Below are 44,390 nucleotides of genomic sequence, written 5' to 3'. Positions count from 1 at the left end.
TCACAAAATTCTTCAATGAAATGACTGCTGACGATGGGAGTGTCCGCAGTCATTACGCCGGCTACGCCAAGTGGCTGAACGAAACTCCGGCAGACCGCATTGAACGCAAGAGAGCGGAAGCGGACGCCCTCTTTCATCGTTACGGCATCACGTTCGCCGTGTACGGTGAGGAATCCGGTACGGAGCGCCTAATCCCGTTTGACATCATTCCTCGTATTATCCCTGCCAAGGAATGGAAAAGCCTGGAAGCAGGCCTGCGTCAACGTGTCAAAGCGCTGAACACCTTCATTCACGATATCTATCATGACCAGGAGATTCTGAAGGCCGGGCACATCCCCGCCGATCAGGTACTGAAGAATGCACAGTATCGCCCGGAGATGCAGGGTGTAAATGTCCCTTGCGACATCTATGCGCACATTGCGGGGGTCGATGTCGTCCGAGCCGGCGCAGGCGAGTTTTACGTGCTCGAGGACAATCTACGCGTCCCCTCGGGCGTGTCATACATGCTCGAAGACCGCCGCATGATGATGCGCCTCTTCCCTGAACTCTTCGCCCGACATCGCGTAGCCCCTGTCGAACACTATCCGGACATGCTGCTGCACACCTTGCGAAGCGTCGCACCGGTTGGCGTTGCCGACCCAACGGTGGTCGTCATGACACCCGGGGCATACAACAGCGCCTATTTCGAACACGCCTTCCTCGCGCAGCAGATGGGCGTGGAGCTGGTTGAAGGCCAGGATCTTTTTGTCGAAGACGATCAAGTCTTCATGCGTACAACCCAAGGCCCTCGCCGTGTCGACGTCATCTACCGTCGCGTCGACGACGACTTCCTCGACCCGCAGGCATTTCGCAAGGATTCGATGATTGGCGTCCCCGGGTTGCTGAAGGCCTACCGCGCCGGTCGCGTCACCCTGTCCAACGCCATCGGTACCGGCGTGGCGGACGATAAATCCATCTATCCGTACGTCCCCGAGATGATCCGCTTCTATCTCGGAGAAGAGCCCATTCTCAACAACGTACCTACATACATGTGCCGCAAGCCGGAAGACCTGGCCTACACCCTGGCCCACTTACCAGAGTTGGTAGTGAAAGAGGTTCACGGTGCGGGAGGCTACGGGATGCTCGTCGGCCCCGCGTCCACCAAGGAGCAGATCGAGTCTTTCCGCAAACATCTCGAAGCCAATCCTGACAAATACATCTCTCAGCCCACGCTAGCCCTCTCGAATTGCCCGACCTTCGTGGAAAACGGCATCGCACCACGTCACCTGGACCTGCGCCCCTTCGTGCTCTCCGGTACGGAGATCCAAATGGTTCCCGGCGGCTTGACGCGGGTCGCGCTACGTGAAGGATCGCTGGTGGTGAACTCCTCGCAAGGCGGGGGCACCAAAGACACCTGGGTACTGGAGGCCTGAAAATGCTGAGCCGCACCGCTGACCACCTGTTCTGGATGGCGCGCTATATGGAGCGCGCCGAAAACACCGCCCGCATTCTGGACGTAACCTACCGGCTATCGCTGCTTCCCCAGAACGGGGAAGACGTGGAGCCCATGTGGGCCGGCATGCTGAAAATCATGGAGCTTCAGGATACCTTCCTGGCCAAGCATCCGCGCCACACCACGGAAGCAGTGCTTGAATTCATGATATTCGACAGGGACAACCCGGGCAGCATCTATCGCTGCCTGCGGGCAACCCGCGAAAATGCGCACGCCGTCCGCGGCACGTTGACCTCCGAGCTATGGGAAACATCCAACGCCACATGGCTGAAGATGCGCGACCTGACACCCGCCAAGCTGTGGGAGAACGGCCCTGGCGCCTTCTTTGAATGGGTGAAGTATCGCTCCCATCTATCACGCGGCGTCACCATTGGCACCATGCTGCAGGACGAAGCCCTACGATTCATCCGTCTCGGTACCTTTCTCGAACGGGCCGACAACACCGCCCGCATTCTGGAGGTCAAGTACCTCAACCTGCTGCCTGGCACCGACGAAGACGCCACACAGGCCAATGACTATTACCAATGGAGCGCCCTACTCCAGTCCGTGTCGGCCTTCGAGGTGTATCGCAAGGTCTATCGTGATCAGATCACGCCACTACGAGTTGCCGAGCTTCTGATCCTGCGCGCCGACATGCCTCGCTCGCTGGCGCGCAGCATGAAAGAGGTTTACTCAAACCTGACTCGCGTCTCGAACGCTCGTTCTGCGGAAACCGAAAGGCTAGCGGGAGAGCTGGAATCGCATCTGCGCTTTGGCCGCATCGAACGCATCTTCGAAGTTGGCTTCCGGAACTACCTGGAAGACTTCCGCGACCGTATCTTTGATCTCGGCTGCCGCATTTCCGAAGACTTCCTCATCCCTGCCCGCGCATGAAATGCAATTAGGGCTTGGCAAAGCCGGAATACATGTCTATAATGCGCAGCTTGTCGGGGCGTAGCGCAGCCTGGTAGCGCACTTGCATGGGGTGCAAGGGGTCGCGAGTTCGAATCCCGCCGCCCCGACCATTGATTCAACAAAAAGCCAATCCTTCGGGATTGGCTTTTTGCTTTTTTGGCGCCTTGATGAAGGCGCCAAGCGTCTCCGGGATTAAACAGACTGACTGGGCATCCCTTCATAAAGCGCCAAGTAATTTCCAATCATCGCATCCATACTGAAGTTGGTGAGAACACGCTCTCGACCGGCCGCCCCCATCAAACGTGCCCTCGCAGGGTCATTAAAGAGCGCAGCAAAACCGCTCCCCATAGCTTGAGGATCAAGTGCAGGAACGAGTAAGCCCGTCTGCTGATCGACAACGAGTTCGGGATTGCCCCCTACTGCCGTGGCAACCACAGGCAAGCCTGACGCCATAGCCTCCAGCAGGGTGTTGGAGATCCCCTCGGCCTGGGACGGCAGCACGAAAACGTCGAGACCGCGCATGATCTCGGGAACGTCCGAACGCTCGCCCGCCATCCAAACCAGACCGTCGAGCCCCTCGCTTTTCACCAGTTCGGTAAGACTGTCAGCCAGTGGACCATTCCCCACGAGAATCAAGCGGGCACGTTTGGCCGCCTCCTCATTCGTACGCACGAACATTCCAAAGGCGCGGACCAGCGTCGGCTGATCCTTCACGGCCTGCTGACGCCCTACAGTTCCGAACACGACGAGATCCGGGTCATTGAAGGGCGAGCCGGAGATCTCTCGCCTCGTCGAGGCAGGCACGAAACGGTCTGCATTCACTCCATTGCAAATGCGCCTGATGCGGCCAGCCTCGATACCAACCCGTTCCACAAGGTAGGACTCGATCGTCCGCGACAAGGCGACGTATCGGCTGACGAACGGGGAATAGAGCTTTCTCAACAAGCGATACTTGCGATTCCGACCGTCCGGATCGGAATTGTCCCAGCCATGCTCCCCATGCAGGCGTAGCGGGACACCGGCCAACCAGGCCGGCACCACCATCTCGAGGGCGGCCAGGTTACGTGTGTGGACCACGGCAGGTTTGAGCTGCCGAAGCATCCGGTAGATCTTCGGGTACAACCGGAAGCCGTGACCTGAACCTTTGTTGATCGACACGAATTCCACATCGCTGCGCTGGATGCGTTGGCAGAAGGATGGCGAACAATAGGCCAGCGCGACAATCATGTGCCGAAAGCGCTCGACAGGCATCCGGTTGATCAGGTTTACGATACCGTTCTCAAGGCCACCTACATCGAAACTGTAAACAATGTGAATTATCAGGGGGCGACTGTCGCTCATCTTTCCAGGCTAGGGAGACTTTCCGAATCAGTCGCGGACTATAGCAGGTCTCTCGATCGCCTATTCCGGACGGATTTCCTGAAAAGGCGCAATTTGCGCTCTTGGCTGTCGGCGGCCGCCCCCTGACAACGAACACCGTAACTTTGATCAATCAAAAGCCCTATGCCCCTTCATGCGACCGCAACCGCGACGCCATCCTCGACATACTTCGAGTACGCTTCGCCGGCTGCCGGCAAGTTCTGGAGGTTGGCTCGGGAACGGGGCAGCACGCGATCCACTTTGCCGCCGCGCAGCCTCAATGGCTCTGGCAGACCAGCGACCGGGCCGAGAATCTGCCTGGCATCCGACAATGGCTAGCAGAGGCGGACCTGCCCAACACACCGCCGCCGCTTGAGCTCGATGTGTGCGGCACATGGCCTACCGTCCGCTTCGACGCCGTATTCTCGGCCAACACCCTGCATATCATGAGCTGGAACAGCGTTCAGGCCTTCTTCCGGGCCCTGCCCCAAGTGCTCACGCCTGATGCGCGCCTAACCGTCTACGGCCCCTTTAACTACGGCGGACACTTCACCAGCATCAGCAATGCCGAATTCGACACCAGCCTGAAAGCCGCACACCCCGAGCGGGGCATCCGGGATTTCGAAGCTGTCAGAGCCCTGGCGATAGAAAGTGGCTTCGAACTTGTTGCCGATGAGGCGATGCCTGCCAACAACCGCTGCCTGAGCTGGCAGCGGCGCTGAAACTCAAGCTCGATTCAGGCCCAGCAGTCCCATCGGCCCGTTGGAGGTGTTCAGCACCACCGAAGCGATCCCCCCGCCTTGTTGCTGCTGCACCCCGTAGATAGACAAACTTCCCGTGTCAAAGGAAAACACGTCACCCGACAGCTTGACCAGCAACTTGCCCGCGCTCGGAAACCACGCGTACGCCATGTCATTCTGACTACCGGAACTCGCCGGCGAGCCCAACTCGGCAGGCCACCAGTTGGCCGACTGGGCGAAGCCCCAGTTATTGCCAGCCGGCACCGCTGCAGGCGGCGCCTCCCGATGCTGGGACAATTCACTGAGAAGAGATCCGACGCGCCACTTGAGCCCCTCGTTGAACATATCGCCGATCATCATCATGCCGCCGCTCATCCACTGCCCCATTCCACCCAGTTCGGGGTGGCTGAACTGGGCCTGACTGAAGCCACCAGCCTGCAGGGCCGCATAGGCAGCACGGCCGGCATCTGCGCTGAAACCGTGCCTGGCGGCAATCTCTTCGATGGTGCTCATGGAAATCTCCTTTTGGATAGAGTGTTCTGTACGTTCCTGCGACTCAGCTCAACGGTGCCAAGCGTGTCCCGATCAGCACCGCGGAACCATCGTCGGTAGACAAGGCCTCAGGGCGCTTGCGTGGCAGCTCGAAGCCTCCCAGCGGGTCATGCACGGCCTCGATGGCAATCTTGGGCGACTCGGCCTGCACCGTCCCAAAGATCGTCGCAAAAGACACGTCCGCAGCATCGCGCCCTGTTCCGAAACGCATCAAGCCCATGGGAATCGCCGTGGCAGACGGGTCAAAGAGATACCAACGATCCCCCAGATAGACCTCCACATAGGCATGGAAATCACTTGGGCCCAGCGCAGGATCGGCACCGTAGTCAATACCGGCCACAAAGCGCGCCGGAATATTCAGGGCCCGACAAAGGGCGATCATCAAGTGGGCAAAATCCCGGCACACGCCAACGCGCTCTCCGAGCGTATCCAGCGCGGAGGTACTGGCATTGGTGGAGTTCGACTTAAAGGTCACATGCCGACCGACCCATTCGCAAATCGTCTTCACCCGCCCGTAGCCCGGCATCAGCATGCCGAATTCGCGCCCAGCCACATCGTACAGCCGGTCGGACTGGCAGTAGCGGCTGGGATAAAGATAAGTCAGCACGTCGGCTGGCAGGTGCGCCACAGAAACCTCCGGCACGTTCTCCGGCAAGGCGGTGTGGTGCTGCAAGTCAACCGTGGCGCTATACCGCAAGCGAAGACGTCCTGGCTCCGCCTTCAAGCGCATGTAGCGATTACCGGTTGTTGCGTCGGTATGGACCTGCGGCAGCAGGAACTGCCCGAGCTCCATCATCTCCGTCACCACCCGCTGGTAGCGCGTATGGGCGGCGTGGATATTAAAAATGAAATCACAGCCCGGCGGCGCGACTTCGTAATTCAGCTCGACAGAAAACTTGAGCCTGACCATAAGCGCCCTCGGAAACACAGCCTTGAACGCACAAACGCGGGTCATCCGGCAGGAGAAAAATGACCATCGCTGAGGGCACGACACCACCAACGACAAGTCGGTATCCTACTCTGCGGCACTGCAGCACGCCGGACTTTCTGCAGCACCGGGGCTATGGCGCCCAGCCTTCAGGATCGGTACCGGTTCACCTCGTCCCGTGTGGCCGATGCAACCCTGCGGGCCTGCGCCGCATAGTCCTCGCCGCTCCCCGCATATAGGATGGCCCGCGATGAGGAGATCATCAGTCCGGCACCGGCAACCGTTCGGCCGGCCTTGACGGTAGCCTCCACATCCCCCCCCTGGGCACCGATTCCGGGTACGAGTAGCGGCAGATCGCCCACGATGCGCCGAACGTCAGCCAGTTCCTGTGGAAAAGTCGCTCCGACTACCAGCGCGTTCTGGCCGTGCACGTTCCACTTGCCGGCCACCAGTTCGGCCACGTGCTGATAAAGCTTGGCACCGCCTTCCACAGTCAGGCTCTGCAGATCCGACCCGCCCGGATTCGATGTGCGGCACAGCACGATCAATCCGCGCTCAGGGTATTCGAGATAGGGCTCCACCGAATCGAAGCCCATATACGGATTCACCGTCAGCGCATCGGCCTGATAACGCTCGAAAGCCTCCCGCGCGTACTGCTGGGCAGTCGCCCCGATATCGCCACGCTTCGCATCGAGCACCACCGGCACGGCCGGATGCTTCTCATGAATGTAAGCGATCAGATCCTGCAACTGATCCTCGGCACGGGCCGCGGCAAAGTACGCGATCTGTGGCTTGAACGCACAGGCCAGATCCGCCGTCGCATCGACAATCCCCTTACAAAAGGCCAACACAGCATCGGAGCGCCCTTGAAGATGAGCCGGAAAGCGCTTTACGTCCGGGTCAAGGCCGACACAAAGCAGGGAGTCGTGACGCTGCCAGGCAGCAGCCAGTTTGGAACGGAAATCCATGGGCGCGCGGGCTCGACAGCCCGAAAGAGTGAAATCTGGGACGCGATTTTACCAGCGCCACCCACTTTTGCCGCAGCCCCCCGTGCCAGCCTCCGAACGTCCATGCTGCGCTACAGCATGCTCCACCCCTGTCACGAACTGCACCAGGGCTTCCGTAACGTCACAGCAGTTTGTTCATTTATTGAACAGGACAGATGTCGCACCCTGAACACGCCAGACATTCATTCGAAGAAAAAATACCGATAAACAACAATAACTTGAAAATTAATTCAGCTTATTTCGACCCATTCTCGCGGGATCTGGCACAGCACTCGCACATGGGTTGTTGCTCCGTCACGGCGTGTTTCCCAACGGAAACCCGACCTCGGGAGGAACGAAGTAGCGGCGCACCATAGCCCGCGCTTCGCTGGTGACATCAACGACAAAATTCCGGAGACAATCGTTATGAAGAAAACCCTTCTGGCCCAATCCGTCGCCCTCGCCTGCCTGGCTGCTGCCGCTGGCGGCGCCCAAGCAGTCAGCTTCACCCAGAATGACGTGACCGTCGATATCAACGGCACGATCAACGGCTTTTACGTGAACCGCGACTCCAAGACGGAGAACAAGGCCACGGGCGTCACCACCAAGAACCAGAACAGCGAGTTGACCAACGGTCTGCTGCCCGGCTGGATCAACTTCGTGGTCACCACCAAGGCCGGCGACCAGGATATCAAGGCTCACTTCAGCTTCGCCCCCGGTATCAACAACAACTCCACCGTCGTTGGCCTGCCGATCGGCAACAATGCTGGCGGTGCCGGCATCACCAACCCGTACAGCCAGATCGACACCCGTAACGTTTACTTCCAGTTCGGCAACAACGATTGGGGCACCCTCAAGTTCGGTCGTGACATCGGCCTGTTCGGCCAGAACATCATCCTGTCCGACATGACCCTGCTGGGCGTCGGCGGCACCTCGAATGCCGGTATTCCGTACAACACGACCTTCGGCATGATCGCCCACGGTTACATGTACACCGGCTTCCAGGCCCAAATCACCTACTCCACCCCCAACTACAACGGCCTGCAGGCTTCGGCCGGCATCTTCCAGCCCAGCCGTTTTGCTGGTGACCAGACCAAGACCCCCGGCTTCCAGGCCAAGGTCGATTACGACTGGAAGGGTTCCGTACCGGGCAAGGTGTGGGGTGGCCTCGTCACCCAGAGCACCAGTTGCTCCAGCGGTGCCGTTTGCGACGGCGTCACCAACCCGAAGAGCTTCACCGCTACCGGCTATGAAGCTGGGGTGAAGGCCGGCATCAACAACTTCGAAGCAGTGGCTTACGGCTTCAAGGGTAAGGGGCTCGGCCTCTCCACCATCGGCGCCCAATTCCTCGGTGGCAGCGATGGCTTCGGCAACAAGACCGACTCCCAAGGCTACTTCCTGCAGGGCACCTACAAGCTGAACAAGACCAAGTTCGGCATCAACTGGGGCCAGAACAAGGACAAGGACGGTGCAACCGCCTCCGTCTTCGGCGGCACCGAAAACAAGAACAGCGCCTACACCCTCGGTGTGTACCACGGCCTGAACAAGTTCGTGACCCTGGTTGGCGAATTCAACCACGAGAAGATCACCAGCTCCGCCTTCGAGACCAAGAACAACACCATCTCCGCTGGCGCGATTCTGTTCTTCTAAGCCATTCCAGGCGACGCAGTTTCGGTGGGCATCGGAAGTGCCCACCAACCAACCTGTTGTGTTTCTCCCTCCTTCAGGCGCCCTTCGGGGCGCCATTTTTTTGCGGGAAAAACGCTGTTGTCTCAGTCGTCGCGACCGCCGCGGCCGTGACCCCGCCCATGACCGTTGCCACGATCTCCGTCGCCACGATCCTGCCAGCCACCACCACGCTCGTCCCGTCGGTCCCAACGTTCCTCGCGATGCTCATGGCGGTCTTCATGACGCTCCCGCGGACGATACTCCGGACCCGACCGGTAACGGGGTGCATAGACGTCGTTGTACCAGCGGTCCTGCACAAAATAGACCGGGTAGCCACAGGCGTTATAACGCGCACAGTGCTTGCTCCAGTTCTTCGCATGGCCGGGCGGCACACGCAGATACAAGGGCTCCCGTACCACTCCACGCGGGACTGGCTGGATCACCATCGGCTGCGGATACAGCAGGGCCGGACGGGGAAAGCTGCCGATATCGAGACGACCGTAGAAATTGGGATCACCAATGCTGATGGATACCCCAACATCGGCCGCCATAGCGCCATGGGCCAGTACGCCCAGCGCCGTTGCAACAAGAATTCGTTTCATTTGATGTCCTCCTTCTCGACTTTATGGGAAACGCCGCACGCGGCCTGTAAGCGACTGTAAGCCAATAAGACAGGACATCGTGCAGGAAAACCGCACATTCACAACACGCCGGGATGTCTGGGGGGTATGGATGACGTGGCAGCCAGCGGCAGACATCGGCTCCACAGGAGAACACACGTTGCCCTCCCTGAATATCGCGACTGAATCATGATTTTCTTGAGGCGGACGCCCCCGCAAACAGGTATCTTCGGCCCGCTTCCGGCCACCTCCCGGACCCAAAGAACATCGGAGACAAACAACAAATGCCCGCCCGCTTCGCCCGTAGTCCGCTGTACGCTGCCCTGCTGTCTGCCCTCGCCGCCGCCCACGCACCGGCCATCGCGGCCGACACCCCGGCCGTGGTCCTCAACCCGGTCGTCGTGACCGGCAGCCGCGCCGAGGCCGCCAGTTTCGACCTGCCCGCCTCCATCGACGTACTGAACCGGCAGGAGATCACGTCGGGCCAGCCCCGCGTCAATGCATCCGAGGCCCTCGTCGCCGTCCCCGGCGTGGTCGCCAACAACCGCCAGAACTACGCCCAGGATCTGCAGATCTCGAGCCGCGGCTTCGGCGCCCGGGCCGCCTTCGGCGTGCGCGGCGTCAAGCTGATCGCCGACGGCATCCCCGCCAGCATGCCCGATGGCCAGGGCCAGGCCGCCACCTTCAACCTGGACGTGGCCGAACGTATGGAAGTGCTGCGGGGCCCGTTCTCGGCCATCTACGGCAATCACTCCGGCGGCGTGATCCAGCTGTTCACCATCGAGCCTCGCGACAATCCCAGCGTGGATGCCGGCTTTGCGGCCGGCAGCTACGGCACCCGGAAAGAGGACATCACCGCCCAGGGTAAGCTCGATGGCCTCGGCTACGTGCTCAACACATCCCGCTTCAGCACCGACGGCTACCGCGACCACAGCGCCGCGACCCGCGAACAGGCCTTCGCCAAAATCACCGGCAAGCCCGATGAAGACAGCAAGCTGACCTTCACCATCAACGGTCTGTGGCAGCACAACACCCAGGACCCCCTTGGCCTGACGCTGGCCGAATACAAGAGCAACCCGCGGAGCGTCGACCCGGTCGCCACGCAGTACAACACCCGCAAGAGCATCGACCACCTGCAGGGCGGTGTTGCCTACGAGCGCCGCTTCGGCTCCGACCTGCTGCAAATCTCCGCCTACAGCGGCCAGCGCAGCGTGACCCAGTACCAGGCCATCCCGCCGTCCGCCCTCGCCGTCACCAAGGGCTCCGGCGGCGTTGTGGACTTCGACCGGACCTTCTACGGCTACGGCGCCCGCTGGATCGCCATCGGCCAGGCCCTTGGTGGCAAGGTCACGACCACCACCGGCTTCGAATACGACGTCAGCAAGGACATCCGGAGCGGCTTCGACAACCTCAACGGCACCAAGAGCACCCTGCGGCGCAAGGAAGCCGACAACGTCGAGAGCTCCGGCGCCTACGTGCAGAGCGAGTGGCAGCGCGGCCCGTGGAGCCTGACCGGCGGCCTGCGCTACAACACCGTCAAGTTCGACATCACCGACCAGTACCTGCTCAACGGCAACGACAGCGGCGGCCGCAACTACACCAAGACCACGCCGGTCTTGGGCGTGGTGTACAAGCTCAATCCGGCAATCAATCTGTATGCCAGCGCCGCCAAGGGCTTCGAGACGCCGACGCTCAACGAGATGTTCTATTCCGGCAGCGGCGGCAGCTTCAATTTCGGCCTCAACGCGGCCCGCAGCAATCACTACGAAGTCGGTGCCAAAGCCCTCGTCGGCGAGAGCAGCCGCCTGAACGTCGCGTTGTTCCAGATCAGCACGGACGACGAACTGGTCGTCAACACCTCCACGGGGGGCCGGACCAGCTACAAGAGCGTCGGCAAGACCCTGCGCCAGGGCATCGAAGCCTCTTTCGATACCGCTTGGCGGCGTGATCTGAGCAGCCGCTTCGCGGTATCCCACATCCGGGCGATCTACGACGGCAGCTTCACTACCGGCACGGGCGCCAGCACCAAGACCATCAACGACGGCAACGCCATCCCCGGCGTCCCGCGCAGCACCGTGTTTGGCGACCTGGCCTGGAAAGTCACGCCGGCCATCACCACGGCCGTCGAAGGCGTCTATCGCAGCAAGATCTACGTGGAAGACACCAACACCGCCACGCCGGCCTCTTCCTACGCCATCGCCAATCTGCGCGTTACCGCGGAACAACGCCTGAACCACTGGCGCCTCAGTGAGTTCGCCCGCCTGGACAACCTGTTCGACCGCAACTACGTCGGCTCAGTGATCGTCGGCGACACCAACAGCCGCTATTACGAGTCCGCCCCCGGCCGCAACTGGATGGCCGGCATCAACGCCCGCTACACCTGGTAAGGCACTTGCGGGGGCGAGTTCATCCGCTCCCACGTCAATGCCAGCCCAGAATGAAAAATGGCCCCGGAATCCGGGGCCATTTTTCATGGGTGAACGTACCGGTCAGCCGGCTTCGACCGTACGGGCGACCAAGGCCTTGATGGCCTCGGCATCCACATCCATCACCTCGACGCGCTGCGGCAGCGCCTCGATGTTGTCCAGGCCAGCGGGGCGCACGGGCTTGCGGCCCAGGGCTTCGACGATGGTGTCCTCGAACTTGGCCGGCTGGGCGGTTTCCAGCACCAAGGTCGGCACGGACGGGTCGCGCAGTTCGAGCGCGACCTTCAGGCCGTCAGCGGTATGGGTATCGATGACAGTACCGTAATCCTTGTCGGCGCGGCGGATCGTCGCCAGGCGCTCGGCATGGTTGCTGCTGCCGGAAGCAAAGGCGTACTGGCCGATGGCGGCGAATTCCGGCGTGCCGGACAGATCAAAAGCGCCGCCCGCATCCACCTTGCTCCACAGCTCGCGCACCGTGTCGCCGTTGCGGCCGACCAGGTCGAAGACGAAGCGCTCGAAGTTGGAAGCCTTCGAGATGTCCATCGACGGGCTGGAGGTAGCGTGGGTCTCGGCGGTGCTGCGCGGGCGATAGACACCAGTGCGGAAGAACTCGTCGAGCACGTCGTTCTCGTTGGTGGCGAGGATCAGCTTGGCGACCGGCAGGCCCATCTGACGGGCGATGTGGCCGGCGCAGATGTTACCGAAGTTGCCGGACGGCACCACGAAGGCGACCTGCTGGTCGTTGTTCTCGGTGGCCGCGAAGTAGCCCTTGAAGTAATAGACCACCTGCGCCGCGACGCGCGCCCAGTTGATCGAATTGACCGCCCCGATCTTGTACTTGGCCTTGTAGGCGTGATCGTTGGAGACCGCCTTCACCACGTCCTGGGCGTCGTCGAACATGCCGCGCACGGCGATGTTGTAGATATTGTCGTCCTGCAGGGAGTACATCTGGGCGCGCTGGAAGGCGCTCATGCGGCCGTGGGGCGACAGCATAAAGACGCGCACGCCGTGCTTGCCGCGCATCGCGTATTCGGCGGCGGAGCCAGTGTCGCCGGAGGTGGCGCCGAGGATGTTGATCTGCTCGCCGCGCTTGTCGAGCACGTACTCGAACAGGTTGCCGAGGAGCTGCATGGCCATGTCCTTGAAGGCCAGCGTCGGGCCGTTGGACAGCTCCAGTAGGCCCAGCTTGCCAGGCTCCAGCCAATGCACCGGAGTGATCTCGGCGGCCTTGGCGTCGTCGCGCACGTAGCCATACACCTCGGCAGTGTAGGTCTTGTCGCAGATTGCCTTCAGGTCGGCAGCGGGGATGTCGTCAATGAAGCGCGACAGGATCGCAAAAGCCAGCTCGGCGTAGGACAGCTTGCGCCACGCGTCCAGGTCGGCACGGGTCACCTGCGGGTAAGTCTCCGGCAGGTAAAGGCCGCCGTCCGGCGCCAAGCCGCCAAGAAGAATGTCGCAGAAGGATTGGGGAGCAGACTGGCCGCGGGTGGAGATGTAGCGCATGGTTCTCGCCGAGTTGAAAACGAAAACCCCGGAAGATAGCACACCCGCGGGTGCTTTCAGCCCCGCTGCACCAGGGCATGCACGAGGACGCCAGCGAACAGGGCGATCCCCGCCGCCAGCAGCGCCGCCCCCACCGCCACACCGCCCAGCAGCAGGCCACCGCCAGCCAGAAACAACGCGGATCGCAAGCCACCGAAGCGCACCAGCCGCGCCCGCATGGCCGTGCGCCGGGGCGTCAACGGTCCTGGATGACGCCACACCGGCAACAGCTGGGACAGCGCCCCGGTCACCAACGGCAGCAGGAACAACGCGAAGAAACCAACGATGGCTGGACGGGCAAGCATGCCGCCCATGCCGTGCAAGGCGCCGGCACCGATGACCAGCAGCAGGCCGCAAGTCGCCCCGCTCAGCGCCACGGCCGCACCATCACCGAGCAGCCGCGCCAAGCCATAGGTCCGCCACCAGCCATACAGCGTGTGGATCAGTACGCCCCCGATCACCAAGCCCCCCACCACCGCCAGCAACGGGATGAGCCCCGCTGCGGCACTGGCCACGACACCGCCAAGTGCCCATGGCAACTGGCGCCGCAGTCTTACGGCAGCCTGCGGGTCCGGCTGGCCGAGCGCCGTCGGCATCAACACATGCAAGGTCCCGATGGCAGTCAGGCCGATGAAGCCCAAGGTATTGAGATGCAGATGCGCCAGGCGCAGCACGGCATACGCGGCCGGCCACAGCAACCCGACGAGGATCGCCACCAGCGCCGCGGCCAGACAGCCCAGCGCCGCCTTGTACCAAGCCAGCCCCGGGTGCGGGCGCCCCAATGCGGCCCGTCCGCGCCGCCACTGCCAAGCCAGGAAGCCCAGAGCCGCCGCAATGCCGATGCTCGCCGCCAGATGCAGGCTCCAGCCGGGTAGAACGCCGGCCAGCGCAGCCACCACCAGCAAGCCGGCCACTTGCAGCGCCAGCGGCAGGAAATGGACGGGCTTCTCCGCCGCGCCACTGCGCGTCAGCACCGGCACGAAATGCCCCATCGCCGCGAAGATCAGCGGCATCGCCCCCAGCGCAAAGGCCGCGTGGGCGGCTGCGGCCGGCGAGGCACCCGTCACCGCCAGCCCGATGGCCAGCCCGAACGCTGCCACAACGCTCGCCCCCAGATAGATCAGCACTTTTCCCTCCAAACAATCACAGATCAAGGCCCATGCAAGGAATCCTCCCTAGGCTGCATGCCCACCGGCATGCCAGAACAAGAAAACAAGATTTACCCCCATGGAAACCATTCGTCTCGCCCTGCTCCGTTTTTCCCGCCGCTACCTCTTCGCCGACGCCGCCCCTCTCTCCCGCACCGAACGCTGGCGTAGCGCTCTTGCTGCAATAGTTGGCGTTCTGATCTACGAAAGCGCGTTGTTTGTATTACCGGTGTCGGCCGAGGCCAAGCGACAGCTCGCCCCCCTCGGCGCCACATCGGTGATCCTGTTCACCTTACCCCACTCGCCGCTGGCCCAGCCGTGGTCCGTCGCCGGCGGCCTGCTGCTGCCGGCACTGACTGGCCTCGCCTGCGGGCACTGGATCGCCCCCCCCTTCCTCGCCGGTGCGCTGGCGGTGGCCATCTCTGTATGGCTCATGGGTCAGCTGCGCTGCATCCACCCGCCCGGCGGGGCGATGGCGCTGGTGATGGTCGGCGCCGCCTCCCAGGGACTCGACATCCCTACCAGTCTGGCGGCGGTCGGCTGGAACGTGATTGCCATGCTACTGGCCGCTACCACCGTCAACAACCTGATTCCCGGCCGGCGCTATCCGCTGTGCTCACCCGCCGTATCCACACCCAAGGTGCCAGAGCGCAGCCCCGCCGGCATCCGCCAGCCGGACCTGGCCGCAGCACTGGAAGAGATCGATGCCTACCTGGACATCAGCGAGGAAGACCTGACCCAAGTCTTCCAGCGGGCAGCACGCCACGCTTTCCATCGCCATGTATTGCTGACCTGCGGTGATGTGATGGGGCCGGCAACGCAGCGCGTGGACTTCGCCACCGAGTTGAACGAGGCCTGGCGCCTGATGAGCCGCCATGCTCTTTCAGTGCTGCCGGTGGTGGATCGGGCCGAGCGGGTCATCGGCCTGTTGACGTTGAAGGACTTCCTGCACCACGTGGAACCGGACAACGGCCAGCGCATCGGTGACAACGTACGCCGCCTGCTGCGCCCGACACCCGGCCCGCACACCGACAAGCCGGAGGTCGTCGGCCAGCTCATGCTGACGCCCCGTACCGGCCTGCGCACCGCCAGCCTTACCGACGGCATCGCCGTCGCCGCCGACATCCTCGGCCAGCGCGGCCAAGGAGCGCTGCCGGTGGTGGACGAAGCGGGCAAGCTGGCCGGCCTGATCACCCCGACAACGATGACCGCCGTGCTGTTCCAGCACGAGGCCCTCGACTACGTGCGGGGCGACCAGACCTGAACGCGTTCAGCCGAGCTTGGCGAAGTCGATGACGATCGCGCCGGGCTCGCGCTGCTGGTAGGTGATGGACACCGTCTCGCCGTAGCGTTGCTGCAGTTGGCCGAGCAGCGGCAGCGGATCGTGGTCATTGCAGAAGCGCATCGTTTCGCCCGGCACCAGTGCATCCAGCGCGCCGAAGATGGCCGCGTGGCGGAAACGCTTGGCGATGCCGCGGGCGTCGAAGGGGTAGATGGCTTCGGGGGTGGTGTGGTTGCAGACGTGGATGGTTTGCATGCTGGCTCCAAGGTATCGATAAATCCGACTGAATCTGTCGGGTATCGTCAGTGTGCCGTCAGGCACACCGGCTTTCCTTGATCTGCATCGGGTTTGCAAACCCCGCAGCGGAGGCCGACCGCAACATTGAAACCTTCAAGCGCCTACGCACCCAATCGACAGACAAAAAAAACCCGGCCGCAACTTGCCCGGCCGGGCTTTAGCGCGCGGGGGGTGCGCGCCGAGGTCAAAGGAGAATCGAACGCTTACTGGCCCTTGCTGACGATGTAGTCAACAGCGGCCTTCATCTCTTCATCGGACAGGGACGGATTGCCGCCCTTGGCCGGCATTGCACCCTTGTTTCCATTGAAGCCCTCGATGGCGTGCTTGTACAGGACGTCTTTGCCCTGGGCGATGCGCGGGCCCCAGTCGGCCTTGTCGCCCAGTTTGGGCGCGCCGGCCACGCCGGTCTGGTGGCACATCACACAGGTCTTCTTGAACACATCGAGGCCCTTGCCACCATCGGCCGCCGCGTCGGCAACCGGCGCCGGGGCTGCGGCCGGCGCAGCGGCAGCAGCAGGCGCTTCAGCCTTCGGCGCCTCGGACTTGGGGGCTTCGGACTTGCCGCAGGCGGCCAGCAGGGCAACGAGAAGCAGGGGGAGGAGTTTTGTTGTACGCATGAACGGTCTCGGTAATCTGATGGGGATTGGGGGTTCCCAAGAAGCACAGCGGGAACACGACGCGATGCTAGCCCTCCGCCCCTGCCTGTCTCATTGACCCGCATCAATTGGCGCCAGCCAATGCGCGCGTCGGCCATTCTTCAGCCCGGCTCGCCTTCCAGCGCCGCCCGCCACGCCGCCGCCATGCCTGGATGGAAGGGGTCGTGGGCGCAAGCCTCGATCCACACCAGCCGGCTGCCGGCGACGCGGGCGTGGATACGCTCGGCATTGGGCGGCGGGCAGACCACATCGTCGCGACCGTGGATCAGCCAGACCGGCACACCGGACAGTCCCGCGCAGGCCTCCAGGAAGTCCCCTTCATAAAGAAAGCAACCGGACTGCAGGTAATGGGCCTGCAGCCGGTACTTGCCCACCAGGCGGTCGAGTTCCTCCACCGTCGGCGATGGCAGCGGCGCTAACGGATCGTTCACCGCCTGCTCATAAAGCAGCCAGGCCAGCGCCGCGCCCCGGGCGCCCTCGCGCTCATCTCCACCGAGACGCGCCGCCAGTTCGGCCAGCAGATCCGGCGCATCGCCCAGCGCCGCAGACAAGGCCCGCCAGGCCTCCGGCCGCAGCGCAGCCAGCCCGCCAAAGAACCAGCGCACATTGCCGTCGCCCGGCATGAAAACGCTGCGCACCACCACGCCCTCCACCATCTGCGGATGCGCCGCCGCGTAGGCCAACGCCAGCGTCGCCCCCCACGAGCCGCCGCTCACCCACCAGCGCGCAATGCCGAGATGGCGGCGCACGTGCTCGATGTCGTCGATGAGATGCGCTGTCGTGTTGGCGCGGATCTCGCCAAACGGCAACGAGCGCCCGCAGCCCCGCTGGTCGAAGAACACCACGTGATGGCGCCGCGCGTCGTAAAGCTCGCGCAGGCGCGGGCTGCAGCCGCTACCCGGTCCACCGTGGAGCACCACCACCGGCACACCGGCCGGATTGCCCCAGGTCTCGTAATACAGCCGGTGGCCGTCGCCCACATCGAGCAGTCCATTCGCCATCCCAACCTCGAAATCATGATTTTCGTGAGGCGCAAGTATGCCGCCCCCGCAACAATGCTTTCCACGGATTCGCCTTCCGGCGGACCGTAACCATCAATCAAAAAATTGGAGACTCATCATGACCTGGACCACCCCCCAAGCTTGCGATCTGCGTTTCGGCTTCGAAATCACCATGTACATCGCCGCCAAGTGATGGCGCCCGGATAGACCCGCCAAGGGTCTGTCCGCCCATCTCGCGCCAGCGAGTCGGCGTTGCGGCTCTGCCCCCCAGTTCCGCAACGCCCCACACAGCCTCAGCGGTCACGTCCAAGCCATGAAAATCCGAGTTCTCGGCTCCGCCGCCGGCGGTGGCTTTCCCCAGTGGAACTGCAACTGTGCCAACTGCCGGGGCGTACGTGCCGGCCAGGCTGGTCTGCAGCGCCGCACCCAGTCGTCCATCGCAGTAAGCGCCGACGGCGCCCGGTGGACCCTCGTCAATGCCTCGCCGGACATCCTGCAGCAATTCCAGCAATTTGCGGGCACCTGGCCCACTGAAGGCCTGCGCGGCTGCGGTATCGAATCGGTCGTCCTGGTGGACGCCCAGATCGACCACACCACCGGCCTCTACATGCTGCGCGAAAAGGGCAGCCCGTGGCCGATCTGGACCACCGACCCGGTGTTCGAGGATCTGACCCGCGGCAACCCCATCCTGCACCTGCTCGAACACTATTGCGGCGTGGACCGCCAGCCGGTTCCGCTCGACGGCCGCAGTTTCCACCCGCAAGGCTCCGCCAGCCTGGACTGGCGCGCCATGCCGCTGCTGTCGGCGGCGCCCCCCTACTCGCCGCACCGCGGCAACCCGGTGCCCGGCGACAATATCGGCCTCACCGTCATCGACCCGGCTAGCGGCAAGCGGGTGTTCTACGCGCCCGGCCTCGCCGAAGTGGACGACGCCGTCTTCGACGCGATGAGCAGCGCCGACTGCGTGATGGTGGACGGCACTTTCTGGACCGACGACGAGATGATCAGCCTCGGCCTCTCGAAGAAGCGCGCCCGCGACATCGGCCACCTGGCCCAGAGCGGCCCCGGCGGCATGATCGAACAACTCGGCCGCCTGCCGCGCCACGTGCGCCGCGTCCTCATCCACATCAACAACACCAACCCGATCCTCGACGAAAGCTCGGCAGAACGCGCGGCCCTGACCGCTGCCGGCATCGAGGTGGCCTACGACGGCATGGAGATCGCACTGTGAGCCAAGACCCACTTCGCCCCTGGACACCCGAAGAGTTCGAAGCGCAGCTGCGCGACAAGGGCGCCGCGTACCACATCCACCATCCCTTCAACGTCATGCTCAACACCGGCAAGGCCACGCGTGAGCAGATCCAGGGCTGGGTGGCCAACCGCTACTACTACCAGATCATCATCCCGCAGAAGGACGCCGCGGTGATGTCCAACTGTCCGGACCGGGAAGTGCGCCGGGAGTGGATCCAGCGCATCCTCGACCATGATGGCCACGGCGACGACGCCGGCGGCATCGAAGCCTGGCTGCGCCTCGGCCAAGCGGTCGGCCTCAGCCGCGAGGAGATCGTCAACCAGCGCCACGTGATTCCCGCGGTGCGCTTCGCCTGTGACGCCTACCTCAACTTCTGCCGCCAGCGCCCGTGGCAGGAGTCCGTGTGCTCCAGCCTCACCGAGCTGTTCGCCCCCACCATCCACAAGCAGCGCCTGGCCAACTGGCCGGAGCACTACCCGTGGATCGAGTCCGACGGCCTGCAGTACTTCCGCAACCGGGTCACCCAGGCCCGCCGCGACGTGGAACAAGGCTTGGCGATCACCCTCGGCTACTTCGACACCCGCGCCGCCCAGCTCCGCGCCCTCGACATCCTCAAGTTCAAGCTCGACATCCTGTGGTCGATGAACGACGCGATGATGGTCAAGTACGGCCTGGAAGGCGGCGTGCAGGACGCTGCCCAATGAGCACCGTCGGTGCCCGGCCGGCCATCAACCGGCTGTTCCGCTTCCAGTGGGAGCCGGCCCAGCAGGCCCACGTGCTGCTGTACCCGGAAGGCATGGTCAAGCTCAACCAGAGCGCCGGCGAGATCCTCAAGCGCTGCGACGGTGAGCGCAGCGTGCAGGAGATCGTCGCCGACCTCGAAGCTGCGTTCAACGCCAGCGGCCTGACCGCTGACGTGGAGGCCTTCCTCAAGATGGCCGACGAACAGAACTGGATCGAATGGAGTCCCACGGCCCCCACGCGCCCTTCGGTCGCTGCCCCCCAAGGGGGTGCAGGTCTTCCTTGGGACGGCCCGGCGGAAGACCTGCCATGACTACAACGACTTCGCTGCTTGTCCCCCGCCGCCCCGGCCCCCTGTGGCTGTTGGCCGAAGTCACCTACCGCTGTCCGCTGCACTGCGCCTTCTGCTACAACCCGGTGGATTTCGCCCAGGCCGGACCGGAACTGGCGACGGAAGACTGGCTGAAGGTGATCCGTGAGGCGCGGGAGATGGGCGCCGCCCAGTTCGGCATCTCGGGCGGCGAGCCGCTGCTCCGCGACGACATCGAGATCCTCGTCGGCGAAGCCCGCAAGCTGGGCTTCTACACCAACCTGATCACCTCCGGCGTGGGCCTCACCGAAGGGCGCCTGGCTGCCCTCAAGGAGGCCGGACTGGACCACATCCAGCTGTCCTTCCAGGACGCCACCCGCGAAGCCAACGACCTCATCACCAACACCCGCACCTTCGAACTGAAGCGCAAGGTGGCGGCGATGACCAAGGCCGCCGGCTACCCGACGGTGATCAACTGCGTGCTGCACCGGACCAACATCGACCACCTCGACCGCATCATCGAAATGGCCGTCGAGATCGGTGCCGAATACCTGGAGCTGGCCAACACCCAGTACCACGGCTGGGCCTTCCTCAACCGGGAGGCGCTGATGCCCACCGCCGCCCAGTTGGCCGAAGCCGAGGCCGTCACCGAACGCTGGAAGGCCAAGCTCGGCAAGAAGATGCGCATCCTCTTCGTGACGCCGGACTACCAGTCGAAGAAGCCCAAAAAATGCATGAACGGCTGGGGCGAAGTCTTCCTGTCCGTCACCCCGGATGGCCTGGCCCTGCCCTGCCACACCGCCCGCATGCTGCCGGGCCTCGAATTCCCGGATGTACGCGAGCATACGCTGGACTGGATCTGGCACGAGTCGCCGCTGTTCAACCGCTTCCGCGGCACCGCCTGGCTGCCCGAAACCTGCCAGAGCTGCGAAGACAAGGAGAAGGACCACGGCGGCTGCCGCTGCCAGGCCTTCATGCTGACCGGCAACGCCGACGCCACCGACCCGGTGTGTCCCAAGTCGCCGGACCACGCGCTGATCGACGCCGCGCTGGCCAAGGCCGAGCAGGCCGCCACCGTAAAGCCGCTGGTCTTCCGCGACCCAAAGAACTCCCGCGCCCTCGATCGAGCGTTTTGATGCGTCCGGAAGCGGCTTCCCCGCGCGAGCACTGACACAGCCGTTTCCCGACGCCCCGCCGCGGACTCATCCCGCGGGGCGCTGCCGCCGCCCGGCCAAGCCGGGCCCCCATGTTAGAATCCCGCCGATTCCGGCCGCCGATTCGTCATGCATTTCTCCCACCTTCGTCCTTCCCTGTTCGCCGTGCTGGCTGCCTGCACCCTGGGCGCCTGCTCCACCCTGAAACCCGACGCACCGGCGGAAAAGAACGCCCCGGCCCGGCACGAGGCAACGGAGGATGCCAGTGGCAGCAGGCCTGCTCCGGCTCCCACTCCGGCACCGCGCCCACGGCCACCGCGGAGCGACAAGCCCAAGCAGGACAAGACGGACCGGGCTACACCCAAGGGCGAAGCCGCCGTGGAAGAAGCGCCTGCAGCGCCGGCCGCCGAAACCCCCCTCAACGGCCCCCTGTGGCTGACCCTGTGCAAGCAGCGCCAGACCGAGGCCGGCATCATCCGCTGCGACGCAGACGAGCTGCTGGTCCGCCCGTCCGCCCAGGTCAAGATCTTCACGCGCGACCCGGCAGCCACCGGGCGCGGCATCCAGCTGCGCAAGGGCCTGCCCAGCAAGTACCGCTTCTTCGTCGTTCCGTAAACACCCCCTCCCGCAACACCCCTGCAACACGGCGCAGGTTGAATGGCGGCCACGGCGCACCGGCGCCGTCACTCGGGAGGATGTGCCACGGAACCGATCACCATCGACCTGCTGCAGCCCGACGACCACGCGGGCCGCGAAGCCGCCACCACTGTATTGCTGGCGTCCTTCGACAATCCGCAGCGTTACGACCAGGCCCGCATCGCGGCCCAGCTGGTCTCCGCCGAAGCGCCGTTCTACCGCCACTTCTTCGTTGCCCGCCGCGGCGACGAGATCGTCGGCGCGGGCGGCATCAAGGCCGCCGACTGGGCCATCGACACCCACATCCTGTACATGTCGGCGGTGGCCGAGCACGTGCGCGGCCAGGGCATCGCCCGCGGGCTGATCGCCGCACGCATCGCGTGGGTCATGGAGAACTTCCCCAGCGGCCGCCTGCTGGTATCCACCGCCCGCACGGGCCGCTTCAACCGGCTGGGCTTCCGTGTCGTCGGCAAATACGAAGCCGACGGCCGCCGCCTGATGATGCTGGAGTTCAAACGCACCTGAGGCGGGTTCAAAAATGCATTTCGAATCTTGATTCCACATCCCTGAAGACTATTCTTCCCCGGAACGGCTGCACGCGCCGACGCGACGGCTGCGGTCCGCAACGACAACAACAAGGGGGAGAGAGATCATGTCCGGCAAACTCAAACTGCGCGTCAACGGCAGGAAGCAGGACGCCGCCGCCCTGTGGCTGACCCGCCAGGGACGCACCGCCGATCTGTTCGCCGGCATCGAGGTATCGGGCATCGAGATAGCCGGCAGCGCCCGCGGAACCGGCGACGATCTCGTGCAGGAGATTCCCGACGGTGCGCTGGTCGAAGTGGAGCTGGAAGGCGGCCTGCGCTTCTGGACCGCCGCCGAAGACCTGCGCGCCCGTCTCGGCGATCCCCATGCCGGCGAAGCGCGCGGGCTGGGCGACGACGAATCCTGGTCCCTGCCCACGTCCCTCGGCCTGCCCGGCGCCCAGCGCGGCTTCGTCGGCCAGCTCGCCCTCAAGGCCCTGCGCTGGCTCAACATCAAGCCCGACGACGCGCTGCGCAACACCATCGTCGACAAGGTCCAGAACCGGGCCATTCCCGTGGAGGGCGTGTTCCCGGTACGCGCCGACGGCAGCCTCGGCCCGCGCGTCACCGCCCCCATCCCCGATGGCGGCCCGACCCTGCTGCTGCTGCACGGCACCGGGTCGAGCACCGCCGGCAGCTTCGGCCGCCTGTGGCAGGACCAGAAAGAGCGCTGGCAGGCCCTGCGCGAACACTACGGAGAACGCATTTACGCCCTCGAACACTGGACGCTGACCCGCAGCCCCATCGAGAATGCCCTCGACGCCGCCCGCCTGCTGCCGCAGAAAGGCCGCATCAGCTTCCTGTCCCACTCCCGCGGCGGCCTGGTCGGCGAGCTGCTGTGCCTCGACCCGGACGGCTTCGATCTGGCCGAATCTCAACAGGCCCTCGGCCCGCGCGCCTCCGACGACGCCGATCAAGCCACCGCGATCAAGCGCCACCGGGACGCCCTCGGCAAGCTGGTGAATGAACTGCGCAGCCGGCCGGAACTCGGCATCGAGCGCTTCGTGCGCGCCGCCTGCCCGGCCCGCGGCACCAGCCTGGCCGGCGACAAGCTGGACCAGTGGGGCTCCCTGATGGTGCTCGCCGCCATCGGCCTGGAAATGAAGGCCAGCGAGAGCCGGGGCCTTTTCGAAGTGCCGGACCTGCTCCAGACCGGCCTCGACATGGTCACCGAAACCGTCGCCTCGGTGCTGGCCAGCCGCCGCCGCGTGGACCAGCTACCTGGCCTGCAGGCCATGATGCCCGGCGCCCCGCTGCTCGGCGTCATCAACGCGGCACCGGCCCGCGGCGAGCTGTACGTGATCGCCGGCGACGCCGCTCCGGTGGAGGGCGACCGCCTCGCCGCGCTGCGCATCTGGCTTGCCGACCGCTTCTACGAGCGTGACCACGACCTGGTGGTGGATACCCGCTCGATGCTCGACGGCGCCATCCGCCCGACGCCGGCCAATGCCCCGCGCTGCCGCGTGCAGTTCCGCAGCGGCGGCGACGTCAATCACTTCCGCTATTTCCATAACGATGACAGCGCCGCCGCCGTCGTTGCCGCCCTCGTGCAGTCCCCCGACGCCGACAGCCTGTTCCACGACTACCACGGGGACTGGCCGCTGCCCGATGTCACCGGCGAGCAGGCCCGCGGCCTGTTCGGCCCGCGCGCCCAGCCCGACCCCGCCCAGCCCTGCGGCACCGTAGTGCTGGTGCCGGGCCTGTGCGGCAGCCAGTTGCTGGTGAACAAGAGCGAAGTGTGGGCCAGCATCCTGTCCCTGGCCGGCGGCGCCTTCCGCGACAAACTCGCCATCGACGACGACGTGCAGCCCGGCCAGCCCCTCGCCGACACCTACGTGCCCCTCGCCAACAGCCTGCGCCAGCGCGGCTACAAGGTGGATATGTACGGCTACGACTGGCGCAAGCCGCTGGCTACCTCGTTCGACGGACTCGCACAACGGATCAAGGACGCCATCGCGGCGATGACCCCCGAGCGCAAGCCCGTGCACATCGTCGTGCACTCCATGGGTGGCGTACTGCTGCGCGCCACCTTCGCCGCCCATCCCGAGCTGTGGAATGCCTGGAACAACCACCCCGGCGATCCGCGGGTGCTGATGCTCGGCACGCCGAACCAGGGCTCCCATTCGATCACCCTGCTACTCACCGGCCGCGACAGCTTCTTCCGCCAGCTGGCCTTGCTGGATCTGTGCCATTCCCAGGAAGAACTCCTCGAAACCGCCGGCCAGTTCCCCGGCGTCATGGAGCTGCTGCCCTGGTCCGCCGGCAGCGACGACCAGAACATCCGCAAGGCCGACACCTGGAACGCCTTCAGGCAGGCCGATGCCACGGCCAAGTGGCCTCTGCCGCCGGCCGCCGTGCTGGGCCAGTCGGCCACGCTGTGGGAAACCCTCGACAAGTCTGATCCACTGCTTTCCAGCCCGCGCCTGGTGTATGTGGCGGGCCTCGCCGACCAGACCCCCGAGAAGGCCGTCGTGGATGCCAGCGGCCGCTTCCAGATCCTGTCCACCCCCGAGGGCGACGGCCGCGTGCCCTGGTCCACCGGTATTCCCGACAGCTGCCGCAAGGGCGGCCGGGTGTATTACGTGCGCAGCGTGCACGGCGACATGCCGAAGGCCACCGACGCCCACGACGGCTACCTGGAGCTGCTGGAGAAAGGCCGCAGCGACCGCCTGTCGGCCCAGCCGCCGGTCTCCCGCGGCGCGGTGGCACTGCAGCCTTGGCGCAGCGACGAAGCCGACGCCGCCCTCTACCCGAGCCGCGGCGAACTGCTGGCCGCCGCCACCGGCGGCTCCCTGCGCTCCGCCCGCAAGGCCGTGCGGAGCAGCTACCGCACCGAAGTGCGCGTGCTCCACGGCGATGTCATGTACGCCGAATCGGCCGTGCTGGTCGGCCACACCTGGGGCGCCAACGCGCTGGAATTCGCCGAGAAGCTGCTCGACCAGGCCCTCGGCGGACGCATGCAGAAACGCCTCGACGCCGGCCTGCATGCCGGCGCCCTGGGCAGCTTCTCGATCTACCGCAAGCGCCCGAACGAGAGCTTCGCCAACGGCGCCATCGTCATCGGCATCGGGCGCATCGGCCAGCTGTCGGCCGGCGAGCTCGCCCAGTCGGTCGCCAAGGCCGTCGCCACCTACGCCACTGAGGAGCTGGAAGCCGAGGAGCTGAAGGAGTCCGCCGAGCGGCAGCAGCCCCTCAGCGTCGGCATCAGCGCCCTGCTGATCGGCGCCGGCATCGGCGAGCTGAGCCTCGCCGACTCGGTGGCCGCCACGCTGCGCGGCCACCGGGACGCCCGCCTGCGCCTGGAGCGGGCCGGCCTGGCCGGCAAGCTGCGCCTCGACCGGCTGGACTTCATCGAAGTCCTGGAAGACCGCGCCATCAACGCGCTGCGCGCCGCCCAGGACGCGGTCGGCGTGGATCGGGCGCTGGCCCGCGCCTTCTTCGTGGATGCGGCGGTCCGGCCCCACCAGGGCGGCCAGCGGCGCGCCAGCAGCAACGCGGACGAAGGCAGCTGGCAGCGCATCGCCATCAGCGCGGTGGGCGGCACGAGCGATGGCGCGCCGCGCCTGATGTTCGACGTCTACGGCGAACTGGCCCGTGCCGAACGCACCTACAACGCGGTCCCGTTCAAGGACATCGAACGCTTCACCGACAGCCTGATCGGCACCACCACCGACCAGGAGCAGGTCGGCCGCGCATTGTTCGAACTGCTGATCCCCAACTGGCTGAAGGACCTGGCCCCCGACCGCCGGCGCGTCCAGCTCATCGTGGACAAGACCGCCGCCGCCTACCCGTGGGAGCTGCTGCGCGACCGGGCCACCAAGGACGACAGCGACAGCGGCCAGCCCCTGTCGGTGCGCAGTGGCCTGATCCGCCAGCTGTCCACCGGCCAGTTCCGCCTCAATGTCCGGCGTAGCAACGAGTTCAAGGCCCTGGTCGTCGGCAATCCGGATCTCGGTGCCTGGCACCGCTACCTGCCGTCCCTGGGCGGAGCCGAGAAGGAAGCCCAGGGCGTCTCCGGCCTGCTCGACGGCGCCGGCATCGAGACCAGCCTGCACATCCAGGACGAGTCCCGGCAGATCCTCCTCGATCTGTTCAGCGGCGAGTGGCGCATGCTGCATCTGTCGGGCCACGGTCTTTACCAGCAGGACATCCCCGCCACCGACGACCTGCCCGCCGTCGCCAAGGCGACCGGCATGGTGATCGGCGGCGGCGACCTGCTGACCCCCGCCCACATCGCGCAAATGCGCGCCGTCCCGGATTTTGTCTTCATCAACTGCTGCAGCCTCGGCCGCATCGAGGAAAGACCTGACGGCGCCCCCTCGGCGGCCCGCCCCGGCAGCCCAGGCCTGGCCGCCAACCTGGCCACCGAGCTCATCGAGATCGGCGTGCGCTGCGTGATCGCCGCCGGCTGGGAGGTACTGGACGACGCCGCCCAGCTGTTCGCCGAGACCTTCTACGAGCACTTCCTGGACGGCACCAACTTCGGCGAATCGATACTGGCCGCCCGCGGCGCCACCTTCGACGCCTTCGGCAGCTCCAACACCTGGGGCGCCTACCAGTGCTACGGCGATCCCGGCTTCGTGCTGCCGCGCCCGCAGCGCAGCGTCGCGCCCAAGGCTAAACCCGCCAACTACGACCACTACCTGGCCGCGTCGGAAGTCCTGTGCGAACTGGAACGCCTCACCCTGCGCGCCCGCCACGCGCTGGCCCTGGACAAGGACGCCACCGCCTACGCCGAACGCCACGCCAAGGCCCTGCAGGCCTTGTGCGAACGCCAGGGCTGGATCGGGCAGGGCAACATCCTGGAAGCCTTCGGCGCCCTCAAGGCCGAATACAACCGCCACGACGACGCCGTCGACTTCTACCGGCGCGCCCTCGCCGCCCCCGACGCCAGCGCATCGCGCAAGGCCGAGGAGCAGCTCGCCAACATGCTGACGCGGCGCGCCAAAGTGCTTGCCGACACGGGCGACACTGCCGGCGCCCTGGCCCTCCTCGACGAGACGGCAGCCATCCTCGCCGTGGACAGCCGCTACCGGCCCGCCAGCGCCGAACGGCTCAGCCTGCAGGCCGCGGCAGACAAGCGCCGTCTGGTCTGCCAGCTGCAGGCCGGTGACAAGGATGCCGCCCTCAAGGCCCTCGGCGGCATGCAGGACGCCTACCAGCGGGCCACCGCGCAGGCACGCCAGGAAGGCGGCGACGTGCGCTACCCGGCCCTCAACGCCGCCAACGCCAGCGCCCTGCTCGGGCTCACCGCCGGCTTCCCGGACGGGGAGCCAGCCGCCACGCGGGCCCTGCTCAAGTCCCTGCGCGCACAACCCGCGGCGCCCACCAAGGACTTCTGGGCGCGAGCCGGCCAGGCCGACCTGCAACTGGCCGACGGATTGCTCGAACTGGCCGCCGGCGGGCGCGGCGGTGCCAAACGGCTCGGCGACGCCAAGACCGCCTATGTGGAACTGGCCAGCAGCAGCGCCACACCACGGGAGCGGGAATCCGTCGCCTCCACCATCGACATCCTGCTGCAGGCCCTGCAGAAACTCGATGCGGCGGCCGGACGGGAACAGGCCGTAGCGGAAGCCGTCGCCGCGCTGGGCGAGATCCGGACCGCGCTATCCACCTAAATTCTCATCATGGCTGGCGCCCAGCGGCCCGGCGCCAGGGACCCGTTTGTCCTAAGATCAATCTTGAATAAGGTTTAAAGAATAAGATTTCAAGAAAATAATCGTTCTGCTTGGATATGCGCATTTGGCAAACTTTCTGCTTCAAATTGCACAGAAAGTTCGTCATGAAAGTTCGTTTTGCCCTCAAGACTGTCATCGCAGCCATCGCGCTCGCCGGAACCGTGGGCGCGGCCTTCGCTGAACAGCTCAAGGTCGGCTATCTGCCGGCCACCGGGCACGCCAAATTCTTCGTCGCCAAGGAGCAAGGCCTGTTCGCCAAGGAAGGGCTGGATGTCGAACTGGTCGAGTTCCAAAACTCCGCTGACGGCCTCAACGCCATCATCGCAGGCAAGCTGGACACCGGCGCCTTTGGCACCACCGGGCCGATTGCCCACCTGTCGAAAGGCACCAAGCTCAAGATCATCGGCGGCGTGATGGGTGGCGACGCAGCCCTCGTCGCCAGCGCAGCCAATGCCGGCAAGATCAAGGGCATCGCCGACCTGAAGGGCAAGAAGGTCGCAACGGTCCGCATGGCGTCCGGCGACGCAGTCCTGCGCGGCGCGCTGAAGGACAAGGGTCTCAACTGGAAGACCGACCTGCAGATTTTCGAACTGAAGAACCCGTCGGCGGTGATCGAAGCCGTCAAGTCCGGTCAGGTTGATGTCGGCCTCGTGTGGGGTCCTCACGACCTGCGTGCCGAAGACCAGGGGCTTAAAGTCGTCATCCATTCCACCGACCTGCAACGCGGCCATCCCTGCTGCCGCCTCGTGATTACCGAGGCCAGTGCAAAGAACCCGGCGACCTGGGAGAAATTCCTGCGCGCTATGCTGAAGGCCGAGCGCTTCGCGGCGGAGAACAAGAAGGAGACGATCGAGTCGATCGCCAAGTACGTCAAGCTTGACCAGCAACTGCTGTGGCGTGGCTATTACTCCGAGTATCTCGATCAATCCACCGATCCGGATGCCAAGGGCGTCAAGCACTTTGCCGAGGTCATGACAAACAGCGAGTTCATCACCAAGGCACCGGATCTCTCCGCCGGCATCGATGCCAGCCTGTATGAAAAGGTGCTCAACCAGCTCGTCAAGGAAAATCCCAACGACGCCTACTGGAAGAAACTGCAGAAAGACTTCAAGCGGAAGAATGCCTGATGGCTGCTGAGCTACGGCTGGAAGGCGTCGACTTTTCCTATGAGGAGACGACGCCGATCCTGGAAAAAATCGACCTCGCTGTCCCAGCAGGGCAGTTCGTCTGCCTGCTGGGCTCCAGCGGCTCCGGCAAATCCACGCTCCTGCGGCTGCTGGCTGGGCTGCAGTTTCCCCGCCACGGCCGGCTGAGCTGGAACGGCCAGCCCATCACCGGCCCGAGCCTCGAACGCGGCGTCGTGTTTCAGGACTACGCCCTGTTTCCGTGGATGTCGGTGGTGGACAACATTGCCATCGCCATTGGCAAGGCTCAGCCCAAGGCCCGCAAAGCCGAGCGGCGGGAGCAGGCCGAAGCGTGCCTCGTGAAGGTCGGGCTGGAGAACGCCATCGGGCAGTATCCCTTCGAGCTGTCCGGCGGCATGCGCCAGCGCGCCGCCATTGCCCGCGCGCTGGCCCTGCGCTCACCGGTGCTGCTGATGGACGAGCCCTTCGGGGCACTCGACCCCACCAACCGCGCCCGCCTGCAGGATCTGTTGCTCGAAATCTGGGAAACGGAAGTACCGCGGAAGACCCTTGTCTTCGTCACCCACGACATCGACGAGGCGCTCTACCTCGGCGATCGCATCGTCGTTCTCGGCTCCACGCCCGGTCGCTTGATTGCCGACCTGCCAGTCGGCTTTCCGCGCCATCGCGAACGGCGAGCGCTGTTCGACAGCGCGGAGTTCCACGCCCTGCGCGAATCCATTGCCGAGACCCTCGCCGCAGACACGCTGCGCCAGCTGGTCGCCGCCTAAAGGAATCAACACATGTCAGAAACGCTCACCGCCCCGCCGCGGGGGACGCCTGTTGCCGGCGCTCCCGGTGATCGACAGCCCGAACACACGACATCCGCGCCACGCCGGGCCGCGTCCGTTCCGTCCGCGCTGCTGGCCATCCTGCAAGGCTCAATCGTGTGGATCATCCTGCTGGCCCTGTGGTTTGCAGCTGCCAAGTATTTTCCGCTTGGCGACAACCCCTTGATTCCAAGCCCTCAACGTACCGTTCTTGCGCTGCAGGAATCTCTTCCCGAGTTATGGGAAGGCACGCTGTCGTCCTTCTCGATCCTGATCCCCGGCCTGCTGCTTGCCACCTTGCTGGGCATCATTTCCGGCATTTACGTCGGCTCGTCCGCCCTACTGCAGCGGATCTTCTTTCCCTTCGCACGTGTTGCCGCACCGGTGCCGCCGACCGTCTATGTGCCCTATGCGATTGCCGTGCTGCCCACCTTCAAGCTGTCGGCGATCTTCGTGGTGTTCATCGGAGCCTTCTGGCCGATCTTCCAGAACACGGCCGCCGGTGCCCACGCGCTCGAAAGCCGCTATCGGGACAACGCCAGGATCCTTGGCTTGAACAGCCACGAGTTCCACTGGAAGGTCGTCTTCCCCGCGGCGCTGCCGCATATCTTCTCCGGCATGGCCGTGGGCTTGGGATTCGCTTTCATCCTGCTCACCGTCGCCGAGCTGTTCGGCGCCAACGCCGGTCTCGGACGTTTCGTCCAGTATTACGCCGACTTCGCCGACTACCCGAAGATGGTCGCCGGCATCCTGTACACCGGCGTCGTTACCTACCTCGCGATGAGCGGCCTCGAGGCCATCAAGCGCCGGGCGCTGTTCTGGCACCGCTGACTGGAGAACCCCATGAGATTCCACCTTCCCTCCTCGATGGCCGCCCTGCTGCTGGCCGGCGTGGCAGCAAGCGGCACGGCCAGTGCAGCCCTGTTCGAACGCTCCACCAACGACCTGCAAACGGAAGTCCGTTCCGCTGCCGCCAAGGGACGCCAGCTCGCCGTCCTGCTAACCATGCCCGACTGCCCCGGCTGCCGGGAAATGGAGAAAAAGGTCTTTCACGACGCGGCACTCGAAAAATCCTTCGCCGCGCAATTCGCCAGTACCCGTGTGGACATCACCCAGGAAAGCAGCTTGATCGAACCGTCCGGCAAGACGTCGTCGCCAGCCCAGTGGGCCACCCGCCTGCACGCCGTCGGCACGCCGTCCTTTGTCTTTCTCGATGGACAAGGGCAGGTCCTGTACCGCTACACCGGTGCGCTCACTGCCAAGGATTTCCGCCAGCTGACCAAGTACGTCGCCGGTGGGCACTACGAACACCATCCGTTCCAGCCTTCCGCATCTGGGCAGACCAGTGAAGTCCATGCTGGATCGGCCCATCAACACTAACCGGATCAAGCAAATGTCACGCAACAAGATACTGTCGCTGGCCGAGGCCGTTAAACGCTACAGCTGGGACGGCATGCAATACGCCAGCGGCGCGGCCCTGCCGGTCGGCTCCGACGCCGTCGTCTTCGGGCGGGAACTGCTGCGCCAGCAGCGCCGCCATCTGCACGCCCTGTTTCACTGCAATACGCAGCAATTGAACCTGCTGGCAGCTGCCGGAGCGGTCGATAAGGCTGAGTGCGGCTTCTCCGGCCTGGAAGTGTTCGGATTCGCCAATGGCCTGCGCCGTGCCGTGGAATCCGGGCAGCTGGCGCTGGAAGACTATTCCAACCTGTCGTTCAACCTGCGCCTGCTGGCCGGCGCGATGAACTGGCCCTTTGCCCCGGCGACGGTCAATATCGGCTCGGACATTCAGTGGCGCAGCGCCTTCGCGCCCGACGAACAGCCCGCAAAGCACAAGATCCCCACCGTCACCGACCCCTTCAGCGGTCGCGAAGTGGGCGCCCTCAGCCCCCTGCAGCCGGACGTGGCCGCCATCCATGTGTCCTTGGCCGACCCGCTCGGCAACGCGATCATGCTCGGGACTGAATGGAGCCGTTTCGAGCTGTCCCGCGCCGCCAAGAAGGTCGTGCTGATCGCCGATGCCATCGTCGATACGGCCTGCATGCGCCAGTTCCCGAACCTGGTCCGCATTCCCGACATCATCGTCGAGGCGGTTGTTTACTGGCCGCTCGCCGCCTGGCCGCAATCCTCGCCCGGCTTCTACGACGTGGACGAGGCGCACATGAAGGCAATGAACAAGGCCCTGGCAAGCGCCGAAGGCACGGCCGAGTACATCAAGCGCTACGTCGAAGGCTACAGCGACATCGACAGCTACCTCGACATGATCGGCCGCGACACCGTCGAGCAGCTGTCGCAAACCGAAACCGCCTTCCTGCTCGATCCATTCCGCAAGTGGATCAAGACCCCGGATGAAATCGCCGCCCTCAGCGCAGGAGAGAACCCATGAGCACAAGTCTCGACTACACCCGCCAGGAGATGATGGCCATCGCCACCGGCCGCGAACTCCGTGACGACGATCTGGCCATCTTCGGGGTCGGCCTGTCGATGCTTGCCGGCTACTTCGCCCAGGCCTGCCACGCCCCCAACATCCGCACCATGACGGAAGGCGGCGTCTACGGCGCCACGCCCGTCGGCGGCCTGCCGTGGGGCATCGAATGCAACCGCATCTCGTCCAACGCGACCAGCTTCACGAACGCCATCGATGCCCTCGGCTTTCTCGTCGCCTCGGGCCGCTGCGACGTGGGCATCATCGGCGCCGCCCAGGTGGACAAGTTCGGCAACGTCAACACGACCGGCATCTGGGACGGTGACGGCACCATTGGCGACACCTACCGCCTGCCCAAAACCCGTCTGACAGGCGCCGGTGGCGCCAACGACATCGCCTGCGGCGCCGGCCGGGTGATCATCATGGTCACTCATGAAGCCAAGCGTTTTGCCGACAAGGTGAGCTACATCAGTTCTCCCGGCTACCTCGACGGCGGCAACACGCGGGAGCGTCACGGCTTCGTCGGCGGTGGCCCGTCCGCCATCGTCACGACCCTCGGCATCATGCGGCCGGGTCCCCAGACGAAGGAATTCGTCCTCGACGCCTGGTATCCGTTCTCCAGTATCGAAGAAATCCGCGCCAATACCGGCTGGGACCTGAAAGTGTCGTCCAACGCCCACGTCGTGCCCGAACCCACCGCCGAGGAACTGGCAGCACTGCGCCGGGTGGATGAAACCGGCATGCTCCGCAAGAAATAAGCACCGAGGAAAACATGACTGAAAAGACCTTGCTCAGCGTCGATGATGCAAACACCGGCGTCCGCACGCTGACCCTCAACCGCCCCCAGGCCCGCAACAGCCTGTCCCAGCCCGCCATCCGCGAACTGCTCGCGGCCTTCCAGGAGATCGCCCGCGACGACAGCGTGCGCGTCGTCATCCTGGCCGGCGCCGGGCCGGCCTTCTGCGCCGGCCACGACCTCAAGGAGATGCGCGCCGCCGACTATGCGCCGGATTACGCCGAGGGCCTGTTTGCCGATTGCGCCGAACTGATGCAGGCCATCGTCAATCTGCCCAAGCCGGTCATTGCCCGCGTGCATGGCATCGCCACTGCCGCTGGCTGTCAGCTGGTGGCGAGCTGCGACCTCGCAGTGGCCGCCGACGACGCCCGCTTTGCAACGCCCGGCGTCAACATCGGGCTGTTCTGCTCGACGCCGATGGTGGCCCTGTCACGTAACGTGGCCCCCAAGCACGCCATGCAAATGCTCCTCACCGGCGACATGATCGACGCGGCGACGGCGCTGCGCTTCGGCCTCGTCAACGAACTGGTGCCGGCTGCCGAGCTGGAAAGCCGGACCCTCCAGCTGGCCCGGCAGATCGCCTCCAAGTCGCCGCTGACCCTGGCCATAGGCAAGGAAGCCTTCTACCGCCAGGCGGCCCTGCCCCTCGATGAGGCTTATGCCTACACCCGGCAGGTGATGGTGGGCAACCTGCAGGCCCTCGACGCCCGGGAAGGCATCGACGCCTTCATCGACAAGCGCACGCCGACCTGGTGCGGCCGCTGACGCGGGAGGACACAGCATGAGCGACATCAACACCCTGCGCCGGGTCCTTCGGGAATCGAAGACCATCGCCGTCGTCGGCCTGTCGGCCGACTGGTTCCGGCCGTCCTACTTTGCCGCCAAGTACATGCAGGAGCATGGCTACAAGGTGATCCCGGTCAACCCGAAATACCCCGAGATCCTCGGCGAGAAGTGCTATCCGGATCTGGCCTCGATTCCCGAGCCGGTGGACATCGTGGACGTGTTCCGCAAACCCGCCGACGCCCTGCCGATCGCCGAACAGGCGATTGCGATTGGCGCCAAGACCCTGTGGCTGCAGATCGGCGTGATCAACGAAGCGGCCCGGACGAAGGCGGAGGACGCCGGTCTCACGGTCGTGATGGACCGCTGCGTCAAGATCGAATATGCGCGCCTTTTTGGCGGACTCAACTGGTTCGGCGTGAACACCAAGGTCATTTCCGCCCGCCGTCCCCTCTGCCTCCCCTGATCCAGGATCATCGAACATGGCTGACCGTAATTACGGCTTCGACACCCTGTGCCTGCATGCAGGCCAAATCCCCGACGCGGCGACCGGCAGCCGCGCCGTCCCGATCTACCAGACTTCGTCCTACGTCTTCGACAGCCCGGAACAGGCCGCCAGCCTGTTCAACCTGCAGACCTTCGGCAACGTCTATTCGCGGCTCTCCAACCCCACCGTCGCGGTGTTCGAGGAACGCATCGCGGCCCTGGAGAACGGCCGTGCGGCCGTCGCCACCGGCAGCGGCATGGCGGCCCAGATGATCGCGCTGCTCAACATCTGCGAAGCCGGCGACGAGATCGTGGCGGCCCGCACCCTGTACGGCGGCACCTACACCCAGCTCGACGTCAATTTCCGCAAGCTGGGCATCAACACGGTCTTTGTCGACGCCGACGAGCCGGAGAGCTTTGCCCGGGCGATCACGCCGAAAACCAAGGCCCTCTACGCCGAAACCCTCGGCAATCCGTCGCTCAACGTGCTCGACATCGAGGCGGTGGCCAAGGTTGCCGACGCCGCCGGCCTGCCGCTTTTCATCGACAACACCTTCGCCAGCCCTTACCTGTGCCGGCCTTTCGAGTGGGGTGCGGCGATCAGTGTCCATTCGGCGACCAAGTTCATCGGCGGCCACGGCACGACCATGGGCGGAGTCATCGTCGAGTCCGGTAAATTTCCGTGGGACAACGGCAAGTTCGCGACCATGACCGATCCCTCGCCGGGCTACCACGGCGTGCGCTTCTACGAAACTTTCGGCGATTTCGGCTTCACGATGAAGTGCCGCATGGAAGGGATGCGCACCTTCGGGCCGGTACTGTCACCCTTCAGCGCCTTCCAGTTGCTGCAAGGCATCGAAACGCTGCCGCTGCGCATGGACCGCCACTGTTCGAACGCCCTGGCCGTGGCGCGCTTCCTGGAGGCTCACCCTAAGGTCGAATGGGTCAATTACCCTGGTCTCGAGAGCAGCCGCTACCATGCGCTCGCCGGGAAATACCTGCCCAAGGGCGCCGGCGCGGTGCTCACCTTCGGCATCAAGGGCGGCGCCGCGGCGGGACAGAAGTTCATCAACTCCGTCGAGTTCCTCTCCCACCTGGCCAATATCGGCGATGCCAAATCCCTGGTCATCCACCCGGCGTCGACGACCCACCGTCAACTGTCGGAAGAGCAGCAGGTTGCCGCCGGCGTACCGCCGGACCTGATCCGACTTTCGGTCGGCCTGGAAACCCTGGACGACATTCTTTGGGACATCGACCAGGCCCTGGCCAAGAGCTGACAGCCCGGCTCCAGATCAGCGGCGTCGGAAGAGTCTGTGCACCGACCGGTGGTCGCCCCTGAGGCGGCCTCCGGCTCCCTGTATAATCGCGGCCTTTCCGTCTTACCGCACCGCATCATGTCCGCCACCCAGGAAATCGCCCGCCGTCGCACCTTCGCGATCATTTCCCACCCCGACGCGGGTAAAACCACGCTGACCGAAAAGCTGCTCTGGTTCGGCGGCGCCATCCAGGTGGCCGGCGAAATCCGCGCCCGCAAGGCCGCGCGACACGCCACCTCCGACTGGATGGAGCTGGAAAAGCAGCGCGGCATCTCGGTCACCTCGTCGGTGATGCAGTTCCCGTACCGCGACTGCGTCATCAACCTGCTCGACACCCCGGGCCACGAAGACTTCTCCGAAGACACTTACCGCACCCTCACGGCGGTGGACTCGGCGGTGATGGTCATCGACTCGGTGAACGGCGTCGAAGCCCAGACCATCAAGCTGCTCAATGTGTGCCGCCTGCGCGACACGCCCATCGTCACCTTCATCAACAAGCTCGACCGGGAAGGCCGCGAACCCATCGACCTGCTCGACGAGATCGAGTCGGTGCTGGGCATGCAGTGCGCCCCGATGACCTGGCCGATCGGCATGGGCAAGCGCTTCCGTGGCGTGTATCACCTGTACAACGACACCATCCAGTTCTTCGACCCCAAGGCCGAAAAGGGCACCTCGGAAATCATCCAGGGCCTCGACAACCCGCGCCTCGACGAAGTGATCGGCGAGCAGGCCGACGAGCTGCGCATGGACATCGAGCTGGTCCGCGGCGCCTCCCACACCTTCGACCGCGAAGCCTACCTGAGCGGCAAACAGTGCCCGGTGTTCTTCGGCTCGGCGGTGAACAACTTCGGCGTGCAGAGCCTGCTCGACGCCGTGGTGGATCTGTCCCCCGCGCCGCTGGCGCGCCCGGCCAAGACCCGCCAGGTGGCGCCCGACGAAGACAAGTTCTCCGGCTTCGTCTTCAAGATCCAGGCCAACATGGACCCGAAGCACCGCGACCGCATCGCCTTCATCCGCGTCTGCGCCGGCCGCTTCGAGCGCGGCGGCAAGCTCAAGCAGGTGTCCACCGGCAAGAGCCTGGCCATCAACAACGCCATCACCTTCATGGCCCAGGACCGCAACACCACCGACGAAGCCTGGGCCGGCGACATCATCGGCATCCCCAACCACGGCACCATCCACCTCGGCGACACCTTCACCGAGGGCGAGGACCTGCAGTTCACCGGCATCCCGAGCTTTGCGCCGGAATACTTCCGCCGCGCCCAGATCAAGAACCCGCTGAAGATGAAGCAGCTGCAGAAAGGCCTCGAGCAGCTCGCCCAGGAAGGCGCCACCCAGCTGTTCCGCCCGACCACTACCAACGAGCTGATCCTCGGCGCCGTCGGCACCCTGCAGTTCGACGTGGTCGCCCACCGGCTGGAGTTCGAATACGGCGTGGACGTGATGTTCGAATCCTGCAGCTACGCCACCGCCCGCTGGCTGCGCGGCTCAGACGCCGACCTCAAGGCCCTCGCCGACAAGTCCCCCGCCAACATGGCGCTGGACGGCAACGGCGACTACGTCTACCTCGCCCCCAACCGGGTCAACCTGCAAATGGCCCAGGAACGCTTCCCCAACATCAAGTTCCTGGAAACGCGGGAAATCTACTGATCCTCCCTCTGCCGCTGTCGCTTCAGACAGCGGCAAGCCAGATACCGCATAGCCCTCCGGTTCACCATTCGCATGCGCATTGCGCTGATTTCGAACATCTGAAACCGGAAGCATGGACAGTCCCGACGACCTCGACGGGGACGTGAGTCCATGCGACGGCGCGGCAATCACCTCAAGGACGCCGACTGGCGCCGGCCGTGACATCCATCAGCCTGTCCGCCCGTCAGCCCGCCCGTCAGCCCGCGGCACGCCTCGGGAACGGATAGAACATCGTCCTCCCCCCTTGGCCAACGGGTGCTGCTCGGGTCGACCTGCCTCCGGTCACGCCTGCGCGGTCCGGAGCAAGTCGAACGTCGCTGCGCTGTCGATGATTTTTACAGTTTTGCCGACCATGCACCAAGAATCTGGCGCAACTTATTGATTCGACGAAATTTTCACAAAAGGCATGATTTTTGCGATTTTCGCTACAAATAACAATCAAACACCACCTTCGTCGAATTTATTGTTGAGCAGGAAATGTTTCACAGACAGCACATTGAGTCGGTCATCACCAACGGTTGCGAAGGAGTAGTCTGAAAAAGGCGTATGGGACTTTCACCAAAAAGAATAAATAGCGGGCGATATAAGCAGCTCGGGGAGACATATCAGCTATAAATTTCTGCGCCCCACGACGTAACGATCTTTGACGTTAAAAAACCCCACCCCGAATCCACCCGCCAGAAATTTATATTAGAGTAATTAAAAGACGTCACCTTCAAGTTTGTTGTAAACCTGCCCTCCACAATGCGCTCAATCGCATCAGGAATGCATTCGATGGGAGTGGGAGTAAGTGTCGCTTAGCACCCTTGCAGTTTTCATTCTTGATCAAAGGAGACATTCATGAATAAGCCGTCCACCCGTATTGGCCGTCGTCTGCAAGCCGGCTTCACCTTGATCGAATTGGTCGTCGTCATCGTCATCATCGGTATTCTTGCAGCCGTGGCAATCCCCTCCCTGACCGGCGTCAGTGACCAGGCTCAGATAGCCAAGAATACGGCGACACTAGGCGCGCTCAAATCAGCCTGGTCGAGCGCATTTGCTGTTGCCAGGGCGGCCCCCAGTGTTGCTGCAGTTGCAGCACAAATGTCCGACCCGACATGTACCGTTGCCGGGACAGTCATTACTTGTGGAACTGCCGCAACAATCACCACGACCTTCACGGCTGCTGCCGACCCTATCCTCACTCCAGCCGGCATTACCTGTACGACAGCAGCTCTTTGTAATTGATTTTCACCAGATCCGATTTCAATTGCATTTCGCTTTTTATCACATTTCATAATGAAAGTCCGGGACTGGAGTCATGAAAAGCGACCGCCACGGATCGCTCCGACTTCATTGACTGCTATTCCGGACAATCCATTCGATCTCTGCCGGGCATTGGTCATTTCGCCCCCCCCAATGTCCGGCATTTCAATTCATATCCAGCAGCGGGAAGTAACGACATCGAGCGTATTTTTCTTCCAGTCGCTCCATCGCCGCGGCAGGGGCTTCACGCTAATTGAGTTCGTCGCCGTCATAGTCATGATCGGCATTCTTTCCTCCGCAGTGATGACGAGCATGCAGGCGAGTCTGCAGCTGAGTGTCAGCACCCAGGCCGACCAGTTTCGCCGCAATCTCTCGCATATCCAGCTACTGGCCATCAGCCGGGGCAGCCGACTGCGGCTGACGGTGAATGCAGCCGGCACCAATTACACGGTCGTTTCATGCGACACCTCCGCCTGTTCGACCACCAGCGCCGTGACCGATCCGGCCACCGGGCTGAATTTCAGCATGAATCTGTCGGACGGCGTCACGCTGGCCCCCACCAGCAATACCCTCGATTTCGACAGCCTGGGGCGGCCCCAGGCCAGCGGAAGCCTGATCACCACCAGCCCAGCCCGGACCTATACCCTGTCGGGTAACGGCCGCAGCGTCCAGGTCACGGTGCTCCCGATCACCGGCTTTGCCCAGGCGAGCTACTGACATGCGCCGCTCGTCCGGATTCACGCTGCTGGAACTGGTGGTGGTGATGCTGATCATCGGCGTCGGCATGGCAGGCATCGCCAGCATTTTCGGCAACACGTCCGGCTCTCTGTCCCTCAACGAGACCCAGCAACAGGCTTCCCAATACGCCCAGGAGTGCGCCGAGCGGCTCCTGGCCACCCGCCGCGACCTCGGCTTCGCCTGGTTCGCAAGCAACACTTTCGCCTGCGACACGCCGAGCGGCTTCACGCTGGGCGTAAATGTCGGCAGCCTTTACACCGGCACCGGCGCCACCTCGACGACGTGCCCCAACGGGGTCCAGTGCCGGGATGTCAGGATTACCGTCAGCAGGAGTTCCGCGTCGTCGGCCATTACGGTCCTGCTGGCCAACCACGAGCCACTGTGAGGCCGGACATGGGCCGCGCACGGGGATTCACGCTGATCGAACTGGTCATCGTCATCATCGTCGTCAGCATCATGGCGGCGGTACTCACGCCGATGACCCTGTCCGGCCTGCTGGCCTACAACACGACCCAGGCCGACCTGGTCGTGCTGGACAAGCTGCGCTACGCCACCGAAAGGCTGGCGCGGGAAATCCGCGAGGTCAATTACAACAGCAGCAACGGCTTCGCCTTCGCGGCGCCCGTCGGGGCGACATGCACAGCGGGGACGCTCGGCATGTGTCCGAACACCATGATCTTCACCCGGACCTTCCTCGACGCCAGCGGTACGGCATCCACGGCCACCGTCACCATCAGCAATACCGGCAGCGCCGTGAAGCTGGCCTATTCGACACCGACGGTCGCGGCACAAACGCTGACGGACGAGCTGAATGGAACGACCGGACTGTCCTTCACCTATCTGACCAGCGATGGCGTCACCACCACGACGGATCCGAAACTGGTGCGCTCGGTGCAGATTTCGCTGACTTTGCGGCACAACGGCAGCAATTACACGCAGCGTACCCGCGTCGAACTGAAGAACATCACATGAGCCCACTTGCCCCACTCCGCCGGCAGCGCGGAGCCGCTTCAGCGGCTATTGCCATGGTGCTGGTGTTCCTTTTGCTGGCCGCGGCGAGCGCCGTCATGAATCTATCGGGCTCGGCCGTGATCGATGCGGCGGCGAATGAACAGCAGATCTCAGCGCTGTTCGTGGCCGAGAGCGGAGTGGAAAGAATGCAGGGCACAATCTGGCAGGCAGCCAGGACCAACGGATACACGGATGCCACCTGCACCGGCCTGACCTCACTGACGGCCGCCAACCTGGGCCAGGGCACCTTCCAGTACCGGGGCGCCTTCCAATTCCTGTCCGCCACCTCGACCCCAAGCACCTGCGGGGGCAGTATCCTCAATCCGAACTGTACCGGCTGCACCGTCACCGTGAAGGGGACTATCGGCTCCTACTCCCGCACCATCCGCGCCCTGCTGTCTCTCACGAACAATCAGGGCATCGAGGGCAACACCAGCCAATTCACCCTGAACCTGAATACCACCGCGAATAATGCGGCGGCGTTTACCAACCTTGCCTATCGCGCCAAGGCCGGGGGCGGCTCAAGTGCGATGATCGGCAGCTGCACCAATACAGGCGGCTCCTGCCTGATCACGTTGACAAGTGTGTCGGGCTGGAACCTGAACAACACCGGCACCAACAACGTGAGCGGGATGGGGGTCTACGCCTCGGTACCCACCGCTGGCACCTATAGCATCACCGACACCCTGGTGGATAACAGCAACAACCCTGCGGCACGCAATTATGTCCAGACCGGTGCGCTGTTCTACCCCCTGAGCGGCGGGTCGGTCGGCTTCGTCGGCTCGTTTGGCCGGGATAGCGGCTCCAACAAGACGATTGGCACGTCCACGACAACCGGCAGCCTCCCCACCACCTGGAACTGCGCGGCCCCCACCAACGCCACGGGTTATGGCGGTACCGCTAGCGCGAGCAACGCCGCAGGCGCGAATACGCTGGTCTACGGTTTTTCCTCCTGGCCGGCGTCGGCGGCCAACCAGCTGAACCACATGACACTCGGCATCCAGCCGCTGAGCCAGATTCTGCGTATGACCGGCACCCAGGGGGACAACCTGTATTCGCAGATCTGGTATTCCTACAATCCCGCCTACTATCCTACTGGAGCGACGGGTGCCACAAATGGCGCCAATTTCACGGGGACGATCGGCGCCACATTCAGCGGGACGATAACGGGCGCCGGCGCAACCAAGACCCTGACCATCACCAGCGGTGTGACGGCCCCGGCCATCCTGACCATCGGCGACACCATCACCAACAATGGCGGCACAACCGTCTATGGCACGCTTGGTAGCCTGATCTCGGGCACCTTGGGGGCCACTGGCAGCACCTATAGCATCGTCACCGCATCGACGGTCGCCACGGCGACCACCTTGTGGGCAAAAAGCAATGTCCTGAGACTGGCGACAGCCCCGTCCAGTGGCGTACTGACCCTGGGCGACAGCATCACCAACAGCGGCGGCGCGACGACCTACGGCACTCTGGGGACATTGCGCTCCGGCACGTGGGGAGCGGCCGGCAGCACGTACAATCTCACAGGCGCCCCCCAACTCGTCGCCTCGTCCAGCCTGGAATCCGTGGGCACCACGATTACCTTGTCCGGCACGATATCCGGTGCCAACAGCACTCCCTCGACCGGTACGGCCCTTGCAGTTTCTTCCGGTACCGGGGCATTCGACTCGTCCACCTTCACCGGCAGCATCAGCGGCACGACCCTGACGGTGACCAGTTGCAGCAATGGCAGCCCCGCCAATGGCGACGCGCTCTTCGGCGTAAACGTCCGACCGAATACACGGATCACGGGGCCCTTGGCAACAGGAAGCGCCTGCAACGGCACCTACCCTGTCAGCACCAGCCAGACGGCCGCCAGCGACACCATTCTTGCGAGGGCTGCGGTTGTGTCCGTCACCTCAGCCAACTCCTATAGCGTGTCCCGCAAACCGACAACCCGACTCGCCAGCAGTGCGCTGCTTTGCGGTGGCGTCTGCCCCTTCTTCTTCGACAATACCGGCTCGAACACCAACTTCACCCTAACCAACATCACCTCCGGCGATGACTGGGCTTCGGGCTTTGCCTGCCTGAGTGGCGTGGATCCCGCTCAGATCGTCATCCTGGGCAACCTGACTGCAAAGAAGACCAGCTGGAGCGAGCCGATACAGTAACAGCGGCGCGAAGCCTCTACCCGACAATACGCCGGATGACACGAGAAACACGACGGCGCTCGTCAGTGCTTCTTCATGGCCACCGATCCCAAGTCCCACAGCGGCATGAAGATCCCCAGCATGAGGACGAGAACCATCGCACCGATGCAGCCCAGCAGAATGGGTTCGACGGACTCGGCAACACGGCTCACCTCGTATTCGACCTCTTCCTGATACATCTCGCCGACTTCCATCAACATGCTGTCGATCTCGCCGCTTTCTTCGCCGACCGCGATCATCTGCAGCTCGAGTGGGGCAAAGATGCCAGCGGTCTGTGCGACGCGCAGCATGCTCTCACCCCGCTGCACACCCTCGCGCATGAGCAGGATGCGCTCTTCGAAATAGGCGTTGTCCAGCACCCGCGAAACGAGCGTGAAGGCCTGCACGATGGGCAAGCCACTCTTGCTCGCCGTCGCAAAGCTGCGGCAGAACCGCGCGATGGTCGCCTTCTTGATGATCCGTCCAACAACCGGCAGGCGGAGTTTCAGTCTGTCCCAGAAGTAACGCCCCTCCGGCAACCTGACAAACGACCTGAAGGCATAGACTGCCCCCGCCAGCATGCTCAGCACCGCCCACCAGTAGCGCACGGCGAATTCGGATATGCCGAGCAGAAGCAGCGTGAGGAAAGGCAGTGACGCGTGCATCTTGGCGTAGGTTTTGGCAAACGAGGGAATGACGAAGAGCGAGACGATGGCGATGGCGATGGCGATAGCGATCATCACGAAGGTCGGGTAGCGCAGCGCTGCCTTGACCTTTTGCCGCATGTCCTTTTCGAATGCGAGCTGCTCGTACAGACTCTTGAAGATCTCTTCCAGCTTCCCGGTGCCCTCCCCCACCCTGACCATGCTGACGTAGTAGCTGTCGAATACTTTCGGATGGCGGGCCATGGCGGCACTCAGTTCGGCCCCCTTGTCGAGGTGGGCGCGAATATCCTGTATGACCTCGGTCAGCGCCGGGTTGGCGGTGGCCTTCAGCATTCCGGCCAAGGCCTGCATCATCGGAATGCCGGCCTTGGCCAGAGTGCCCATCTGGCGGGTAAATAGCAGGAGATCGGCCGGCTTGACGGTGCCAGCCCCCTGCAAGGCCAGCAACCACTGAGGCTGGCCCTTGAGCTTGTCGGTCTGCTGCCGGATCTGGATGGGCGAGATTCCGGACTCGATCATCCACGCCGCCACCGCCGCGGGGTTGGGCGACTGTATCGTCCCCTGCATGATCTCGCCGCGCTTGTTGCGGCCCTTGTATTCGAAGATATCCATTGCGCGCCGTCCCTCCCGCCTTGGAATCAGATTTCGGCAGAGGCCACGACCGTCATGGCCTCTGCGATGGTGGTTTTTCCCTTGACCACAAGGTCGAGCGCCTGACGGTCGAGCGTCCCGCTACCCATCTGTTCCCGCGCCAGATGTTCAAACTGCACCGCATCGCCCTTGTGAATGGCCGCAGCCAGCGGAGCGGTCATCTCGAGCATTTCATAGACGCCGACGCGGCCAGTGAAACCGACACCGTTGCAGCGGCTACAGCCCACGCCATAACGGAAATCCGCTGCCGACACATCATCACCCTGGTAGTGCTTGAACCACTCGATCTGGTCGTGGCCTGGGCGATAGGGTTCGGAGCAATAGTCACAGATCACCCGCAGCAAGCGCTGCGACACGACGGCCAGCAGGCTGGACGCAATCATGTAGCTCGGCACCCCCATGTCGAGCAAGCGGGCCGGGGTGCTCGCCGCATCATTGGTGTGCAGGCTGGACAACACCATATGGCCGGTCATGGCGGCGCGGGCGGCGATCTGGGCGGTTTCCTGATCCC

At 64.1% G+C, this 44,390-nt stretch carries 41 protein-coding genes and 1 tRNA gene (2 of these 42 cut by a window edge); 30 read left to right on the top strand and 12 right to left on the bottom strand.

Going from position 1 to position 44,390, the window contains the following annotated elements; all coding sequences use genetic code 11:
• The 3 genes from AC1PQG_RS07480 to AC1PQG_RS07470 form a co-directional block, all read left to right on the top strand.
• A protein-coding gene (locus tag AC1PQG_RS07480) for a circularly permuted type 2 ATP-grasp protein (RefSeq protein ID WP_481121983.1) crosses the window boundary here: on the top strand, positions 1 to 1,412 show its 3' portion. The gene continues 7 nt to the left of window position 1, outside the view; the window shows 1,412 of its 1,419 coding nt (coding positions 8-1,419); the start codon falls outside the window, past its left edge; its stop codon occupies positions 1,410 to 1,412.
• 2 nt (positions 1,413 to 1,414) lie between these two features.
• Positions 1,415 to 2,365 (top strand): alpha-E domain-containing protein, encoded by a 951-nt coding sequence (locus AC1PQG_RS07475; protein WP_481121982.1) that lies wholly within the window; start codon positions 1,415 to 1,417, stop codon positions 2,363 to 2,365.
• Between the two features lie 54 nt (positions 2,366 to 2,419).
• Positions 2,420 to 2,496: transfer RNA gene (locus AC1PQG_RS07470), tRNA-Pro, on the top strand.
• 82 nt (positions 2,497 to 2,578) lie between these two features.
• Here the strand turns inward: AC1PQG_RS07470 and AC1PQG_RS07465 are convergent.
• Complete coding sequence (locus tag AC1PQG_RS07465) at positions 2,579 to 3,727, bottom strand: TIGR03088 family PEP-CTERM/XrtA system glycosyltransferase (RefSeq protein ID WP_481121981.1); 1,149 nt, start codon at positions 3,725 to 3,727, stop codon at positions 2,579 to 2,581.
• Between the two features lie 143 nt (positions 3,728 to 3,870).
• Here AC1PQG_RS07465 and AC1PQG_RS07460 point away from each other — a divergent pair, with 143 nt between their 5' ends.
• Positions 3,871 to 4,467: a DUF938 domain-containing protein gene (locus AC1PQG_RS07460; RefSeq protein ID WP_481121980.1), complete on the top strand. Its 597-nt coding sequence runs from the start codon at positions 3,871 to 3,873 to the stop codon at positions 4,465 to 4,467.
• 3 nt (positions 4,468 to 4,470) lie between these two features.
• On the opposite strand, the gene AC1PQG_RS07455 is transcribed toward AC1PQG_RS07460, so the two are convergent.
• The 3 genes from AC1PQG_RS07455 to pyrF form a co-directional block, all read right to left on the bottom strand.
• Complete coding sequence (locus AC1PQG_RS07455; RefSeq protein ID WP_481121979.1) at positions 4,471 to 4,998, bottom strand: hypothetical protein; 528 nt, start codon at positions 4,996 to 4,998, stop codon at positions 4,471 to 4,473.
• A gap of 43 nt (positions 4,999 to 5,041) precedes the next feature.
• Positions 5,042 to 5,947, bottom strand: coding sequence for a transglutaminase-like domain-containing protein (locus AC1PQG_RS07450; protein ID WP_481121978.1), 906 nt, complete (start codon positions 5,945 to 5,947; stop codon positions 5,042 to 5,044).
• Positions 5,948 to 6,114: 167 nt separating this feature from the next.
• Entirely contained in the window at positions 6,115 to 6,933 is an 819-nt protein-coding gene (gene pyrF, locus AC1PQG_RS07445) for an orotidine-5'-phosphate decarboxylase (protein ID WP_481121977.1), read from the bottom strand.
• Positions 6,934 to 7,377: 444 nt separating this feature from the next.
• Here pyrF and AC1PQG_RS07440 point away from each other — a divergent pair, with 444 nt between their 5' ends.
• Positions 7,378 to 8,601 (top strand): porin, encoded by a 1,224-nt coding sequence (locus AC1PQG_RS07440; RefSeq protein WP_481121976.1) that lies wholly within the window; start codon positions 7,378 to 7,380, stop codon positions 8,599 to 8,601.
• A gap of 122 nt (positions 8,602 to 8,723) precedes the next feature.
• Here the strand turns inward: AC1PQG_RS07440 and AC1PQG_RS07435 are convergent, their stop codons facing one another.
• Entirely contained in the window at positions 8,724 to 9,221 is a 498-nt protein-coding gene (locus tag AC1PQG_RS07435) for a hypothetical protein (RefSeq protein WP_481121975.1), read from the bottom strand.
• Between the two features lie 302 nt (positions 9,222 to 9,523).
• On the opposite strand from AC1PQG_RS07435, the gene AC1PQG_RS07430 reads away from it, so the two are divergent.
• Complete coding sequence (locus AC1PQG_RS07430) at positions 9,524 to 11,626, top strand: TonB-dependent receptor family protein (protein ID WP_481121974.1); 2,103 nt, start codon at positions 9,524 to 9,526, stop codon at positions 11,624 to 11,626.
• 102 nt (positions 11,627 to 11,728) lie between these two features.
• On the opposite strand, the gene thrC is transcribed toward AC1PQG_RS07430, so the two are convergent.
• Together thrC and AC1PQG_RS07420 are read right to left on the bottom strand one after the other, a co-directional pair.
• Positions 11,729 to 13,168, bottom strand: a complete 1,440-nt coding sequence (gene thrC / locus AC1PQG_RS07425; protein ID WP_481121973.1) for a threonine synthase — start codon at positions 13,166 to 13,168, stop codon at positions 11,729 to 11,731.
• A 56-nt stretch (positions 13,169 to 13,224) separates the two neighbouring features.
• Positions 13,225 to 14,334 (bottom strand): hypothetical protein, encoded by a 1,110-nt coding sequence (locus AC1PQG_RS07420; RefSeq protein ID WP_481121972.1) that lies wholly within the window; start codon positions 14,332 to 14,334, stop codon positions 13,225 to 13,227.
• Between the two features lie 100 nt (positions 14,335 to 14,434).
• Between AC1PQG_RS07420 and AC1PQG_RS07415 the strand changes: the two genes are divergently transcribed.
• The gene (locus tag AC1PQG_RS07415) at positions 14,435 to 15,619 is read left to right on the top strand and encodes an HPP family protein (RefSeq protein WP_481121971.1); all 1,185 of its coding nucleotides are present in this window, start codon (positions 14,435 to 14,437) and stop codon (positions 15,617 to 15,619) included.
• 6 nt (positions 15,620 to 15,625) lie between these two features.
• Here the strand turns inward: AC1PQG_RS07415 and AC1PQG_RS07410 are convergent, their stop codons facing one another.
• The 3 genes from AC1PQG_RS07410 to AC1PQG_RS07400 form a co-directional block, all read right to left on the bottom strand.
• Positions 15,626 to 15,892, bottom strand: coding sequence for a DUF2249 domain-containing protein (locus tag AC1PQG_RS07410; protein WP_481114977.1), 267 nt, complete (start codon positions 15,890 to 15,892; stop codon positions 15,626 to 15,628).
• Positions 15,893 to 16,137: 245 nt separating this feature from the next.
• A complete protein-coding gene (locus tag AC1PQG_RS07405) occupies positions 16,138 to 16,551 on the bottom strand; it encodes a c-type cytochrome (RefSeq protein WP_481121970.1) in 414 nt (137 codons plus the stop codon).
• A 140-nt stretch (positions 16,552 to 16,691) separates the two neighbouring features.
• Positions 16,692 to 17,591: an alpha/beta fold hydrolase gene (locus AC1PQG_RS07400; protein ID WP_481121969.1), complete on the bottom strand. Its 900-nt coding sequence runs from the start codon at positions 17,589 to 17,591 to the stop codon at positions 16,692 to 16,694.
• A 118-nt stretch (positions 17,592 to 17,709) separates the two neighbouring features.
• On the opposite strand from AC1PQG_RS07400, the gene pqqA reads away from it, so the two are divergent.
• The 23 genes from pqqA (at position 17,710) to AC1PQG_RS07285 (ending at position 42,545) form a co-directional block, all read left to right on the top strand.
• Positions 17,710 to 17,784: a pyrroloquinoline quinone precursor peptide PqqA gene (gene pqqA / locus AC1PQG_RS07395; protein WP_139379539.1), complete on the top strand. Its 75-nt coding sequence runs from the start codon at positions 17,710 to 17,712 to the stop codon at positions 17,782 to 17,784.
• 120 nt (positions 17,785 to 17,904) lie between these two features.
• Complete coding sequence (gene pqqB, locus AC1PQG_RS07390) at positions 17,905 to 18,822, top strand: pyrroloquinoline quinone biosynthesis protein PqqB (protein WP_481121968.1); 918 nt, start codon at positions 17,905 to 17,907, stop codon at positions 18,820 to 18,822.
• Positions 18,819 to 19,547 (top strand): pyrroloquinoline-quinone synthase PqqC, encoded by a 729-nt coding sequence (pqqC, locus tag AC1PQG_RS07385; protein ID WP_481121967.1) that lies wholly within the window; start codon positions 18,819 to 18,821, stop codon positions 19,545 to 19,547. Before pqqB ends, pqqC begins: the two co-directional genes overlap by 4 nt.
• Positions 19,544 to 19,897, top strand: coding sequence for a pyrroloquinoline quinone biosynthesis peptide chaperone PqqD (gene pqqD / locus AC1PQG_RS07380; protein WP_481121966.1), 354 nt, complete (start codon positions 19,544 to 19,546; stop codon positions 19,895 to 19,897). The genes pqqC and pqqD overlap by 4 nt, the downstream gene beginning before the upstream one ends.
• Positions 19,894 to 21,030, top strand: coding sequence for a pyrroloquinoline quinone biosynthesis protein PqqE (pqqE, locus tag AC1PQG_RS07375; protein WP_481121965.1), 1,137 nt, complete (start codon positions 19,894 to 19,896; stop codon positions 21,028 to 21,030). Before pqqD ends, pqqE begins: the two co-directional genes overlap by 4 nt.
• A 147-nt stretch (positions 21,031 to 21,177) precedes the next feature.
• On the top strand, positions 21,178 to 21,663 hold the full coding sequence (locus AC1PQG_RS07370) for a hypothetical protein (protein WP_481121964.1): 486 nt from the start codon (positions 21,178 to 21,180) through the stop codon (positions 21,661 to 21,663).
• Positions 21,664 to 21,705: 42 nt separating this feature from the next.
• Entirely contained in the window at positions 21,706 to 22,209 is a 504-nt protein-coding gene (locus AC1PQG_RS07365) for a GNAT family N-acetyltransferase (RefSeq protein WP_481121963.1), read from the top strand.
• A gap of 127 nt (positions 22,210 to 22,336) precedes the next feature.
• Positions 22,337 to 27,886 (top strand): DUF7379 domain-containing protein, encoded by a 5,550-nt coding sequence (locus AC1PQG_RS07360; RefSeq protein ID WP_481121962.1) that lies wholly within the window; start codon positions 22,337 to 22,339, stop codon positions 27,884 to 27,886.
• Between the two features lie 164 nt (positions 27,887 to 28,050).
• A complete protein-coding gene (locus AC1PQG_RS07355; RefSeq protein ID WP_481121961.1) occupies positions 28,051 to 29,073 on the top strand; it encodes an ABC transporter substrate-binding protein in 1,023 nt (340 codons plus the stop codon).
• A complete protein-coding gene (locus AC1PQG_RS07350) occupies positions 29,073 to 29,861 on the top strand; it encodes an ABC transporter ATP-binding protein (RefSeq protein WP_481121960.1) in 789 nt (262 codons plus the stop codon). Before AC1PQG_RS07355 ends, AC1PQG_RS07350 begins: the two co-directional genes overlap by 1 nt.
• Before the next feature lie 12 nt (positions 29,862 to 29,873).
• On the top strand, positions 29,874 to 30,731 hold the full coding sequence (locus AC1PQG_RS07345) for an ABC transporter permease (RefSeq protein ID WP_481121959.1): 858 nt from the start codon (positions 29,874 to 29,876) through the stop codon (positions 30,729 to 30,731).
• Positions 30,732 to 30,743: 12 nt separating this feature from the next.
• Positions 30,744 to 31,280 (top strand): thioredoxin family protein, encoded by a 537-nt coding sequence (locus tag AC1PQG_RS07340; protein ID WP_481121958.1) that lies wholly within the window; start codon positions 30,744 to 30,746, stop codon positions 31,278 to 31,280.
• Between the two features lie 13 nt (positions 31,281 to 31,293).
• Complete coding sequence (locus tag AC1PQG_RS07335) at positions 31,294 to 32,286, top strand: CoA transferase subunit A (protein ID WP_481121957.1); 993 nt, start codon at positions 31,294 to 31,296, stop codon at positions 32,284 to 32,286.
• Entirely contained in the window at positions 32,283 to 33,083 is an 801-nt protein-coding gene (locus AC1PQG_RS07330) for a CoA-transferase subunit beta (protein WP_481121956.1), read from the top strand. Before AC1PQG_RS07335 ends, AC1PQG_RS07330 begins: the two co-directional genes overlap by 4 nt.
• A gap of 14 nt (positions 33,084 to 33,097) precedes the next feature.
• Entirely contained in the window at positions 33,098 to 33,886 is a 789-nt protein-coding gene (locus tag AC1PQG_RS07325) for an enoyl-CoA hydratase (protein WP_481121955.1), read from the top strand.
• 16 nt (positions 33,887 to 33,902) lie between these two features.
• Positions 33,903 to 34,370, top strand: a complete 468-nt coding sequence (locus AC1PQG_RS07320; RefSeq protein WP_481121954.1) for a CoA-binding protein — start codon at positions 33,903 to 33,905, stop codon at positions 34,368 to 34,370.
• Positions 34,371 to 34,386: 16 nt separating this feature from the next.
• Positions 34,387 to 35,667, top strand: a complete 1,281-nt coding sequence (locus tag AC1PQG_RS07315) for an O-acetylhomoserine aminocarboxypropyltransferase/cysteine synthase family protein (protein ID WP_481121953.1) — start codon at positions 34,387 to 34,389, stop codon at positions 35,665 to 35,667.
• A 117-nt stretch (positions 35,668 to 35,784) separates the two neighbouring features.
• Positions 35,785 to 37,356 (top strand): peptide chain release factor 3, encoded by a 1,572-nt coding sequence (locus tag AC1PQG_RS07310; RefSeq protein ID WP_481121952.1) that lies wholly within the window; start codon positions 35,785 to 35,787, stop codon positions 37,354 to 37,356.
• An 879-nt stretch (positions 37,357 to 38,235) separates the two neighbouring features.
• Entirely contained in the window at positions 38,236 to 38,622 is a 387-nt protein-coding gene (locus tag AC1PQG_RS07305; protein ID WP_481121951.1) for a prepilin-type N-terminal cleavage/methylation domain-containing protein, read from the top strand.
• Between the two features lie 171 nt (positions 38,623 to 38,793).
• Entirely contained in the window at positions 38,794 to 39,357 is a 564-nt protein-coding gene (locus tag AC1PQG_RS07300; protein WP_481121950.1) for a GspH/FimT family pseudopilin, read from the top strand.
• 1 nt (position 39,358) lies between these two features.
• Positions 39,359 to 39,763, top strand: a complete 405-nt coding sequence (locus tag AC1PQG_RS07295) for a type IV pilus modification PilV family protein (RefSeq protein ID WP_481121949.1) — start codon at positions 39,359 to 39,361, stop codon at positions 39,761 to 39,763.
• A gap of 8 nt (positions 39,764 to 39,771) precedes the next feature.
• Entirely contained in the window at positions 39,772 to 40,350 is a 579-nt protein-coding gene (locus tag AC1PQG_RS07290) for a prepilin-type N-terminal cleavage/methylation domain-containing protein (RefSeq protein ID WP_481121948.1), read from the top strand.
• Positions 40,351 to 40,403: 53 nt separating this feature from the next.
• Complete coding sequence (locus AC1PQG_RS07285) at positions 40,404 to 42,545, top strand: hypothetical protein (RefSeq protein ID WP_481121947.1); 2,142 nt, start codon at positions 40,404 to 40,406, stop codon at positions 42,543 to 42,545.
• A 62-nt stretch (positions 42,546 to 42,607) separates the two neighbouring features.
• On the opposite strand, the gene AC1PQG_RS07280 is transcribed toward AC1PQG_RS07285, so the two are convergent.
• Positions 42,608 to 43,840, bottom strand: a complete 1,233-nt coding sequence (locus tag AC1PQG_RS07280; RefSeq protein ID WP_481121946.1) for a type II secretion system F family protein — start codon at positions 43,838 to 43,840, stop codon at positions 42,608 to 42,610.
• Positions 43,841 to 43,866: 26 nt separating this feature from the next.
• On the bottom strand, positions 43,867 to 44,390 hold the 3' end of the coding sequence (locus tag AC1PQG_RS07275; RefSeq protein ID WP_481121945.1) for a GspE/PulE family protein. It continues 1,186 nt past the right edge of the window; only the last 524 of its 1,710 coding nucleotides appear in the window; its start codon lies off the right edge, out of view; its stop codon occupies positions 43,867 to 43,869.

Source organism: Zoogloea sp. GDB6, assembly GCF_056724105.1.
The sequence above is the reverse complement of the archived record's forward strand: the minus strand, read 5'-3'. Positions and strand labels throughout refer to the sequence as shown.

Excerpts from the sequence above, each read along its gene's own strand:
- AC1PQG_RS07475 (WP_481121982.1), top strand. The coding sequence starts at position 1,415 with ATGCTGAGCCGCACCGCTGACCACCTGTTCTGGATGGCGCGCTATATG.
- AC1PQG_RS07465 (WP_481121981.1), bottom strand. The coding sequence starts at position 3,727 with ATGAGCGACAGTCGCCCCCTGATAATTCACATTGTTTACAGTTTCGAT.
- AC1PQG_RS07455 (WP_481121979.1), bottom strand. The coding sequence starts at position 4,998 with ATGAGCACCATCGAAGAGATTGCCGCCAGGCACGGTTTCAGCGCAGAT.
- AC1PQG_RS07450 (WP_481121978.1), bottom strand. The coding sequence starts at position 5,947 with ATGGTCAGGCTCAAGTTTTCTGTCGAGCTGAATTACGAAGTCGCGCCG.
- pyrF (WP_481121977.1), bottom strand. The coding sequence starts at position 6,933 with ATGGATTTCCGTTCCAAACTGGCTGCTGCCTGGCAGCGTCACGACTCC.
- AC1PQG_RS07440 (WP_481121976.1), top strand. The coding sequence starts at position 7,378 with ATGAAGAAAACCCTTCTGGCCCAATCCGTCGCCCTCGCCTGCCTGGCT.
- AC1PQG_RS07435 (WP_481121975.1), bottom strand. The coding sequence starts at position 9,221 with ATGAAACGAATTCTTGTTGCAACGGCGCTGGGCGTACTGGCCCATGGC.
- AC1PQG_RS07430 (WP_481121974.1), top strand. The coding sequence starts at position 9,524 with ATGCCCGCCCGCTTCGCCCGTAGTCCGCTGTACGCTGCCCTGCTGTCT.
- thrC (WP_481121973.1), bottom strand. The coding sequence starts at position 13,168 with ATGCGCTACATCTCCACCCGCGGCCAGTCTGCTCCCCAATCCTTCTGC.
- AC1PQG_RS07415 (WP_481121971.1), top strand. The coding sequence starts at position 14,435 with ATGGAAACCATTCGTCTCGCCCTGCTCCGTTTTTCCCGCCGCTACCTC.
- AC1PQG_RS07410 (WP_481114977.1), bottom strand. The coding sequence starts at position 15,892 with ATGCAAACCATCCACGTCTGCAACCACACCACCCCCGAAGCCATCTAC.
- AC1PQG_RS07405 (WP_481121970.1), bottom strand. The coding sequence starts at position 16,551 with ATGCGTACAACAAAACTCCTCCCCCTGCTTCTCGTTGCCCTGCTGGCC.
- AC1PQG_RS07400 (WP_481121969.1), bottom strand. The coding sequence starts at position 17,591 with ATGGCGAATGGACTGCTCGATGTGGGCGACGGCCACCGGCTGTATTAC.
- pqqB (WP_481121968.1), top strand. The coding sequence starts at position 17,905 with ATGAAAATCCGAGTTCTCGGCTCCGCCGCCGGCGGTGGCTTTCCCCAG.
- pqqD (WP_481121966.1), top strand. The coding sequence starts at position 19,544 with ATGAGCACCGTCGGTGCCCGGCCGGCCATCAACCGGCTGTTCCGCTTC.
- pqqE (WP_481121965.1), top strand. The coding sequence starts at position 19,894 with ATGACTACAACGACTTCGCTGCTTGTCCCCCGCCGCCCCGGCCCCCTG.
- AC1PQG_RS07370 (WP_481121964.1), top strand. The coding sequence starts at position 21,178 with ATGCATTTCTCCCACCTTCGTCCTTCCCTGTTCGCCGTGCTGGCTGCC.
- AC1PQG_RS07365 (WP_481121963.1), top strand. The coding sequence starts at position 21,706 with ATGGCGGCCACGGCGCACCGGCGCCGTCACTCGGGAGGATGTGCCACG.
- AC1PQG_RS07360 (WP_481121962.1), top strand. The coding sequence starts at position 22,337 with ATGTCCGGCAAACTCAAACTGCGCGTCAACGGCAGGAAGCAGGACGCC.
- AC1PQG_RS07355 (WP_481121961.1), top strand. The coding sequence starts at position 28,051 with ATGAAAGTTCGTTTTGCCCTCAAGACTGTCATCGCAGCCATCGCGCTC.
- AC1PQG_RS07350 (WP_481121960.1), top strand. The coding sequence starts at position 29,073 with ATGGCTGCTGAGCTACGGCTGGAAGGCGTCGACTTTTCCTATGAGGAG.
- AC1PQG_RS07345 (WP_481121959.1), top strand. The coding sequence starts at position 29,874 with ATGTCAGAAACGCTCACCGCCCCGCCGCGGGGGACGCCTGTTGCCGGC.
- AC1PQG_RS07340 (WP_481121958.1), top strand. The coding sequence starts at position 30,744 with ATGAGATTCCACCTTCCCTCCTCGATGGCCGCCCTGCTGCTGGCCGGC.
- AC1PQG_RS07335 (WP_481121957.1), top strand. The coding sequence starts at position 31,294 with ATGTCACGCAACAAGATACTGTCGCTGGCCGAGGCCGTTAAACGCTAC.
- AC1PQG_RS07330 (WP_481121956.1), top strand. The coding sequence starts at position 32,283 with ATGAGCACAAGTCTCGACTACACCCGCCAGGAGATGATGGCCATCGCC.
- AC1PQG_RS07325 (WP_481121955.1), top strand. The coding sequence starts at position 33,098 with ATGACTGAAAAGACCTTGCTCAGCGTCGATGATGCAAACACCGGCGTC.
- AC1PQG_RS07320 (WP_481121954.1), top strand. The coding sequence starts at position 33,903 with ATGAGCGACATCAACACCCTGCGCCGGGTCCTTCGGGAATCGAAGACC.
- AC1PQG_RS07315 (WP_481121953.1), top strand. The coding sequence starts at position 34,387 with ATGGCTGACCGTAATTACGGCTTCGACACCCTGTGCCTGCATGCAGGC.
- AC1PQG_RS07310 (WP_481121952.1), top strand. The coding sequence starts at position 35,785 with ATGTCCGCCACCCAGGAAATCGCCCGCCGTCGCACCTTCGCGATCATT.
- AC1PQG_RS07305 (WP_481121951.1), top strand. The coding sequence starts at position 38,236 with ATGAATAAGCCGTCCACCCGTATTGGCCGTCGTCTGCAAGCCGGCTTC.
- AC1PQG_RS07300 (WP_481121950.1), top strand. The coding sequence starts at position 38,794 with ATGTCCGGCATTTCAATTCATATCCAGCAGCGGGAAGTAACGACATCG.
- AC1PQG_RS07295 (WP_481121949.1), top strand. The coding sequence starts at position 39,359 with ATGCGCCGCTCGTCCGGATTCACGCTGCTGGAACTGGTGGTGGTGATG.
- AC1PQG_RS07290 (WP_481121948.1), top strand. The coding sequence starts at position 39,772 with ATGGGCCGCGCACGGGGATTCACGCTGATCGAACTGGTCATCGTCATC.
- AC1PQG_RS07285 (WP_481121947.1), top strand. The coding sequence starts at position 40,404 with ATGGTGCTGGTGTTCCTTTTGCTGGCCGCGGCGAGCGCCGTCATGAAT.
- AC1PQG_RS07280 (WP_481121946.1), bottom strand. The coding sequence starts at position 43,840 with ATGGATATCTTCGAATACAAGGGCCGCAACAAGCGCGGCGAGATCATG.